Source organism: Deinococcus murrayi DSM 11303 (genome assembly GCF_000482805.1).
Classification (GTDB): domain Bacteria; phylum Deinococcota; class Deinococci; order Deinococcales; family Deinococcaceae; genus Deinococcus; species Deinococcus murrayi.
In genome coordinates, this window is sequence record NZ_AXWT01000025.1 from 1 (window position 1) to 48698 (window position 48698).

The window sequence follows — 48698 nt, forward strand, 5'->3', positions numbered from 1 at the left end:
ACCTTCCCCTGGTCAAGCAGGAAAAGCCCATGGTGTACCCTTCTCCTGAGCCGAGTCTCTACTCGAAACCGTCCAAACTTTGGGGCCAGCCCACCAGTTGCATCTACTCCAGCATGAAGTCCTGCTCGTCGTCGGAAGTCGCCGCGATGATCGAGGGCGTGCTGCGCCACTGCACCGCGCTGTCCGTCGAGAAGAATTACGTGGATACCCACGGGCAGAGCGAGCCGGGCTTCGCCTTCACGCACCTGCTGGGCTTCAAACTGATGCCCCGTCTGGCGGATATCGCCCACCAGCGGCTGTACCTGCCGAATATGGCGTTCGCAGCGCAGGTGCCGAACTTGGCCGCTGTGCAGGCACAGCGGTCGATCCGCTGGGACCTCATCCGGCAGCAGTACGCGACGGCTCTGCGTCTCGGGCTCGCTGACCCCGAGGCCATTCTGCAACGCTTCACCCGGGCCAACGCCCAGCACCCGACCTACGCGGCCCTGTGCGAGTTGGGGAAAGCCATACGGACGATCTTCGTGTGCGAGTACCTGCACCGGGAGGAGGTGCGACGGGAGATTCACGAGGGACTGAATGTCATTGAGACCTGGAACGGGACGACCAACTTCATCTTCTTCGCCAAGGGTGGGGAGATCAGCACCAACAACCTCGAAGGGCAGGAAATCTCCATGCTGGCGTTGCAACTGCTGCAAAACAGCCTGGTGTACGTCAACACCCTGATGATCCAGCGAGTGCTGGGCAGCGAGACGTGGCGACAACGAATGACCGCCGAGGACTGGCGGGCGCTGTCACCGCTGATGCACCACCACATCAACCCTTACGGGGAGTTCAAACTGGACCTGACCCGCAGGCTCAAGCTGGAGGTCGAGGTGGACGCATGACACAGACACGACGCACCGGGGCGAAGAAGAAAGCGCGTGAAGTGGCGAAACTGCTGCGGGCAGAGCGGCCGGACTACGCCTACCTCAAGGAAGTGTTCCGTCACCTGCGGGCCGAACTGGAAGTGGAGGTGCCGGGACCGTCACGCCGTCTGCCGTGGGTGCCGACCGAGGAGCAGGTGCGGGCGTTTTACGAGGCGGTATGGCGCACGCGCCGCACCGCCGACCTCGTGCTGATCAAAACCTTCCTGTACACGGGTGTACGCGTGTCCGAACTGGTGATGATGCGCCTCGCGGACGTGGACCTGGACGCCTGCCAGATCCGGGTGAACCTGGGGAAGGGGAGCAAGGACCGAGTGGTGCCGTTCCCAGCGCCCTTCAAGGAGACGCTGGCGCTCCATATCGGCCAGAGACGACAGCAGGGAGGAACCTACCTGTTCGAGTCGTCGTGGAAGCGCCGGTACAGCGACCGCGGCGTGCGGCGAATGTTTGAGCGCTACACGGCTCTGGCGAACATTGACCACAGCCTGTCGCCGCACAAGCTGCGACACTTTCTGCTGACCTGGCTGAAGAAGCAGGGCCTTGACGACGCGCTGATTCAGCCCTACAGCGGGCACGCTTCCCGGCAGTCGTTAGAAATCTACTCGCGGCTGGCGCTGGGCGAGGCCCAGCGCGAGTACGACCGGGTGATCGGGCGCTTTCCCGTATAGCTCGGGAAAGCCTTCACTTTGCGCTCGGTAGCGGACTCCTTAAACCACCCCCACTTTCGCCGGGATGAGGCTCCTCCCGGCGCGGCGGACCGTTGCGGGCACTGCCCGGTGACGGGCTGCCCTTACGACGCCCGCCGGATTTACCCGCCCCGCGACCCGCAGGCCTGGCCCGTCACGGTGCTCACGGCGGAGGGCGTGCCGCTCGCCGACGCGCTGGCGCACGGGCCGTATGGCCGCTGCGTCTACGCGGGCGGCAACAACCAGCCCGACCACCAAACGGTGACGGTGACCTTTGCGAACGGGGTGGTGGGGACCCTTACCGTGAGCGCGTTTACCCACAACAACACCCGCACCCTGAAGCTGATGGGCACGCACGGCGAGCTGCGCGGTCACCTGGAGCGCGGCGAACTCGACTGGCATGACTTTGCATCGGGCACGGTGCTGCGGGAGGTCGTGGACACCACGGGCACCCACGGCGGCGGGGATGCGGGGTTGGTGTCGGCCTGGCTCGCCTTCCTGCGGCGCGAGGCGGACGTGCCCACGCCCCTCGCCGAGTCGCTGGATTCGCACCGCATCGCGTTTGCCGCAGAGCGGGCGCGGCAGCGGGGCACGGTGGAGGCGCTGTAACTGCGGGGTCTGGCCTGTGTCCCTTCTCCTCCCTGGCCGTGGCTGCTGATGGCTATTGATGGTCAACAAGTGAAAGTATTCACGATAAATCTGGTCGTGAAAGTTTTATTCCTCTATGGAGGCGAGAAAATCGAGGGTAAAGCGAGCGACGGCGCGGGGAAAAGAGTCGGTCAGGGCGTGGGTACCGCCCTCAACGTTGCGAATGAGGGCATGGGGAATGGCGCGGCAGATGGCCTGGACCGTCCAGCTCTGGATGACGGGGTCGCGGGTGCCGTTCAGCAGGAGGGTGGGTGCCCCGATAAAGGGCAGCAGAGGGCCAGTGTGGTGGCGGCTTTGGTCCTGGGCGAGGCGGTACATCAGGGCCGGACCAGAGCGGAGGTAGGCGGTGACGCCGGGGCACAGCAGGCCGGGGCGTTCGCGGGGGAGGTCGCGCAGGAGGCGGGCCAACTGCACGCGCACGCTGGGATTTTCGGGAATGCCGGTGGGGGCGCAAGCGACCAGGGCGGAGGTCGCGTGGGGGTAGCGGGCCGCGAGGTCAAAGATAACCTCCCCACCGAGGGAATGGCCAAAGACGGGGGCACCGCTCAGGCCAGTGACCTCCAACCAAGCGGCGAGGTGGTCAGTGAGGGCTTCAATCTGGCCCGGAAAGCCGGGGCGCCCGGCGCTGCGCCCGTGGCCGGGGGGGTCGTAGACATAGACGGTGCGGCTCCGTGCGAGTTCGCGCGAGACGCGGACGTACATCCACGAGGCGCAGCCCAGCCCCGGCACCAGAACCAGCGGCGGCCCTTCGCCGCGCACCCAGGCATGGGTTCGCAGGCCGCGCACGGTCACGTAAAGGGCGTGACCGCTCAAGCGGGGGCCTCTCCCCGCTCGGCGAGAAACGCCAGCACCAGCGCGTTGAACGGTTCGGGCGCGTCCACCATCACGACGTGCCCGGCGCGGGGAATCTCCGCGTAGCGGGCACCGGGAATGGCGGCGGCGAGGCGGCGGCCCAGGGCCGGGGGCACGAGGACATCCCGCGCCCCCCAGACCACCAGGGTGCGGGCACGCAGGTGCGGCAGCAGGTCCTGCACGCTGTCGCGCAGCAGGTCCCCAGCGCTCTGCCAAAGCTTGAGGGGGCCAGTGCGGGCCGCGTCCGCGAGCACGCGGGGCACAAAGGCCACCCGGCCTGCGACGGCAGCGCGGGGGAGGTGCAGGGCCATGCGGGTGCGGGGGCCAGCGAGGAGGCCGCTCGCGCAGGCGAGGACCAAGTTGGCCACCCGCTCTGGGCGCAGCGCCGCCACGTGGATGGCGATGTGGCCGCCCATCGAGTGCCCAATCAGGGTGACGCGGGTGAGGTTTTGCTCGTCGAGAAAGGCCGCGATAAGCGTGGCCGCCCCCCGCACGCCGGGCGAGCGGTGGTGGGGCGGCAGGCCATACCCGTAGGCGGCGAGGTCAAGGACATAAACCCGGTACGAGGCCGCGAGCGCGGGCACATTGCGCCGCCACCAGCGGCCCGACCCGCTGAGGCCATGCACGAGCAAGATGGGGTCGCCTTCCCCGGTCACGGTGTAACGCAGGGCCGCGCCCCCCGCACGGAACTCACGCGGGCGGGAACGGGAGAACAGCGGCAGAGGCACGCCCCGGAAGATAGGGCAAATCAGGCGTTAGGAGACAGGGACGCCTTCGCCCACCAACTCTAGGAAAAGGCGGTGCAAGCGGGAGTCGGCGGTCAGTTCGGGGTGAAAAGCGGAGGCGAGCACGCGACCTTGTCGGGCGAGGACCGGAATGCCCGCGTGGGACGCGAGCACCTCGGCCCCCTCCCCCACCCGGCTGAAGGCGGGGGCGCGGATAAAGACGGCGGGAAAGGGCGCCGCCAATCCGCGCACAGACAGCGGCACCTCAAACGAGTCCACCTGACGCCCAAAGGCGTTGCGGCGCACGGTCAGGTCGATGAGGCCGAGGCTGCGCTGCCGCCCGCCAAACTGCGGGGGGGCACCCTCCACCTCGCGGGCGAGGAGAATCGCGCCCGCACAGGTGCCCCACAGCGCCCCGCCCGCCGCGTGAAAGTCGCGCACCGGTTCCCACAGCGCGGAGTCGTCCATCAGCCGGGCCATGGTGGTGCTCTCGCCGCCGGGCAGAATCAGACCGCTGAGGCCGGCGAGGTCGGCGGGGAGACGAACCTCGCGGACAGCGGCCCCCAGCGTTTCCAGCATTTGGCGGTGTTCGCGAAAAGCCCCCTGGAGGGCGAGGACGCCGATGGGGCTGGCCGCTGGCCGCTGACGGCTGACCGCTTCTTTTACCATCCGCGTCCTGCGAGGCGGTCTTCGGGAATCAGGCTGTCGATGTTGATGCCGGTCATGGGAGCACCGAGGTCCTCGCTGATTTCGGCCAGGAGGGCGGGGTTTTGCCAGTGGGTGACGGCCTGCACGATGGCGCGGGCGCGGCGTTCGGGGTCGCTGCTCTTGAAGATGCCGCTGCCGACAAACACGCCGTCGAGACCCAGGTGCATCATCAGCGCGGCGTCGGCGGGGGTGGCGACGCCTCCGGCGGCGAAGTTCACGACGGGCAGCTTGCCGTGCGCGTGCACGTACTGCACGAGGTGGTAGGGGGCTTGCAGGTCGCGGGCCACGGTCATCAGCTCTTCGGCGGGGCGAGCCTGGAGAGCGCGGATTTCACCCAGCACGGTGCGGGCGTGCCGCACGGCCTCGACGACGTTGCCGGTCCCGGCCTCGCCCTTGGTGCGAATCATGCTCGCGCCCTCCCCCACGCGGCGCAGGGCCTCGCCGAGGTTCTTGGCCCCGCACACGAAGGGCACTCGGAAGTCACTCTTGAGGATGTGAAACTGGTCGTCGGCGGGGGTCAGGACTTCGGATTCGTCGATAAAGTCCACCCCGATGGCCTCCAGAATCCGCGCCTCCATGACGTGGCCGATGCGGACTTTCGCCATCACCGGGATGGTCACGGCGGCCATGATTTCCTTAATCAGGCGCGGGTCGCTCATGCGGGCGACGCCACCGTCCTTGCGGATGTCAGCGGGCACGCGCTCCAGGGCCATCACGGCGGTCGCCCCGGCAGCTTCGGCAATCCGCGCCTGTTCGGGCGTCACCACATCCATAATCACGCCGCCCTTGAACATCTCGGCAAAGCCTTCTTTGAGGGCGGGGGTTCCGGTCTGCGGGGTCTGGGTCATGGGGGCAGGGTAGAAAAAAACTGGCCCCCTTGCCAGGGTCAGTTCTGGCATGACGAAGGGGTCAGTTTGGCGAGGGCGCGAGGCGGCGCAGGCAAGCGAGGAGTTCGGAGGGGCGAAAGGGCTTGACGAGGTACTCGCAGGTCAGTTCGGCGGGCAGGGCGGGCGGGCGGTTGAGGCCGGAGAGAAAGACGACCGGGGGAAGGCGCTGGCCGAGCTGGGCGTGCAAGCGGCGCACCGTCTCGAAGCCGTCCCAGGGGGCCATCAAGACGTCCATCACGATGACATCGGGCAGGCGGGCGCTTTGCTCCAGGGCGGCGAGGGCCGCGGGGCCGCTGCGGGCGGGCGTGACGGCGAAACCCTGAAGTTCGAGGGTGAGGGTCAGCAGTTCGAGAATCTGCTGCTCGTCGTCGACGACGAGCAGGTGCAGCGCTTCCCCGCTGGGGGCGCTCACGGGAGCAGGGGCAGCGGGTCGACCGCCTGTCCGCCGGGGCGAACCTCGAAGTGGAGGTGGGGACCGGTGCAGATGCCGGTGCAGCCGACAAAGCCCAGCAACTCGCCGGGGGCGACGACCTGTCCGGTGCGCACCGCCGTGCGGCTGAGGTGGCCGTAGACCAGGGTGGTGCCGCCCCCCTGGGTGAGGACATTCAGGCCGTACGCGCCGTGGCCGCTTTCCACGACCGTGCCGCCCGCCGCCGCGTACACCGGGGTCCCGGCGGGGGCCGCGAGGTCGATGCCCCCGTGAAAGACCTGCTTGTGATAGTCGATGTCCTCTTCTCCGAAACGGCTGGTGAGCCGCGCCCCGTGCACGGGCCAGCGCAGCCCGGCGACCGGGCCGACCCCGGCGGGGCGGACGAGGGGGGCGGAACGGGCGGCGGCCTGCGCCTCGGCTCTCTGGCGCTCGCGTTCGCGGCGAGCGGCGGCCCGCGCGGCGAGGGCGGCCTCGTACTGGGCCTGGCGCTCGTAGCGCTCGTTGAGCTGCTGGCGCTGGGGGCTGTTTTTCCAGGCGAGGTAGGCGGCGTAGCGGTCGTACTTTTCCTGCAATCGCGCTTTGCGCTGGGCGAGGTAGGCTTCGTAGCGGGCCTGGCGCTCGTATTTTTCCTGAAGTCGCTCGCGTTCGCGCTGACGGGCTTCGGCCCGCTGGCGGGCGGCTTCCTCGGCCTCGCGGCGGGCGAGCAGGCGCTCATGGAGGGTGCTGGGAAAGACGCCGGGGAGCAGCAGAAAATCCCCCGGCCCCAGGGTCGTGGGCAGCACGCCGTTCGCCCGCGCGGTGGCGGCGAGGTCGGCTCCGTAGCCCGCCAGCACGGAGAGGGCGGTTTGCCCCGGCTTGAGGCGCACGAGCAGCCCGCGCTCGGCGGTGGGAATCCAGAGGGTCTCCCCCGCCCGCAGGTCGTCGAGGCTGGAGCGGTCCAGGTTGGTGCCCAGCAGCTCCAGCTCCCGCAGGCCGTGCCGAGCCGCCACGCTGCCGAGGGTCTCGCCGGGCTGCACCCGGTAGGGCACGACCGACGCTGGGCGAAAGGGAGCGCGGCCAGGGGGCGAGACGGGCGGCAGGGGCAGCGCGACCTCGCCGCCGGGCAGCGGGGTCACTGCCGCCGCTGGCACCCCGTAGCGCCGAGCGAGCTGCGCGGGGGCCTCGCGGGTCACGACGACCAAGCGTTCAGGCCGCTCGCGCACGAGCTGCACGCGGGGCAGGGCCGCGCCGAGGCGCTCGGCGGGGCCGGGCAGGGGGAAAAGGCCCCCTTGGGCGCTCGCCGCAGGGGCCAGCAAGCAGGCGGCGAGCAGCAGGGGCCAGGGCCGGAAAGAATGCCCCCGCAGGGGGCCTAAGGGGAACTCACGCACGCGGACTCCGGAAGGACGCGGTCCCACGCAGGGGGAAGAGAGAAAAGGGGGTGGGGCCGGGGAAAGGCGTGGGGGGGCTGGTTACCCCGCCAGGCTGGCGAGGAACTCGATGTTGTTGCGGGTCTTGCCCATGCGCGAGAGCAGCATCTCCATCGCGTCGGCGGGGTCCATGTCGGAGATAACCTTGCGCAGCAGCCACATCTTTTTCAGGACTTCGGGCTGCAGCAGCAGTTCCTCGCGGCGGGTGCCGGACTTCAGGATGTCGAGGGCCGGGAAGATGCGGCGCTCTTCGAGGCGGCGCGAGAGGACGAGTTCGGCGTTGCCGGTCCCCTTGAACTCCTCGAAAATCACGTCGTCCATGCGCGAGCCGGTCTCGACGAGCGCGGTCGCCAGGATGGTGAGGCTGCCGCCCTCGCGGATGTTGCGGGCCGCGCCCAGGAAGCGCTTGGGCCAGTGCAGGGCGTTGGAGTCCAGGCCGCCGGAGAGGGTCCGGCCAGTGGGCGGCGTGACGAGGTTGTTGGCGCGGGCGAGGCGGGTGATGGAATCGAGGAGGATAACCACGTGCCCGCCTTCCTCCACGATGCGGCGGGCGCGTTCGTGGACAAACTCGGCCACCCGGACGTGGTGCTGGGGCGGCTCGTCAAAGGTGGAGGCGATGACCTGCGCGCCCTGCACGCTCTCGCGGAAGTCGGTGACTTCCTCCGGGCGCTCGTCGACAAGGAGGACCATCACCGTCACATCGGGGTAGTTCTTGACGATGGAGTTGGCAATCTTTTTCAGCAGGGTGGTCTTGCCCGCCTTGGGCGGCGCGACAATCAGGGCACGCTGCCCGCGTCCGATGGGCACGAGGAGGTCGACCACCCGCAGGGAGAGGCTGTCGTCCATCAAGGGGTCTTCGAGGACGAGCTGCCGGTCAGGGAAGGTGGGCGTGAGGTCGTCGAAGCGGGGGCGCTTGCGGGCCGAGTCGGGGTCCAGGCCGTTGACGGCTTCGACCTGCACCAGAGTGCCGTAGCGCTCGTTTTCGCGGGGCTTGCGGGCGCGGCCAATAACCTCGTCCCCGGTGCGCAGGTGAAACTGCTTAATCAGGCCCGCCGTGACGAGCACGCTGCGAGAAGCGGGGTCGAGGAGGTCAGCTTGCAAGAAGCCGTAGCCGTCCGCGCTGATTTCCAGGAAGCCGCGGGCGAGGACCTGCCCTTCGGCCTCGGCCTGACGCTCCAGGATGGCGAGGGCCAGGGCGTCTTTTTTCAGCTTGCGGTAGTTCTCGATGCCCAGCCCGGCGGCAATCAGGTGCAGTTCGGGGAGAATCTTGTTCTGCAGCTCGTGGTAGGGCAGCGGGGCGCTGGGGGGCGGGGTCACTGCGGGGTGCCTCCCTGGGCGGTCACGCCGCCCTGCTGCGGATTGGTGCCGGCTTCGCTCGCGGGCGTCTCCGGACTGGCCCCGGCCCGCTTGGCCCAGTCGGCGAGGAAAGCGTCGAGGCCCGCTTGGGTGAGGGGATGCTTGATCATTGCCGTGAAGACCTTGTAGGGGATGGTCGCCACGTCCGCCCCGGCGAGCGCGGATTGCACGACGTGTTGCGGGTGACGAATGGAGGCCGCGAGCACTTTGGTGGGGATGTCGCCCAGCACGTAGGCTTCCTTGATTTGCCGAATCAGCTCGGTGCCGTCCCAACCGATGTCGTCGACCCGGCCCGCGAAGGGAGACACGTAGGTGGCCCCGGCGCGGGCGGCGAGAAGGGCCTGCGGGACCGAGAAACACAGGGTCACGTTCGTCTTGATGCCCTCATTCGTCAGGGTCTTGCAGGCTTGCAGCCCGGCGGGCGTGAGGGGCAGCTTGACCACGACGTGCTCGCTCCAGCCCGCGACCTCGCGGCCCTCCCGAATCATGCCCTCCGCGTCGAGGGCGGTGACTTCGGCGCTGATGGCCCCGCCGACAAGCCCGGCTATCTCCTGAATGACCTCCTTGAAGTCGCGCCCCGAAGCGGCCACCAGGCTGGGGTTGGTGGTCACGCCGGAAAGGACGCCCCAGGCGTGAATCTCACGGACCTCGTCGACGACGGCGGTATCGATAAAAAATTGCATGGTCAGCTCCTTTATAACGGGTGAAGGGAAGGGGGATGTTCGGCGGCGTGCTCCAGCGGGGCGAGGGAGTAGGGTGATTGTATCCCTGTGTATCACACCACGCTCACGCTCTGGTCAGCGTCGGGGGGCGGGCAGATTGACCCCGGCCATGCTGCGCGCCTACCATGAGCGTCACTCCCTGCGGGGGGTGAGCAAGGCAAAACGAGGCGACCGCGAGGCCAGTACGCGGGTACAGAGGCCCTTTTCAGCGAGTCCGGGATGGTGCGAGCCGGGCTGAGGGCCGCCCCGCCGAACATCCCCTCCCGCGCCGGCGGAAGAACGGCCCCCCGTAGGCCCAGTAGACCCGCCCGGACCCCGCCCCCCGGCAGAGGGCTTAAAAGAGGCCGCTTTTCCTCTCACGAGCGGCGAAGTTGGGTGGTACCACGCGTAAGAGTTGTCCCCGGCGCGTCCCAGCAGCCTAAGAGCTGGGGCGCGCCGTGCCGATTGTTTTCACAAGGAGTCTCCATGACAACCACCGAATCCCAACCCACGACCTCTCCCCTCTTCGAGCCGGTTCCCTCGCAGCCCCGCTTCCGCGAGTTGGAAGCCGGGGTGCTGGAGCGCTGGCAGCGCGAGCGCATCTTCGAACGCACCCAGGAGCGCCGCGAGGGCCAGCCGGAGTTCGTCTTTTATGAGGGGCCGCCCACCGCGAACGGCAAGCCCGCGCTGCACCACGTTCTCGCGCGGTCGTTCAAGGACCTCTTTCCGCGCTACAAGGTCATGCAGGGCTACCATGTCACCCGCAAGGGCGGCTGGGACACCCACGGCCTTCCGGTCGAAATCAGCGTGGAAAAGAAGCTGGGTTGGCTGGGCCGCAACCACGGGGCGAGCCGCGAGGAGGTCGAGGCCTTTACTGAGTTGTGCCGCGCGTCGGTTTGGGAGACCATTCAGGACTGGAACACCTTCACCGAGCGCCTGGGCTACTGGGTGGACCTCTCGGACCCGTATATCACGTACCAGAACCGCTACATCGAGAGCGTGTGGAACCTCTTGAAGCGCCTGCATGCGAAGGGCCTCCTCGCGCAGGATTACAAGGTGGTGCCCCTCTCGCCGCGCATCTCGACCACGCTCTCGAAGGCCGAGCTGGGCGAGGTGGACAGCTACCGCATGGTGGATGACCCCAGCGTATACGTGCGCTTTCCGGTGATTTGGGAGACGTTGCCGGAGCGGGCGCGGGCGGCGCTAGGAGTCCTCGGCGAGGAGGACCGAAAGGGCCTCGCGCTCGTCGTGTGGACCACGACCCCCTGGACGCTGCCGAGCAACACGCTCGCGGCGGTGAATGCGGACCTTACCTACGTGGTCGCGCGGGCTGAGGGAAGGGGTGGCCCCATCATCGTGGCGGCGGAGGCGGTCGAGCGCCTCAGCGGGCTGCAGAAGAACGCCGCGCCGCTGGAGGTGCTCGCCTCCTTTCCTGGCCGCGACCTGGAGGGGGTGGAGTACGAGCCTCCCTTTCCGGAGGTGGCCACCGAGCTGGGCGTCCTGAGGGAGCTGCACGAGCGGAACGCGGAGGGCCGCCCGGTGATGCACTTTGTCACGCTGGCCGATTTCGTCTCGGCGGCGGACGGCTCCGGCGTGGCGCACGAGGCCCCGGCGTACGGGGCAGAGGACCTCGAACTCGCCCGCAAATACGGGGTGCCGCTGATGTTCGGGGTGGACGACCACGGCATCTTGCAGGTGACGGGCGAGCGCGGCAAGTTCTTCAAGGACGCGGACAAGGGGTTGATGGCGGACCTGAAGGCGCGGGGGCTGATGTTCCACGCGGGTACCCTGCGCCACCGCTACCCTTTCCACGACCGCACGGGCGACCCCATTCTCTACTTCGCCAAAAAGGGCTGGTACATCCGCACGAACTCGGTCGCGGAGCGGATGCTGGAGACGAACGAGCACATCAACTGGGTGCCGCCGGGCATCAAGCACGGCAGATTCGGCAACTGGCTGGAGGGCAATGTCGACTGGGCCATCTCCCGCGAGCGCTACTGGGGCACGCCGCTGCCGTTTTGGATGTCGGAAGACGGCGACCTGCGGGTGGTCGGCAGCGTGGCGGAACTTTCGGAGCTGACGGGGCGCGACCTCTCTGGGCTGGACCTGCACCGGCCCCACATCGACGACGTGACCTTTGAGCTGGAGGGCAAGACGTACCGCCGGGTGCCGGAGGTGCTCGACGTGTGGTTTGACTCCGGCGCGATGCCCTACGCGCAGTGGGGCTTACTCACCGACGAGACGGGCGAGCGGGCGCTGCCGGGGACGGAAGCCAACAAGGCGCAGTTCGAGCGGCACTTTCCCGCCGACTTCATCTGCGAGGCGATCGACCAGACCCGCGGCTGGTTTTATTCCCTGCACGCCATCGCCACGATGCTCTACGACCAGCCCGCCTACCGGAACGTGATTTGCCTGGGGCACATCGTCGACGAGCACGGGGCCAAGATGAGCAAGAGCAAGGGCAACGTGGTCGAGCCGCTGCCGCTCTTTGACCGCTACGGGGCGGACTCGGTGCGCTGGTACATGTTCATGGCGTCGGACCCCGGCGACCAGAAACGTTTTTCTGAGCGGCTGGTCGCCGAGGCGCAGCGCTCTTACGTGAACACGCTGTGGAACGTCTACGCCTTTTTCGTGCTGTACGCGAACCTCGACCGCCCCCGGCTGGAGGACGCGCCCGCCGTCTCGGAGCGCCCGGAGATGGACCGCTGGCTCCTCGCCCGGCTGGAGGAGACGGTGCGGGACGTGACGGCGAGCCTCGACGCTTTTGATGCGAGGGGCGGGGGCCGGGCGCTGGAGCGCTTCGTGGGGGAGCTGAGCAACTGGTACGTGCGGCGGAGCCGCTCGCGCTTCTGGGGCGAGGGAGGGCAGGTTGACCTGAGCGCTTACGCCACCCTGCATGAGGCCCTGCTGACGGTCTCGCAGCTCACGGCACCCTTCACGCCCTTCCTGGCCGAGGCGATGTACGGCAACCTCACGCGGGGGCAGGGGGCCGAGAGCGTGCACCTCACCCGCTGGCCGCAGGTGCGCGAGGAGCGGCTGGATGAGCGCCTGACTTCGGAGATGGCCGCCGTCATCAAAGTGGTCGAGCTGGGCCGGGCGGTGCGCGGGACGCATAACCTCAAGACCCGGCAGCCGCTGGCGAGCGCGACCGTGCGGGCGGGGTCGCCAGAGCGGACCGAGGCCCTGCGCCGCTTCCAGGCGCAAATCATGGAGGAGCTGAACGTCAAGTCGCTGACCTTCCTGGAGGGCGTGACCGACCTGGTGACCTACAGCCTGCGCCCGAACCTCCCGGTGCTCGGCAAGGTGTACGGCAAGGCCCTCCCTGCGGTGCGGGCGGCGCTCGCAGCGGCAGACGCGGCGGCGGTGGCCCGCGCGGTGCAGGCCGGGGAGAGCTTCACGGTGGAGGCGGACGGCCAGAGCTTCACGCTGATGCCAGAGCAGGTCCTCGTGGACGCGAAAGCCCCGGAGGGCGTTGCCGCCGCCGAGGACGCTGGGTTTCTCGTCGCCTTTGACACCACGCTGACCCGTGAGCTGGTCCTGGAGGGCCTCGCCCGCGACCTCGTGCGCGGCATTCAGGAGGCGCGGAAGGCGGCGGGCTTCGAGGTGCAAGACCGCATCCGCCTCGCGCTGGCGCTGGAGGGAGATGCCCGCGAGGCCGCCGAAGTGTGGCGCGACTTTATCGCTGGGGAGGTGTTGGCTGAGGAACTGACCTTCGGCGCGGGCGAGGGGGGCTTCGCGGCGGAGGTGGAGGGGGGCACGGCGTACCTCACGCGGGGTTGAGGGGATGAAGGGGAGGGGGGCGGGCTTTGCGGGTCTGCCCCCCTCCCGCCCTTTACCGGGCTGGAGCCTGGGCCTCAGCAACGCTGTACATGATGGGGGCGGTCAGGAGGAACCCTATGCCCTACCGCAGCATTGCCGACCTGCCCGCGGCCCAGGTGGACCAGTACACCGAGCACCAGAAGGAAGCTTTTCTCAAGGCGTTCAATCGCGCCCTGGAGGAATACGGAGACGAGCACCGCGCGTTCGCCGTCGCCCATACGGCGGCGAAAAACGCGGGCGGGGAAGAGCGGCGCGGGGGCAAGGGCAAGGGCTGAAGCTGCCGGGGGCCAGCCGTGGTCTAGCCACAGGCCGACTTTACCCCCGGCGCGGGCGCGGGCCTACGCCAGCACGGGCCGCGCCATCAGCCCGTAGGTGCCGGGGCCGACGTGGGCACCGATGACCGGGCCGAGGAGTTGCAGGCGGCCCCGGACCACGTTCAGGCGGCTGGCCTGCACCGCCCCGCGCAGCTCGGCGATGCGGGCGGGGTCACGCCCCGCGTGGCCGATGGTGACGGCGACGGGTTCGCGCCCGAAGTGCGCTTCGAGCTGCGCGAGGATGTCCCCGGTCGCCTGCGCCCCCCGCACTCGGCGCACGGGCTTCAGGCGTCCGGCATCAAAGCGCAGCACGGGCCGCACTCCCAGCATGTTGCCGATGAACTCCTGCGCCCGCGAAAGCCGCCCGCCCCGGCGCAGGTATTCCAGCGTGGGCACGGTGAACTCGGCCAACTGCTCCGCTTGCACGGCGGCGACGGCAGCTTTGGCCGCCGCGAGGTCGCCGCCCCGGTCGAGGGCCTCCCGCGCGGCGAGGGCAGCTTCGGCCAGGGGGATGGAGGCAAAGCCGCTGTCAAGGATATGGATACGGCCCTCCGCGCCGAGGGCCTGCGCGGCTTGCCGGGCGTGCGCGACGGTGGCCGAGAGGTGCCCGCTGATATGCAGGCTGAGAATGACGTCGTGGGTGGCGAGCAATTCGCGGTAGACCCGCTCGAAGGCGGCTTGGGGGGCGGGTTCGGTGCTCACCTGCCCGCCCGCACGTTGGTGGTCGTAGACCGCGTCGGGGTCGACTTCCTGCCAGTCGAGAAGGGTCCGCCCATTCATCAGGACCCGCAGGGGGACCAGGTGGAGGCCGAGCTGCCGGGCCGCATCGGGAGCAAGGTCGCAGGTGGAATCGGTGACGACGGCAAGCATGATGGGGGCAGCCTACGCCGGGGGGTCGCACAAGTTCGTCACAGGTGGCCCGCCCGCCTATACTCCGCAGGCGATGACGACTTCCCCTTCCCCCGACAAGATTGCCGTGCTGTGCCATACCGGGGCGGGCGGCTCCGGCGTGGTGGCGACCGAGCTGGGGCTGATGGTGGCCGCCGCCGGGCGCGAGGTGCACTTCGTGGGGTCGGCGGTGCCCTTTCGGCTGGCGGGCCAGCGCGGGCTGCGCGGGCCTTACTTTCACCAGGTGGGGGGCTTTGCCTACGCGCTGTTTGACCAGCCCTATCCGGAGCTGGCAGCCACGAACGCGCTCAGCGAGGTCATCTTGGAGCACGGGGTCAGCCTCACCCACGCGCACTACGCGATTCCGCACGCTTCGGCGGCCATCCACGCCCGTGAAATCACCGGGCGCAGCCGGGTGCTGACCACCCTGCACGGCACGGACGTGACCCTGGTGGGGGCCGAACCCGCTTTTCGGCACACCACCCGCCACGCCATCGAGCGCAGCGACCACGTGACGGCGGTGTCGCAGTTTCTGGCCGACCAGACCCGCGAGGTCTTCGGGGTCGAGCGCGAGATTGAAGTGATTCACAACTTCGTGGACGCCGAGCGTTTTGTGCGGGTCACCGACCCGGCCCTGCGTGCCCGCTTTGCCCACCCGGAAGAGGCACTGATGGTCCACATCAGCAACTTCAGGCCAGTCAAGCGGGTCGAGGACGTCGTGCAGGTCTTTGCGCGGGTGGCCTCGGAGATTCCCGCCCGGCTGCTGATGGTCGGAGACGGCCCAGAGCGGCCCCGCGCCTTTGAACTCGCGGGGCAACTCGGCGTCATCGGGCGCACCCACTTCCTGGGGTCCTTTCCCGACGTGGAGGGGGTGCTGGGCATCAGCGACCTGTTCTTGCTGCCCAGCAGCAACGAGAGCTTCGGCCTCGCCGCGCTGGAGGCCATGAGCTGCGAGGTCCCGGTGGTCGCGGCCCGTGCGGGCGGGGTGCCGGAGGTCGTCGAGGACGGCGTGACGGGCTTCCTCGCCCCGGTCGGCGACGTGGACGCGATGGCAGACGCGGCCCTGCGGATTTTGCGCGACCCGCTCCTCTACCGCCGCCTGGGGCAAGCTGCGCGGCAAGCAGCCCTCACCCGCTTCCACCCACAGCGCATCGTGCCCCAGTATCTCCGCGCTTACACCCGGACGGTGCAGGGCTGACGGCGGGGGGCCTGTGCCCCCTCCTTTGGATGGCTGCAAGTGAATATTTTCACGATAAACCAGGTCGTGAAATATTTATTTCCTATGAGGATATGGGCGTAACCGCTCAGCGACCGAGTTCGAGGGTGACGCGGGCCACGCCGTCTTTGAAGGGGGCGATGCGGACGGCCCGCCCCACCTCGACCTCAAAGGCGTTCCAGCCGCGCACGAGGCTGACGGCGTAGCCGCGGCTGGCCTGCACGTCGACGTCACCGCTGACCCACACCACAAAAAGGGTGCCGCGCTCGGTGTCGAGGGTGACCTCGCGTAGGGGTTCGCTCGCGTCGCGCTGGCCGCTGCGGTTGAGGTCGCGGTAGGTGAAGAACTTGAGTTCGGCGGTCTGGGGCTGGGCGCTCACGCGCACGGGGTCGAGGACGCCCGGCCAGGCGACGTTGCGGGGGCTGAGGGCCGTCTGTGCCCGGAAGGTGGGCGGGGAGGTCGGAATCTCCAGACGGAAGGTGTTCCCCGTCACGGGCACGCTGACAAGTTCCTCCAGAGGCTGCCCTGCCGGAGAGACGGCCCAGCCGCTGACCCGCAGGTCGCTCGGCACGGTCCCGACCACAGTTCCCGTGACGGACAGGGCGGCAGCCGTCCCCAGCAACAGGGCAGCAAGGGCCAGGGCGCGAGCGTTCATGGCTTCAGTGTACGCGCGGGGCTGACGGCGATGTGACGCCGGGGGTGAGGACAACCGGAGGGGAGGGGAGGGGAGGGGAGCGGCGCGAGCGCACCCCTTCCCTCCCCTCCCCCGGTCCGGCGGCCCAAGCTTTAGGCGGTGACGTTCAGCGCCCGTTTGACCAGGTCGACGATTTCCGGCATGGTGTCGGCGACGGGCACGCCCGCGGCCTTGAAGGCGGCGAGCTTGCTCTCCGGGGTGCCGACGTTGCCCATGATGATGGCGCCCGCGTGGCCCATGCGCTTGCCCGCGGGGGCCGAGCGGCCCGAAATAAAGGCCACGACGGGCTTGTTCATGTTCTGCGCGATGTACTCGGCAGCAGCTTCCTCGTCCGCGCCGCCGATTTCGCCGATGACGACCACAGCGTCGGTGTCCGGGTCGGCCTCGAACATGGGGAGGACGTCCGCGAAGGTCGTGCCGATGACCGGGTCGCCGCCGATGCCGACGGTGGTCGAGGTACCCAGCCCCGCGTCGTTGAGGAGCTTGGCGGCCTCGTAGGTCAGGGTACCGGAGCGGCTAATCAGCCCGATGCGGCCCGGCTTCTCGTAGATGCGGTTGGGCATGATGCCGACCTTGCATTCGCCGTTGGTGACCAGGCCAGGGCAGTTGCCCCCGATGAGGCGCACGCCCGGCCCGCCCTGGGCGCGGCTTTTCTCGTCGAGCTGCTTGACCTCCTGCACGGCCCGCATCATGTCGACGGTGGGCACCCCTTCGGTAATCAGCACGATGAGGGGAATCCCGGCATGCGCGGCTTCAAGCACGGCGTCGGCGGCCCCGGCGGGGGGCACAAAGATGATGGAGACGTTCGCGCCCGTCGCGGATTTCGCTTCCTCGACCGAGTTGTAAATTGGCCAGCCCTCGAACTCGGTGCCGCCCTTGCCGGGGGTCACGCCCGCGACGACCTGGGTGCCGAAATCGCGCATGGCGCGGGAATGCGAAGCGCCTTCGCGTCCGGTCATGCCCTGCACGATGACCTTGCTGTTTTTGTCCACGAGGATGCCCATTACTTGTTCGCCTCCTTGGCGGCCTCGTCGGCGGCCTCGAACATGGTGGGGTACATCTGGATGAGGGGGCTATTCACCTGCGCGAGCAGGCTCCGCGCCTCTTCCTCGGCGGTCCCGGCGATCCGCATGCGCACCGGCTTGGTCAGGATGCCCTCTTCGAGGGCCTGAATGACGCCCTTGGCGACCTCGTCGGCGCGGGTGATGCCGCCGAAGATGTTGATGAAGATTGCTTTGACGTCGGGGTCTTTGGAGACCAGCTTGACCGCATTGTAGACGATGTCGGCCTTCGCGCCGCCGCCGATGTCGAGGAAGTTGGCGGGCTTGGCCCCGGCGCGGTTGACCACGTCCAGGGAGGTCATCACGATGCCCGCGCCGTTGCCCAGCACGCCCACGTTGCCGTCAAGCTTGACGTAGGCAAAGCCGTACTTGCTGGCTTCGATTTCGAGGGGGTGCTCGGCTTCCAGCTCGCGCCACTCGGCGAGGTCCTTGTGGCGATACATCGCGTTGTCGTCAATCTCGAACTTGGTGTCGAGGGCAATCGGCGTACCGTCCGCGTCCACAAAGAGGGGGTTAATCTCGACAAGCACGGCGTCCATCTTCAGGGCCGCTTCGCTCATCTTGACCATCATGTCGGCAATCTTGTTCAGGTTGCCCTTAAAGCCCGCCTTGATGGCGACCGCCCGCGCCTCAAAAGGACGCAGGCCCGTCACGGGGTCGACGCGGTGCTTGATGATTTTTTCGGGGGTGGCTTCGGCGACCTCTTCAATCTCCATGCCGCCTTCCGCCGAGGCCATCAGCGTGTAGCTCTGGACATTGCGGTCGACAATCATGCCGACGTAGTACTCGGTTCCGGCATCGATATCGACGGCCTTGGTCACGAGGACCTTTTTGACGGTGAGGCCCTTGATGTCCATCCCCAGGATTTTCTCGCCGTTTTCAAAGGCCTTGTCGATGTCGGGGCTGAACTTCACGCCGCCCGCCTTGCCGCGGCCCCCGACGTGCACCTGCGCTTTGACGACGACGGGCTGCCCGTACTCGCGGGCGATTTGCCGCACCTCGTCGGGCGTGTAGGCGACCTTGCCTTCCTGCACGTTTACGCCGAAGCGGCGCAGCAGTTCCTTGCCCTGATACTCGTGAAGTTTCACGACGCTGTTCCTCCTTGGGGTGGTTGCGGCCATGGGTGGCCTGTCTTTTGTCCCGGTCACGGAGTATAAGCCGCCTCACGGTGACTCCGGCACCTTGTCCCCGTAGGGGGGACAGCTCCCCCCACGCCTTGTGTTACGGTGCCCGCCGATGACAACACTGGAGCAACTGAGGGCGGCGCTGAGGCAGGCCGGGGTGGATGCCCTGTGGGTGAGCGACCCGGCGAACGTGCGAGCGGTGAGCGGCTTTTCGAGCGGCAAGGACGGCAAGGTGCTTGTGACCGGGACGGAGGCGGTGCTGTATACCGACGGGCGGTACACGGTGCAGGCGCAGGAAGAATCGCGCCTAGAGACGTCCATCGCCCGGCCCCCGGAGACTTACCGGGACGCGGCGGCGCGGGTAAGGGGCCTGCGCGTGGGCTTCGAGGCCGAGCATCTGACGGTCGCGGGCCTGGAAGACCTGCGGGCGCACTGGGAGGCTGAGCTGGTGCCCACCCGCGGGCTGGTCGAAGCGCTGCGGCGGGTCAAGACGCCGCAGGAGGTGGAGGCGATTCGGGAAGCGCAGGCGCTGGCCGACCGGGTGTATGCAGCGGTGCGCCCCATGGTTCGGGCGGGGGTGCGCGAACTCGACGTGGCGCTCGAACTGGAAACCGGATTGCGCCGGGCCGGGGCGGAGGTGGCTTTTGACGTCATCGTCGCGAGCGGGCCGCGGGGGGCGATGCCGCACGGGGTGGCCAGCGACAAGGTCATTGAGGAGGGTGAGCTGGTCACGATTGACTTTGGGGCGCGGGTGCGCGGCTACCACTCGGACATGACGCGGACCCTGGCGGTGGGCCGCCCCTCGGACGAGCTTCGCCGGGTGTATGGAGCGGTGCTGGAGGCGGAGGAAGCTGCCGTCGCCGCCGTGGGGCCGGGGGTACGGGCGGCGGACCTCGACGCGCTGGCGCGGGGCATTCTGGAGCGGCACGGCCTCGCGGCGGCGTTCGCGCATTCGCTGGGGCACGGGGTGGGCCTGAACATCCACGAGGGGCCGGGGCTGCGCGGCACGAGCGAGGACGTGCTGGAACCCGGCATGGTGGTCACAATTGAGCCGGGCGCATATCTGCCGGGATTGGGGGGCGTCCGCATCGAGGACCTCGTGCTCGTCACGGAAAGGGGCCATGAGGTGCTGAGCCGGGCGGCCAAGGAGGCGCTGCCGGAGTAGGCCGCTTGCCGGGACAGCGGGTGTTAGAATCTGCGCCGGGTTTCACCCCCACAGAGAGAGGAGTTTCAAATGACCATGGAAACCGCACTGCTCACGCTGGACACCATCGCCAAATACCTGCGCGACAAGGAAGTTCAGCTCGACATCGAAGAACAGGGGGGGCAGCGCTTCATCCGCATGGGCTGGCGCTTCGAGATGGGGGACGCCGCCGTGCTGGTGTCCGTCAATGACGGCCCCAACAACACCAGCCGCCTGGAAATCACCTGCGTGACCCAGAAGAACTACGCGGACCGCCGTCAGGAAGTCATGAGCATGCTCAATGACCGCAACCGCGAGCGGGCTTTCTCGCGCTCTATCGACGCTGAGGGCAATGTCTGGCTGGAGTACGTGGGCTTTTACCCCACCCTCGCCGAAATGCCCCAAGAAACCTTTGACACCCTGTTCGGCGGCGTCCTGGTGCACTTCCAGGATGACTATGCCGCCCTGGAAGGCTACCAGCCGCAGGGCATGCAGGTGCAGCAGCCCCAGGCGTAAGGGGCGGGGGTGGGGGATTCCTCGCCCCTCTTTCTACGGGACATAAGTGATATATTTCACTATAAGCCTGGCTCGTGAAGGAGTTCTCCGTCAGGGGGACGCTGGTGGCGTGGGAAGCCAGTATGCTGCGGGCGATGAATCTCGCGCCCTACATCGACCATACGCTGCTCAAGGCCACCGCGACCCCGGATGACATCCGGCGACTGTGTGCCGAGGCCCGCGACTACCGCTTTGCGGCGGTGTGCGTGAATCCCGTCTATGTGCCGCTGGCTGCCGCCGAACTCGCCGGGTCGGGGGTCAAGGTCGCGACCGTCTGCGGGTTTCCGCTGGGGGCCACCCTGCCGGATCAAAAGGCCGCCGAAGCCCGCCTCAGCGTGGAGGCCGGGGCGGACGAGGTGGACATGGTGATTCACATCGGCGCGGCCCTCGCCGGGGACTGGGAGGCCGTCGAAGCCGACGTGCGGGCCGTGCGGGAGGCGACGGCGGGCCGGGTGCTCAAGGTCATCATCGAGACGTGCTTCCTCCAGGAGGAGCAAAAGCGCCGGGCGACCGAAGCCGCCGTTGCGGGCGGCGCAGACTTCGTCAAGACGAGCACGGGCTTTGGCACGGGCGGCGCGACGGTAGAAGACGTGCGGCTGATGGCGGAGGTCATCGCGGGCCGGGCGCAGATTAAGGCGGCGGGCGGCGTCCGCACCCCGGAGGAGGCGCGGGCGATGATTGCCGCAGGCGCGACCCGCCTGGGCACGTCGGGCGGCGTGGGCCTGGTGCGGGGCGGGGAGAACGGCTCTGGCTACTGAGGCTCCCGCGGTCATCCTGGCTTCCGGCAGCCCGCGCCGCCGCGACCTGCTGACGAACCTCGGTGTCGCCTTCTGGGTCGTCGTGAGCGGTGAGGACGAGGCGAGCGACGAGCGTGACCCCGCCCGCCTCGCCCGGAGCCTCGCCCGGCAAAAGGCCGCGGCGGTGGCCCGGCAGCACCCCGGCGCGGTGGTGGTCGGGGCCGATACGGTGGTCGCGCTGGGGGAAGGGCTGCTGGGCAAGCCGCGGGACGAGGCCGAAAACCGCGCCTTTCTGCGGCGGCTGGCGGGCCAGACTCACCAGGTTTACACCGGGGTCAGCGTCTTCGCCCCGAATGGCGAGGAAAGCGGCGTCGAGCGCACCGACGTCACCTTCCGGCCCCTGTCGGACGCCGAGATTGCCCACTACGCCGCGACGGGCGAGGGGCTAGACAAGGCGGGGGGCTACGGCATCCAGGGGGTGGGGATGGCCCTCGTCGCCCGAATCGAGGGCGACTATTCCAACGTGGTCGGCTTTCCGCTGGGGCTGGTCATTCGGCTGCTGCGGGCGGCGGGGGTGCGGGTCTGGGCGTAGGGCTTGTGGCGGGCAGCTTGTCGCTCGTGGAGAAAAGGAGGAAGGTAGGGAACGTTCCGGGACGTTTCCCCACCTCGCCTCTCCTGGCCCCACGCCAGGGGCTACACGCTGGCGGCGGCCTCCGCTTCGACCCGCGTTTCCACGACCACTTCGCTGTTGAGGCTGGCCGCGACCGAGCAGTACTTCTCGTGGCTGAGGTGCGCGGCGCGCTCCAGCGCTTCGGGGGTGAGGCCCTCGCCACCGGCGATGTGGCGCACGACGATGCGGGTGTAGCGCCGGGGATGTTCGTCGGCCCGCTCACCCTCCACCTCGATGCGGTAGCTCGTGAGCTTGATGCGCTTTTTGCCCATGACCTGCACGACGTCGTAGGCGGTGCAGGTGGCCAAAGCCCCCAGGAGGGCCTCCATGGGCGAAACCCCGATTTTGGTGGCGCTGTTGTCGATGAGGAGTTGATGCCCGCTTTCGCTCACGCCGACGTAGCGCTGTTCGCCCAGCCAGGTCACCTGCAAGGTCTTGAGGCTCATGGCCCTAGCTTAGAGCATGGGAAGCGGTGCCCGGCGGCCTTCCTCAGGCTTGGTGGAGACGCGCTGGTGGCCGGCAAGACCGCTGAGGGCAGCCTCTAGGACAGCGGTTCCAGCGCCGCCTCGCCGCCGAGCTGGGGGAGGAACTCGTCGTCGTCCTCCTCCGGCGGGGGGAGGCAGACCTCAAAGGTCGCGCCGCCCCCTGGCGTGTCCTGGACGGAGATGCGGCCCCCGTGCGAGTTGACCACTTGCTGGGCGATGGTCAGCCCCAGGCCCGTGGACCCGGCCTCCTTGCCGCGGTAGAACTTGTCGAAGATACGCGGCTTGACGGCGTCGGGCACGCCGGGGCCGTGGTCGATGACCCGCACGCAGACCTCGCCGCCCCGCCGCTGCTCGGCTTCGATGTGCACGAGGTCGGGCGTGCCGCAGACCCGAATGGCGTTGCTGACGAGGTTGACAAAGACCTGGGTCAGCCGCCCTGGGTCGCCGACAATCTCAATATCGGGAGCGTTCACCCGCACCCCGTAGTCACGCCCGACCTGCCGCAGCAGGTTGCCGAGATTGACGAAGTGCATCTCGATGCCCTGCACGAGTTCGCCCCGCGAGAGTTGCAGCAGGTCGTTGACGAGGCGGGTCATGTTCTCGGCGACCCGGTGCGCGTCTTGCAGGGTCTGCGAGCCACCAACCTCGCGCTCGGCGCGGCGCAAGTAGCCCAGCAGGGCGGTCAGGGGGGTTCGCAGCTCGTGGCTGGTTTCGGCCAAAAAGGTCTTTTGCAGGTTGAGGGCCTCTTCGAGCTGCTTGGCCTGGGTCTCTAAGCGCTGGCGCTGCCCTTCGGCGATGGCCCGCAGCCGCTCGACTTCTTTCAGACGGGCTTGCAGCGAGAGGTTGAGTTCGCGGACCTCCTGTTCGGCCCGCTCGCGGCGGTCGCGGGCGTCGGCTTCAGCGATGGCCCGCCGCACGCTGGGGGCGAGGCGCTCCAGGCGCTGCTTGAGGATGTAGTCGGTCACCCCCTCGCGCAGGGTGTCGACCGCCGTTTCCTCGCCCATCGCGCCCGTCACGATGATGAAGGGGAGGAAAGGCCGCCGGGCGTGCGCGGCGCGGAAAGCCGAGAGGCCGTCGTAGCCGGGCAGGGCGAAGTCACTGAGCACGAGGTGGGGGCGGTGCGCGTCGAGGGCAGCCAGGAAGCCCGCCTCGTCCTCGACGCGCAGGACGTCGACCGGCCAGGGCAGGTCTTCGAGGTGCATCAAGACGAGTTCGTGGTCGAGTTCGTTGTCTTCGAGGTGCAGCAGCCGCAGGGGTTGGCCCGGTTCGGGCAGGGCGTACTCGCCCGCGCCGCTCATGCGGCGTCCTCCCCAGCGCGGCCCCGCAGCGGCAGGGTGACGTGAAAGGCGGCCCCCTCGCCGAGCACCGACTCGGCCCGGACGCGGCCCCCGTGACGGGCCACGATGCGCCGGACATTGGCCAGGCCGATGCCGGTGCCCTCGAACTCCTCGGCGCGGTGCAGACGTTGAAACACGCCAAACAGTTTATCCGCGTAGCGGGGGTCAAAGCCTACCCCGTTGTCGCGCACGGTCACGGTGACCTCCTCGCCTTCTGGAGCGGCGCTCACCACGATGCGGGCTGGCTCGCGGGTGCGCGAGTACTTCAGCGCATTGGAAAGCAGGTTGGTAAAGACCTGCCCCAGCAGCGCGGCGTCTCCTTCGACAGTGGGCAGCTCGCCGAGTTCGAACTCGACCGCGCGGCCCGCCCGGTCAGGTTCAAGGTCCTGCCAGGCTTCGCGCACGACCGCGCCGAGGTCGACCGGCCCCCGGCGCAGTTCCTGGCGGCCCATCCGCGAGAACTCCAGCAGGTCGTCAATGAGCTGGCTCATGCGCCCCGCCGCGTCGGTAATCACGCCGAGGTAGCGCTCGCCCTTGGGGGACAGTCCCCCGGAGCCGGAGGCGTCCTTGCGCAGCAGGTCTCCGAAGCCCACGATGTGCCGCAGCGGGGTCCGCAGGTCGTGGCTGACCGAGTAGGAAAAGGCTTCTAGCTCGCGGTTGGCGTCTTGCAGTTCCAGGGTGCGCTGTTGCACCCGCTCTTCCAGCGACTGGTTGAGGGCCTGCAAGTCGGCGTGCGCCTCTTCGGCTTCCAGCCGCAGGGCGTCGTTGTCGAGGGCGGTGGCAAAGCGCTGGGCGAGTTCGGCGGCGAGGTCGTGGTCGCGGTCGCTGGGGGGGTGGCGGTAGGTCAGGCCCAGGACGCCGCGCGGCGCTCCGTCGCGGCCCAGCAGGGGATAGAAGACGGCTCCGGTCGCGCCCACCTCGTACAGCAGCGGGGTGGTCCCAGCGTCGAGGTGCAGGGGCTGCTCGGCCCCGGTGACCCGCTGCAAAGCCCGCACCATGGCCGCCTGGACGTCCGGGCTGAGGCGCTCCGGTGCCCAGCGGGAGGCGGCGAGCAGCCGCAGCTCTGGCGCAGCGGTCCACAGGCCCGCGCTTTCGGCGAGCCGGGCCGTCATCAGGTCGAGGGCGGCGCGGTAGTTCTCGGCGCGGGAGGCGAGGGGGTCGTCCGCCCGCGCCGAAAGGTATTCGGAAACCGTGGCGAGCAAGCGGGCCGCCGCTTCGGCGTACACCTGGTCGTCGACGTCGGTACTGGTGCCCACCCACTCGGACCCCGCCGCGTCCCCCAGCGGCAGCGCCCGCGTCACGAAGGTGCGGTAGCGCCCCTCCTTGCCCAGCAAGCGGTGCTCGGCCTCAAAGGGCCGCCGCGCCCGCAGGGCCTCTTGCCAGCGCAGCAGGTACTCGGCGCGGTCTTCGGGGTGCAGCAGGCTGGCAAAGGGCTGGGAGGCCCGCTCTGGCCCCACGTATTCTGTCCAGCGGCGGTTGAAGTAGCTGACCGCACCCGCAGCGTCACTGAGCCACACAATCTGCGGCACCCCCTCCAGCACCCCCCGGTAGCGGGCCTCGTCCCGCTGGGCGCGGCGCTCGGCTTCCAGGCGGTCGTGGATGTCGGTCGCGGAAGCCACCCACTCGCTGACCTCGCCCGCCTCGTTGCGAATGGGCGCAATCCTCACAACGAACCAGCGCGGCGGACCGCCCTCCGCCAGGCTCAGCCGCACCTCACCCTCGGCCTGAGTGCCTTCGCGCGTGGCCCGCGCCCACATCTGCGCGTAGGCAGCGCGGTCTTCGGGGTACACCCGGCTTTCCAGGGGCGCTCCCTGGAGGCGCTCGCGGTACCCGGCATTGACGTAGGTGACCTGCCCGGCGGGGTCACTGACGAGCAGCATGTGCGGAATCGCGTCGAGAATCGCCCGCGAGCGCTGTTCTTCGGCCTGGCGTGCTCGCTCGGCTTCCACCCGCTCGGAAACGTCACGGATGACCTCCAGCAGGCCCAAGCTCTCGCCGTTTGGCCCCACCACGGCGCTGCGCTGCGCCTCGCCCGCAAAGACGCTGCCGTCTTTGCGGCGGTAGGGGGTGGTAATCAAGTCGAAGGTGGCGCGGCCCTCCAAGCGGCGGTCGAGGTGCAGCCGCCCCAGGCTCTCGCCGCGCAGCTCGTCCGCGCTGTAGCCGAACTGCCGCTCCAGCGCCCGGTTGACCCGCAGCACTCGGCCTTCCCCGTCGGTAAAGACCGCCGCGTCGAGGATGGCGTGAAAGATGGCCTCGAACTCGGCCTGCGATTGCTGAAGCTGCGTGCGCGACCAGGCCAGCGACGATAGGGCTTCTTCGGCCCGCCGCCGCGCCCGCACCTGCGCTTCCATCAGCAGGTAGGTGAGGCCCGCGATGAGCATTCCCGCGAGCAGCACCAGGGCGGGCACCCAGACCGCCGCATCGCGCCCGAAGCTGGCGGGTGCCCGCAGGGTCTGGGTCCAGACGCCGCCCACCCGTTCGTAGCGCACCTGCTGCTCAAAGGCGGCCCGGACCGGGCGGTCACTGGTGGCCCGCTCGCCGCCCACCACCTCACCGCCCAGCCGGGTTTCGACCGCCACTCCCGGCAGCGCCCCGGCGGGCCGCAGCGCCCGCAGCAGCGACGTGCTGTCGAGGGCGAGGTAAATCACGCCCCGGAAGCGGTCGGTGTCCCCGACGGGAGCAAAGAGCAACAGGCCGTCGAGCGGTTGACCGTCCGGACCCCGCTGCGCCAGCTTGAGCGGACAACTGGCCTGCACGTCCTGCCGCTCCCGCGCCCGCAAGATGGCCTCGCGGCGGCAGCGCTCGGTCATCATGTCAAAGCCCAGGACCTGGCGGTTGATGGCGTTCAGGGGCGCGATGCGCTCAATCACGGCCTGGGGCCGCCCCGAAGGGGGTTCGCGCCAGCGGCTAAAGCCCACGGCCAAGACGCCGGGAAAGCGCTGGGGCAGGTTGAGGCTGTCCAGGTAGGCGCTGAAGTCGGCCTGAGAGGGTTCACGCTCCACCCGCCAAAAGGACCGGGTGGCCCGCAGCAGGGTCTCGTACTCGTTGAGGCGGTCGCGCAGGGTCGCGGCGTGGGCACCGACCTCGCGCTCAAACCGCGCCCGCTGCTGCTCCTGCACGAAGCGGTGCAGCAGGGCCGCCGCAAAGACGCTGAGCAGCAGCACAAGCGCAAAGGCCGCCAGCGGCCAGCGGCGGTCGGGGGGCCGGACGGTCATGGGCGCTCCTGCGGGCTGCCCTGCTGCGCCGCCTCAAAAAAGACGGAGACGGGCACGTCTGCCCCCGTCCAGGCGAGAAAGGCGAGCCGCGCCTGATGGGCGAGCATCGACAGGCCGTTTTCGGCGCGGACCCCGGCGGCGCGGGCTTCGCGCAGCAGCCGCGTCTCGCGGGGCTGGTAGACCATGTCGTACACCAGCGCCCCGGCGGGCAGGCGCGAGAAGTCCAAGCCGGGCAGAGGGGTTTCTGCTGGGCGGGAGAGGCCCGCGCTGGAGGCATTGACGAGCAGCCCGACCTGCTCCCAGGGCACGTCCCCGGCGACCTGCGCCCTGCCGCCCAGCTCGCGCACAAGCGCTTCAGCGCGGGCCAGGGTGCGGTTGACGACCCGCACGTCGCGGCCCTGCGAACGCAGCGCCCACACCGCGGCCCGTGCCGCGCCGCCCGCCCCCAGCACGACGGTGAGGCCAGCGTGGGGAGCGGGGGCCTGCGCACCCTCCAGCGCGGCAAGCAGCCCCGGCGCGTCGGTATTCTCGCCGATGAGCTGACCGTCCCGGTGCAGCACCGTGTTCACGGCCCCGGTTGCTCGCGCCGCCGCCGTCAGGGCGTCCAGCAAGGGCAGGGCCGCTTCCTTGTGTGGCAGGCTGAGGTTGGCTCCCAGCACGCCGGGCTGCCGCAGCCGCGCCAAGGCGGCGGGCAACTCCGGGGGGGGCACGCGCACCGCCTCGTAGGTGCCGCTCAGCCCGGCGTGGGCAAAAGCGGCCCGGTGCATGGCGGGCGAGCGCGAGTGGGCGGCGGGGTCCGCGTAGAGGTAGGCCCGCCGGGGCACGCTGGGGCCAGGGCCGGGAGGAAGGTCGGGGACGCCGGAGGTCACGCGGCCCAGTGTACTGTTCGCCCCGCCGGGCTTCTGCTGAGAAACAGGCTGAGAAACCTGCCAGAAAACGATTGTGCTCCGCCCCACGTCCGGGGAGGGGCCGGGGTCAGACAATGGGGAGGTCCGAGATGCCGACTTCCCCTTTCGACTCCCGCCAGCCCGCTCTGGGGGGAGAGTGCGCCCTGTGGCGGCGCACCCACACCAGGAGCTGATTTGACAGAACGTATTCCCGGTTCATCCACCCCTGTGGGGGGAGCGTCCACGACCGCCACTCTGCGGCTAGAAAACCAGCGCGAGGCGTACGCCCTGTTGGGGGCGGGCGACGCCAACTTGCGGCGGATGCGCGAGCTGACGCCCGCCAAAATCATCGCGCGGGGCGAGACGGTCACCATCACGGGGGAAACGCCCGAAGTCGTGCAGGCCGCCGAGCGCATGGTCCGTGACGCCCTCGACGTGGTGCGGGCGGGCGGCGAACTGACCCCAGAGAGCCTGCTGCGCAGCGCTCGCCTCAGCGGGGAGGGCCGCAGCCTCGCCCAGGAAACGCAGGTCACGGGCCTGAGCTTGCCGCGCGGTCTCAAGGCCAAGACGCCGGGGCAAAAGGCGTATCTCGAAAAAATCGAAGCCTCTGACATCACCTTCGGGGTAGGACCTGCCGGAACGGGCAAGACCTACCTCGCCGTGGCGATGGCGGTGCAGGCCCTCAAAGCGAAAAAGGTCAAGCGCATCATCCTGACCCGCCCGGCGGTTGAGGCCGGAGAGCGGCTGGGCTTCTTGCCCGGCGACCTGCAGGCCAAGATTGACCCCTACCTGCGGCCCCTCTACGACGCGCTGTATGACATGCTCGACCAGGAGAAGTTCGAGTCCTACCTGACGAGCGGAGTGATTGAAGTCGCGCCGCTGGCGTTTATGCGGGGCCGGGCGCAACCCCTGACGAGCAAGGTCTTGACCCCGCTGGGCTGGCGCGAGATGGGCAGCCTGGAGGTGGGCGACCACGTGACCGGTTCGGATGGACGGCCCACCCGCGTGCTCGGCGTGTACCCGCAGGGCGAAAAGGACACCTACCGGGTGACCTTCAGCGACGGCTCCAGCGTCGAGTGCTGTGAAGAACACCTCTGGACCGTCCGCACCGCCTCCGACAAGCGGCGCGGGAAGCCGGGGCGGGTGCTGGAAACCCGCGAGATGATGGGCAACCTGAAGGCCGCCCACCAGTACCGCTACGAGATTCCGCTGCTGAGCGCGCCCGCCGAGCTTCCAGAGCGGCCCGTCCCCCTGGACCCCTACGCGCTGGGTCTGCTGCTGGGTGACGGCTGCACGACCTGCACGACCACGCCGAGCTTCTCCACCGCTGACCCCGAACTGGTCACGGCGCTGGAAGCAGCGCTGAGTCCGGCAGAGGCGGAGCCAACGCTTGCCCTGACCCAGAGGGGCGCTTACGATTACACCCTGCGCCACACGGCGGGTGGGCGAGGCGGCCTGCGGGTGGCCAACCCCGTCACCACCGCGCTGCGCACCCTCGCTCTGGACGGCAAAACCTCCTCGCAGAAATTTGTGCCCGACGTCTACAAGCAGAACTCGGCGGCGGTGCGTCTGGCCGTGCTGCAAGGGCTGCTGGATACGGATGGCGGTCCGGTCACGCAGGCAGGCCGAAGCTGCCGCATTCAGTACACGACGACCTCGCCGCGGCTCGCAGACGACGTGACCGAACTCGTGCAGTCGCTGGGGGGCGTAGCGAGGCGGCGGGTGCGGGCCGCCGAGGGCCGGACGCCGGGCCGCGCCCACGGTCGCCCGGTGGCCTACCGTCACGACGCGCATGTCCTGGAGATTCGGCTGCCCGCTCACATCAAGCCCTTCCGCCTGGCCCGCAAAGCCGCGCGCTATGCCGAGCAGGGCGGCGGCGGTCGTCCCACACGCTTCATCACGAACATCGAGCGGGTGGGCCGCGCTCCCATGCAGTGCATCCGGGTCGCCGCGGAAGACTCGCTGTATGTCACCGAGGGGTTCGTCGTCACGCACAACACCCTGAACGACGCTTTCGTCATCCTCGACGAGGCGCAAAACACCACCGGCGAGCAGATGAAGATGTTCCTCACGCGCATGGGCTTTTCGTCGAAGGTGGTCGTGACGGGCGATGTGACCCAGATTGACCTTCCGCGGCACGTCACGAGCGGGCTGGCGGTCGCCAAACGGGTCCTGAGCCGCATCGAGGGCATCGCCTGGCACGAGTTTACGGATGTGGACGTGGTGCGTCACCCGCTGGTGGGCCAGATTATCCGCGCCTACGAGCAGGCCGAGGACGCCGAAGCCGACAAGCGGGCCGCTCGGCGGGGCGAGTTTGCGTCCATTCCGGAGGACGAGGGCGACCCGCGCTGAGCGCCCCTACGGGTGGGGCGGCTCTGCCCTATCGTGGACCCGTGATTGACCTTATCGCCCGCAAAACGCCGCCCCGTGGCCTGCGCCCCGCTCTGCGCGTCAGCCTGGGGGCGGCGATGCGGCATTTTGGGGTGGAGGATCGCGAGGTCACGGTCGTGCTGGTCGGGGACCGCACCATTCGCGCCCTGAAACGCGAGCACTGGGGCGAGGACGCCTCCACCGACGTGCTGAGCTTTCCGACCTGGGAACCCGGCGACCCCTTTATGCCGCCGCACCTCGGCGACATCATCATCAGCCTGGACACGGCGGAGCGGCAGGCGCGGGCGCGGGGGCACAGTCTCACCCGCGAGGTCGCCCTGCTGGCCAGCCACGGCCTGACCCACCTCGTGGGCTTTGACCACCCGCACGCGGAAGGCCTGGGCTTTGAGGAGGGCGCGACCGGCGCGCAGTGGCAGGTCTTTCATGAGGCCTGGGCCGCGGCCCGCGCCGCCCTGCCGCCGGAGACCTAGGCGTGCGCTCCGCTTCGGCGCTCAGCCTGCGGCGCTGGTGGCGCTCGGCGGGCTTCGCCTGGGCGGGGGTGCGGCACGCCTACCGCACCCAGCCCAACTTCCGCCTTGAAGTCTGGGCGGGGGCGGCGGCGCTGGGGCTGGGGCTGGGGTTGGGGGTCCCTCTCCCCCCCATCCTGCTGGCCTGCGCCCTGGTGCTGGGGCTAGAGCTGCTGAACACGGCGCTGGAGGCCGTCGTCGACCTGGTGAGTCCTGAGCAGCACCCGCTGGCCAAAGCCGCCAAGGACGCGGCGGCGGGGGCGGTGCTGGTCGCCAGCGCGGGGGCGCTGGGGGTCGGCCTGGCCGTGCTGGGGCCACCCCTCATGCGCTGGCTGGCGGGCGACCTGTGATAAAGTAAGGGCAGCTATGGAGCCTCCCAGTTCTGGCTCTGCCCTGACGCCCGGTGACGACCGCCTGCGGGCGGGATTTTTACTGTGGCCCTTTGACCGGCGACCGACGCGCCGCGCTGACCTCCCCGGCCAGCGCGGGCGGGCAGCATGTGCCGTGCGGCTGCGCCGGGGTGCCCAGGAGGGCACCCACCCATGAACGACTGGCTCGGAATCTTCGCCCTGTTCGTGCTTGTGCTGATGAACGGCTTTTTTGTGGCCGCCGAGTTCGCCTTGGTGAGCGTGCGGCGCACCCGCATCGACCAACTCGCGGAAGAGGGTCACGCGACTGCCCGCGTGACTCGGCGCGCCCTGCAAAACCTCGACCTGTATATCGCCGCGACCCAGCTTGGCATCACCATGGCGAGCCTCGCCATCGGCTTTGTGGCTGAACCCGCCATCGAGCATCTGCTTGAACCCGTCTTCGAGGGTCAGGGGCTGTCGGAGGCCCAGAGCCGGACCATCAGCATCGGGATTGCCTTTGCGCTCAGCACCGTGCTGCACATCGTGATTGGCGAACTCGCCCCCAAGTCCTGGGCGCTGCAACGCCCCGAGCAAGTCTCCCTGCTGGTGACCCGTCCGCTGCTGATTTTCACGGCGGCCTTTAAGTGGGCCATCGTGGGCCTCAACGCCCTGGGCAACGGCGTGGTGCGTCTCTTCGGGTTGCGGGGGGTCGCCGGGCACCACGCCGCCTACTCGGAAGAAGAAATCCGCATGATTGTGGGGGCGTCAAGTCAGGAAGGCGTGCTGGAGGACGACGAAAAAGAACTTGTCTATAATGTCTTTGACCTGTCGGATACCACCGTGCGCGAAATCATGACCCCGCGCATTGAGATGGTGACGGTCGACGGGGGAGCACCGCTGCGTCAGCTCCTCGACCTCAACGCTGAGCACGGCTACTCGCGGGTTCCTGTCTATCAGGACACTGCCGACAACATCGTCGGCATCGTGCACACGGGAGACCTCCTCGCGCACCTGCACGAACTCGACACGGTGCGGATTGCTGACGTGATGCGCCCGGTCTTCTTCGTGCCGGAGGGCATGAAGATTAAAGACCTCCTGACCAAGATGCGCGAAAAGAAGTCGCACATGAGCATCGTGGTCGACGAGTTCGGCGGCACGGCGGGCCTGGTCACGCTGGAAGACGCCCTAGAAGAAATCGTGGGCGAGATTTACGACGAAACCGACGAAGAAGAGCAGCCGCTGATTGAGGTGTTGGGCGAAGGCCGCTACCTGATGGACGCGAGCCTGACGGTCGGCGAGGTCGAAGAGCGTTTGGCCACCAACCTGGAGGATGGTGAGGGTGAATACGATACCCTGTCGGGGTTCATGACCAACCACTTTGGCGACATTCCCGAACCCGGTCAGAGCTTCGTTCACGGCGGCTGGCTGTTTACCGTCGAGGACGCTGACCAGCGCCGAGTCACTCGCGTGCGGGTTGAACGCGCCCCGGAGACGATGATCTTCGAGACCCACGAGGAGCCAGCCCGTGACGCCTGAGCCTGTGACGCCCGACGCGCAACTGTTGGAGGGTGCCAAGGCCGCCTTCCGGCAGGCTTACGCGCCCTACAGCCGCTTCCGGGTGGGCGCGGCCCTGCGGACGCCGGGGGGGCGCGTGTTCTTTGGGGCCAACGTAGAAAATGCCTCTTACGGCCTGGCCCGCTGCGCCGAGCAGTCGGCGGTGCAGGCGATGGTGACGGCGGGAGAGCGCGAGTTCACCGACCTGGTGGTGTATTCCGAGGCCTCTCCGCCCGCGAGTCCCTGCGGGGCCTGCCGCCAGATTCTCTTCGAGTTCGCCCCCGACGCCCGCGTGGTCTGCGTGAACCACAAGGGCGACGTGGTCAGTGGGTTGGTCCGCGACTTCCTGCCGCACGGCTTCCGGCTGGAGGGGCGGGACGACGGGCAAGGGGTGGAGGCGGAGTAGGCAACTCTCCGGTTTGGACCGGGGGCGGCCTTCCGCCTCTTTTTCTTTTGGCCGCGCTCACGGCTCTGTTTGCGGCATGTGGCAGGGGGCCTCCTGTCCCTCGCGCGCGGGAAGGATGACGGTTTCCAGCGGCTTGAGAAGGGGGAGGGCGTAGCGGGTGGTGGTCATCAGATGCCCGGTAGCGTACCCACCGTTCGGACCGAAGACCTCGCTGTTCATCGCCACGCACAGGTCACCGTCTCTCAGCCACAACCGCCCGATGTGTGAGACGCTCTGCTGCTTGCCCAAAAGAACCGGTCTGGGCACGGCCGTGCGCACGCCGCCCGACAGATTCCACAGCCGCACGGTGTTGGCCCCCGCGCCGATCAGGTACTGTCCGTCCGGAGTCCAGAGCAGGTGCCGCACGTCGCTCTTGGTCAGAATCTGCACCTCCCCGCCGGGCCGCACCAGCCGCACCTGACACGAGTCGTATTTGGGGATGTCCCAGCAAAAGCGCACGGCGGCCGCGTCCCCACGGGGAGAAAGCAGGGTCTGGGTGGGATTCGCCGGAAAGTCGGCCATTGGTTCCGGGCCAGGGACGCGCACCACCCGTCCACCCGGAAAGGCGACCTCGGCCGTCCGGACCAGTGCCGGGTTGGGAGGCAGGGGAGCGTCGGCGGGAAGGGCGAGCATGCCCCAGCGTAGGCCCTGCCGCTGATGGGCAGGTGACCCCCATGCCGAGTGGGGGAGAACCTTCCCGCGGCTCTCCCCCACTCGGCGGTCATGACGAACCGTTCAAGGCTCTGGGTCAGTCGTGCGCCCCCACGAACTGCTCGGCTTCGGTGCTGCCCGCCAGCGCCGTGGTGCTGCTGTGGCCGCCGCCCGCCGCCGTCGCTACGAGGTCGAAGTAGCCGGTGCCCACCTCGCGCTGGTGCTTGACGGCGGTAAAGCCCCGTTCCTGAGCGGCGAACTCGCGCTCCTGGAGTTCAACAAAGGCGCTCATCTGCCGCCGGGCGTAGCCATAGGCGAGGTCGAACATGCCCATGTTGAGCGAGTGGAAGCCCGCCAAGGTGATGAACTGGAACTTGTAGCCCATCTGGCCCAGCTCGACCTGAAAGCGGGCGATGGTCTCGTCGTCGAGGTTTTTCTTCCAGTTAAAGGAGGGCGAGCAGTTGTAGGCGAGGAGCTTGCCGGGGAACTGGGCGTGGATGGCTTCGGCAAAACGCCGGGCGTCGTCGAGGTTGGGCACCGAGGTTTCGCACCACAGCACGTCGGCGTAGGGGGCGTAGGCCAGGGCACGGGAGATGGCCTGCTCGATGCCGGGCCGGACGTAGTAGAAGCCCTCCGGGGTGCGCTCGCCCGTGCAGAAGGGACGGTCGTTCTCGTCGATGTCGCTGGTGAGCAGGTTGGCGGCGTCGGCGTCGGTGCGGGCGATGAGCACGGTGGGCACCCCGCACACGTCGGCGGCGAGGCGAGCGGCGTTTAGCGTGCGGATGAACTGCGACGTGGGCACGAGAACCTTGCCCCCCAGGTGGCCGCACTTCTTCTCGGAGGCGAGTTGGTCCTCGAAGTGCACGCCCGCCGCGCCCGCCTCAATCATCGCCTTCATGAGTTCAAAGGCGTTCAGGGGGCCGCCGAAGCCCGCCTCCGCGTCGGCGACGATGGGGGCGAAGTAGTCCACGTCCCCCTGTCCCTCGGCGTGTTGAATCTGGTCGGCCCGGCGCAGGGTGTTGTTGATGCGCCGCACCACGTCTGGGACCGAGGAGGCGGGGTAGAGGCTCTGGTCGGGGTACATCTGCCCGGCGTTGTTGGCGTCGGCGGCGACCTGCCAGCCGCTGAGGTAGATGGCCTTGAGGCCCGCCTTGACCTGCTGCATCGCCTGATTGCCAGTCAGCGCTCCGAGCGCGTTCACGAACGGCTCTTCTTTCATCAGCCGCCAGAGCTTTTGCGCTCCGTGCCGCGCCAGCGTGTACTCAATCGGCAGAGAGCCGCGCAGCCGCACCACGTCGGCGGCGGAGTAGTTGCGGCGAATGCCCCGCCAGCGTTCCTCGGTCTGCCAGGTCTTTTCCAGGATTTCGGCGTCGGTGCGGGGGGTGGGGGTCATGGTGGTCTCCTTCGGGGTGTGAGAGGCGGCCCTCGCCCGGTGGGGCGAAGTTGCTGGTGGCTGATGGCTGAGGGTTGACGGCTTCAGGAAAGCCGCTGATACCCCGGCAACGTCAGAAACTCCTCAAAGGTCTCGGCGGTGACGAGGGCCGTGAGCAGCTCGGCGGCTTCCTCCAGGCGAGCGGCCCGCTCTGGCTGCTCGCGGCAGAGGCGCCCCGCGTGGGCGGCGATGAGGCGGGCGAGGCCCTCCGGGGTGATGGGCGTGCCGCCTTCGGTGCGCTGGCCGTGGTGCGCCCACTGCCAGAGCTGGGCGCGGGAAATCTCGGCGGTGGCGGCGTCCTCCATCAGGTTGTGGATGGGCACCGCCCCCCGCCCGCCGAGCCAGGCGGCGATGTATTGCAGGCTCACGTCCACATTGAGGTTGACGCCCGCCTCGGTAATCGTGCCCGCCGGGGGCGTCAGCAGGTCCTCGGCGCGGACCTCGAAGTCCAGTTGCTTGCCGGAATCGATTTGGTTCGGCCCTGGCATCAGGCGGTCAAAGACCTCGGTCGCGAGCGCCACCATGCCGGGGTGAGCGACCCAGGTGCCGTCGTGGCCGTCTTCCGCCTCGCGCTCCTTGTCAGCGCGGACCTGAGCAAAGGCGCGGGCATTGGCTTCGGGGTCGTCTTTGACCGGAATAAAGGCGCTCATGCCCCCGATGGCCGGAGCGCCCCGGCGGTGGCAGGTGCGGATGGCAAGGCGCGAGTAGTTCCGCATCATCGGGGTGGTCATGGTGACCTGGGCGCGGTCAGGGAGGATGCGGTCAGCATGAGCACGGAACTTCTTGATGTACGAGAAGATGTAGTCCCAGCGCCCGCAGTTCAGGCCCGCCGAGTGCTCGCGCAGCTCGTAGAGGATTTCGTCCATCTCGAAGGCGGCCAGAATAGTCTCGATAAGAACGGTGGCGCGGATGGTGCCGCGCGGGGCGCCCAGCGTGTCCTCGGTGAAGGTGAATACCTCGTCCCACCACCGCGCTTCGAGGTGAGATTCCAGCTTGGGCAGGTAGAGGTAGGTGCCCGTGCCCTGGCGCAGCCGCTCGTGCAGGTTGTGATAGGCGTAGAGGCCGAAGTCAAAGAGCGAGCCGGAGAGGGGCTGGCCGCCGAGCTGCGCGTGCTTTTCCTCCAGATGCAGCCCGCGGGGGCGCACGAGCAGGGTCGCGGTGGTCTCGCGGAGGCGGTAGCTTTTGCCGCCCGTGTCCAGCGAGATGGTCCGGCGCACGGCGTCGGTCAGGTTGACCTGCCCTGCGAGGACATTCGACCAAGTGGGGCTGCTCGCGTCCTCGAAGTCGGCCATGAACATCCGCGCCCCGCTGTTCAGGGCGTTGATGACCATCTTGCGGTCGACCGGACCCGTGATTTCGACCCGGCGGTCTTGGAGGTCGGCGGGCAGCGAACGAATGCGCCAGTCGCCCTCGCGGATGTGGGCGGTTTCAGGCAGGAAGTCGGGCAGCTCGCCCGCGTCGAGCCGCTGCTGGCGCTGCTGCCGGGCGGCGAGCAGCTCGCGGCGGCGAGCGTCAAAGCGGACGTGCAGTTCCTCCAAGAAGCGTTGTGCCCCCGGCGTGAGCACGCGCGCAGCCTGGGGATGCTCGGTGTGGGTGAGGCGCGTGGTGATGGTCTGGGTCATGCGGCCTGGTGCCTCCTTCTGCGCTGGAATGGAGGCATTGTGAGCCGCGCCCGGCAAAGCGGGAGGTGGTGTACCCTGGAGAACGGGAAGTACACCGGGGGGCGGGGTACACCAGGCGTGCGCGGCGCTCAGTCAGCGTCTGTCTTGGCCATCCGCTCCAGCAGTGCCGCGCTCTCCTCCAGCCCCAGCCATGCCGCGAGCGCGCGCTCAAACTCGGCGTGCCGCTCGTGGTGGTAGAGCAGGCCGTGAAAGCCCGCTGCCTGCGCCGCCGCGATGTTCTCCGGCACGTCGTCCACAAAGGCGGTCCGCGCAGCGGGTACGCCCATTGCCTCCGCGAGGGCGGCGAAGGCGTCCGGGTGGGGTTTTTTCTGACGCAGCTCGTTGCTGAAGACCAAGGCGTCGAAGCGGGCGAAGCGGGGGTCGCCGCGCAGGTGATCGCTGACGACGGGGTAGTTGTTGCTGAGCAACCCCACCCGCACCCCCGCCGGAATCCGGGCCAGGGTGGTGTACATCGGCCCGTTGTCGAGGACGCTGCCGAGGTAGAGGGCCTCAAACTCCGGGTAGGAGAGGGAGAGGCCCGTTTCGGCGGCGAGCACGTCCCAAAACTGCGGGAGGGTCCAGGCTCCCACCTCCAGTTGATGGACGTGCCGGAAATAGCTGTCGCGCACGCGCTCGACCGGAACGCCCCCGCGCGCGGCGAGGCGGGCCGTCGAGCGGCCATCGAAGGTACCGATGGTAAAGACGCCGCCCCAATCGAAGGCGACGTGACGGGCAAGCGGGTCGGTCATGGGCCGATTATGGGGGGAGTGGGGGACGGAGCAGGCGGCCCCCCTATACTCGGTGCTGTGAGCGCCCAGAATGACGCCCTTTCGTCCTACGCGCAGGCCGTGCAGGCGGTCGCCGAGAGCCTGCGGGCACACCCCGGCCCGGTGGTCGTGCTCTCGCACGAAAACCCCGACGGGGACGCGCTGGGCAGCGTGCTGGGGCTAGCGCGGGCGCTGCGGGCGCTGGGGCGCGAGGTGTTCGTGCCGATGGAGGCGCCGCGCTACCTGCGTTTCCTGGTGCGGGAGGGCGAGGTCATCCCGGCGCTGGCCGGGTGGCCGCGCGGAGCGCTGGCTGCCGTGCTGGACGTGGACAACAACGACCCCACGCGAGTGGCGGGGGCGGACCTCGCGGCCTTTGACGGCCCGGTGGTCAATATCGACCATCACGGCACCAACCGCCGCCGGGCGACCGCCCTGCTGGTCGACCCCAGTGTTCCCGCCACGGCCATGCTGGTGGCGGACGTGGTGGACGCGCTGGGCGCACCCTGGTCCGAGCAGGTCGCCACCCCGCTGATGCTGGGGCTGAACACCGATACCGGGTCCTTCCGCTTTGACAGCGTGACCCCCCGGACCTTTGAGACGGCGGCCCGCCTGCTCGCGCACGGGGCACGGCTGGGCTGGATCAACGACAACCTGAACCAGAACCCGCGTTCCTACTACCTCTTGCTGCGCGAGGTGCTGGACACGATGGAGTTCTTATACGGGGGCCGGGTCGTGCTCGCCCGCGTGGATGGGGCGATGCTCGCGCGGGCCGGGTCCACCTGGGAGGACGTGGAATCCTACGTCAATCTCCTGCGCGGCGCGGAGGGCGCGGTCCTCGCCGTGATGGTCAAGGACTACGGGGACCGCGTGAAGCTCTCGCTGCGTTCGCGGGGGGGCGTCAGCGCTCAGAATGTCGCCGTGGCGCTGGGCGGGGGCGGCCACGTCCCGGCGGCGGGCGCGAGCCTCCCCGGACCCTACGCCGAGGCCCGCCAGCAGCTCGAAGCCGCCATCGCCGCCGAGCTGCGCCGAGCCGGGCTGGAGGAAGCTGGGGCAGAGGCTTCGGCGGAGTAATCCGCGCTAGGGCGACCTCCCCTGCTCCAGCACCGCCTGGAGTCCCGCGCCAATCCAGGCGAAGGCGCGGCGGGTGTTCGGCATGGTGTAGGTCTCCTGCGCCCCGTGTTGCATGAAGGCGTAGACGAAGTGCCGCCCATCTTTGGTCCGCAGGTAGCCGCTGTAGGTCAGTAGCCGCCAGCCGTTGCCGCCCTTGCCCGCAAAGGCGGCCACCTGCCCGGCAACCTCTGGGGGCAGGGCCGAGCGCCCGTAGCCCATCGCCGCGACCTCGCGTTGCCAGGCGAGGCTGCTCGGCGAGAGGCCAGAGCGCAGGTGCTGGTGCGCGAGCAGGGTGGCGAACTCGTAGGGGGTGCTGAGGTTGTGGACCCGCAGGTCGGCGGCGGGGTCGGGCGTTCCTTCAAAATAAGCGTTCAGCCGATTTTGAAGGACATCGGCCCGCAGGCGCTGGGCATCGGCGTCGATGGCGGTCGCCAGCCGCAGCCGCTCGGAACCCGTGGCCCCCTCCCAGCCCGTCCCCGCAAGAAAGGCGGGCGAGGAGCCAGTTTGGGCGGCCCACCACGCCTTGGTGGGCAGAATCAGGCGGGTGCGGCACAGGCCCAGCTCGTCCGCGAGGGCCTGCACCGTCCCCAGCCCGACTCGGCGGTGGAGCAGGTCGGTCGCGGTGTTGTCACTGTGGCGCATCATCCGCTCGGTGAGGTCGCGGACACTGCTGCCGTCGTAGGGATAGTCGCCGAGGCTCTGTTGGGCGTCCGTCACGTCGAACCGCTCGCCCGGCGAGAGCCGCCCGGCGTCCACCTCGCGCAGCACCGCCCAGAGCACCGCCTGTTTGTAGGTGCTGGCGAGGGGAAACACGTCGTCTGCGTGGTGGGCCACCGCTCGCCGGGGGCGCAGGGTCGCGGGGTCGAGTTCGGCCACCCACAAGCCCAGCCGTCCGCTGAGGGGCTGGGGCGGTGCGGGAGCGGGCGCGGCGGCGGGGGCGGGACCGAGGCAGGGGGGCGCGGGCGCTTCAGCGGGGGCAGCCACGGTCACGAGGGAGGGTGCAGCGGCGGCAGGGGCCGGGTCGGGACGCCGCGCCGCCCACACCCCCGCGAGGACAAGGGCCAGCAGCACGTAGCGCCCCTTGTTGCGCAGGGCGGGGGGCGGAGCCACAGCTCAGGCCGTCAGCGGCTCCAGCGCGGCCCCGACCGTCCCCGGCCCCACGTGCGTGGCGATGACGGCCCCGATGAAATGATCGCCCAGGTCTTCAAAAGCGACGCCCCGCAGCCCATCGCGAATCTCCTGCCGGGTCGCCTCGCCGCCCAGGGTCGAGAGGAAGGTGACGCGAGCGCCGCCGTGGGCCTCCACGTACTTGCGAATGTGGTCCACAAGGTCCTGCACGACCTTCTTGCTGCCGCGCACCCGTCCGGCGGCCTCGACCCGGCCCGCCTTCACCGTCAGGATGGGCTTGATGTTCAGCAGGCCGCCCAGCAGCGCCGTGGCCCCCCCGATGCGCCCGTTGGCCCGCAAAAAGTCGAGGGTATCGACGGTGAAGCGGATGTCGGTCTTCGCGGCGACCCGCTCCAGCTCGCCGATGATGTCGGCCATGGGGCGGCCTTCTGCGGCCCGCTGCGCGGCTCGCAGCGCTTGCATGCCCAGGCCCAGGCTGGCCGAGCGGCTGTCCAGAACCGTGACCCGCCCGCCGAAGTCCTGCGCGGCGAGCCGGGCACTGCCCACCGTCCCCGACAGCAGGCCGCTGATGTGAATGCTCAGAACCTCATCCGCCGAGCGCAGCGCTTCTTCATAGACGGCGGCAAACTCGGCGGGGCTGGGCTGAGAGGTGCTGGGGGTCTTCTGGCCCGCTTTGATGCCCGCAAAGAGGTCGGCGGGCGTGATGTCGATGCCGTCTTTGTACATCTGGCCGCCGAAGTGAACGTACAGCGGCACGCTGCGAATCCCGTACTGTCCGCGCAGTTCCGGGCTGAGGTCACTGGTCGAGTCGGTGACGATGGCGATGGTCATGAGGGGCATCTTAACGCGGGGCGGGCGTTTTCGGCGGCCCGCCGCGCGGCAGGCAAAACGCCGCCCCTCTGGACGGCGTGTCAGAGGCGGCGGAAGGGGTCATACGGTTTCCGTCCAATCCGCTATTGAATCGGGAGGACACCGATTCAATACCTCCTTTTCCGGCAACCGTTTTTTCCTCCTCGCTCTGCTCGGATTGAACAGTGATACGAACTGTTCAATCGGAATCCATATCAGCCCTTGTTCTTCGGCTGCCACTTCTTGCGGCTGCCGGGGCCAGGCTCAGAGGTGGCTTGAGTGCCCTCCTCCAGCAGGTTCTCCCCGATGCGGTCCAAGGAGACGTGCTCGGTAATCGGCGCAGCGTCGGCGGGGGGCTGGGGCGTCGCCGCCTCCGCTTTCGGGCGCGGCTGCCACTTGGGGCGCTCGGTGGGAGCGGGGGCAGCAGGCTCGGCGGTGACGGTCACGACCTCCACTGAGGGAGTGGGCGTCTCGGCAGGAGCGGCGCTCGCGGCGGCCTTGGGTGCCCACTTTTTGCGTTCGCCCGTCGCCGGAGCAGGCTCGGTCGGTTCGGACGCCCCGACCTGCGGCGCCGCTTCGGGGACCGGGGACGCAGCGTCCTTCGGACTCCACTTTCGGCGCTCAGCGGCGGGGGCACTCGCTTCAGACAGGGGAGCGGAGGCCGGGGCGGACGGCTCCGAGGTCACTTCGGCAGGCTGGGCTTCGGCTGTGGCTTTCGGCTTCCAAGCTTTGCGGGCGGGGGCAGCCGTCTCGGTCTGAACCTCCGGCGTGACGAGCGCGGGACTCACGTCGTCGCTGGCCTTGGGCTTCCAGGCCTTCCGAGCGGGAGCCGCCCCCTCGCTGGCGGCTGGCGGCTGGCTGCTGGCCGCTTCTGCCACAGGAGCCGCGCTCACGTCATCCCCGCTCCCCTTGGGCTTCCAGGCCTTCCGAGCCGGGGCCGCCCCCTCGCTGGTGGCGGGCGGCTGGCCGCTGGCCGCTTCTTCTACAGGGCTGCCCGGTTGCGCGTTGAGCACGTCGGCGCTGGTGGTGCCCACCACGTCGTCAGCCAGGCCCGCGCTGGGGGCCGCGCCCGTGTGAGCGACGGGGGTTTCGGTGTTGGGCACGGTGGGCTGGGGCGAGGCCTCCAGGGTGCTTTCTGGCGCGGCGGTGGGGGCCATCCACTCGCCCGTCGCCCGCCCCACGCTCTCCAGCATCAACTCGGCCACGTCCTTCACGACGATGTCGTCGCGGCCCGCCTTTTCAGGCGTCGAGGTCATCATCGACTTGCAGAAGGGGCAGCCCACGGCGACCACCTTGCCCGTTTGTTCGTACTCGGCGACCGCCCGCGCCGCCCCGTCAAGGCGGGCCTGAATCTCGCGGAAGCGGTTGTCGGAGACGCGCTCGCGGCCCTCTTCCTCCTCCTTCCAGAACTGCGCCCCGCCCGCCCCGCAGCAAAAGGAGTTCTCGCGGCGGCGCTCCAGCTCCAGCACCTGCCCGGCCATCCGGGTGATGAGGGTGCGCGGCGCGTCATACACGCCGTTGTGACGGCCCAGGTAGCAGGGGTCGTGGTAGGTCACGTGCTCCTGAAGCCCCGCGAGGGGCAGCTTGCCCGCCGCGACGAGCGTTTCGAGGTACTCGGTGTGGTGGATGGTGCGGTAGTGGCCGCCGAGCTGCTTGTACTCGTGCCCGATGGCGTTCATGCAGTGCGGGCAGGTGGCCACGACGAGCTTGGGCCGCACGGAGTTGAGCGTTTCCACGTTCTCCTGGGCGAGCTGCTGGTACAGGAACTCGTTTCCGGCGCGGCGAGCGCTGTCGCCCGTGCAGGCTTCCTTTTTGCCGAGAACGGCGTAATTCACGCCCGCCTTGTCGAGCAGTTGCACGAAGGCGCGGGCCACCTTCTGGGCACCGGGGTCGTAGGAGGCCGCGCAGCCCACCCAGTAGAGGACGTCGGGTTCGGGGTTCTCGTCGATGGTGGGGACGCGCAGGCCCTCGGCCCACTCCATCCGCTTGTCACGGGAGATGCCCCAAGGGTTGCTGGCCCGCTCCATGCCCCGGAAGGCCGTCTGAAGCTGCGGCGGGAACTCGCCCGCCACCATGACCTGATGGCGGCGGATGTCGATGATGTCGAGCATCTGCTCGTCTTGCACCGGGCAGACCTGCATGCAGGCCCCGCAGGTCGTGCAGGCCCACACCGATTCCTCGTTGATGGCGAACTCCAGCAGCGGGTGCGCCGTGCTGGCCCCCGACTCGAAGGCGGTGGGCCGCAGCACGAAGGGGCTGGGGTGGGGCGCGCCCGCCGGAGCCGCGAGGCCGCCCGCGGCAAAGGCCAGGGTGCTCGGCCCGCCCCGCAGCACCGCGCCGCCGGAGGTCAGGTCGTTCAGCTCCATGCGCTTGTTGATTTCCAGGGCGGCGGGGCTGAGGGCCTTGCCCGTAGCGTTCGCCGGGCACACGTCCTGGCAGCGGTTGCACTGGATACAGGCGTAGGCGTCGAGCAGCCGGGGCCATTCGAGGTCTTCGAGCTTTTCCGCGCCCAGCTTGGGGTCTTCGGCCTCCATCGCCTCTTCCAGGCCCTTCATGGGGGGCAGCACGCCCGACCCCACGGGGCGGCGCAGCGCGTAGTTGAGGGGGGCCATGAAGATGTGAATGTGCTTGGTGTACGGGAAGTACGCCAGGAACGCGAGCACGCTGCCGAGCGCTCCCCAGTACCCGAAGACACGCCAGCCCTGGATGGCCGAGTCGCTCAGGCCCGAAAACATGGCGGCCCCCAGCGCCGACGAGACCGGCTGGAAAGCGTCGTAACGGCCCAGGTCGCGGGCTTCTTCCACCATCTTGGCGGCGTTGCCCAGGATGCGGCTGCCGACGTGGAAGAAGATGAAGCCGGAGACAATCAGCGAGTCGCGCTTGATGTAGCCCTGCTTGACGCGGGGGTGCAGCAGCGTCTTTTCCGTGAAGCGGAAGTCCCGCCGCGACGGGAGAAAGAGACGGCGCACCACCAGGCTGACCACGCCGACGAGGACCAGGAACGACAGGAGGTCCGCGAGCAGGTTATAGGTCGCACCCAGCGGACCATTCGAGTAGATGTGGAAGGGGATATAGCCTTCCAGCCCGTCGACGACGTTGACGAGCAGGTAATAGACGAAGCCGTAGAAGATGAAGCTGTGCAGGACGCTGACCCAGGGGCGGCCCCGGAAGGTGCGCTCCTGCGTCAGCGAGGTCTTGACGGCATACCACAGCCGCGACCCCAGCTCGTTCCAGCGGACCTCGGCGGCGGGTGCTCCCCGCTTGATTCGCAGGTAAAGGCGGTAAAACCCCCACAGGCCGTACAGTCCGGCAACCAGGGCAAAGAGGGAAAAGAGAATCTTGTGTTCGAACGGCAGCAAGGGCGGGGCCTCCTAGGGATGGGCACGGCAGACAATCTTGAACCCGGTCAAAGAATCGGCTGGGAGTATAGCGGGGTGTGGGGGAAAGGAAGGGCCGTTGGGTCCAGTCTACGCGGGCCAGGGGTGACGCAGATGCCGCTGCGGCCCGCCCGCCGACCCGTTAAGCTCCTGCGCATGGCTCCCCTCGGTTGTCTCGCCAGCCTGTTCGGGGTTCGGGAAACGCCCCGCCCTTCGTCTGCGCCCCCACCGCAGGCCCAGACAGGCACGTCCCCGCACAGTCCGGTGCCGGGCCGCCTGCCCGTGGAGGTCAAACGGTATTTCTTCAGCCGGGACGAACGCGCCTTTTTCGGGGCGCTGGAGGAAGCGCTGGCGGGCACCCCCTACCGGGTCTTTCCCAATGTGCGGCTCAACGACCTCTTTCGCATCACCGTGCAGGAGGGGCGGGGGGCCACCTATGCCCGGCTGCGGGATAAGCACGTGGACTTCCTGATTGTGGACGGCGCGGCGGCGTACCGCCCGGTCCTCGCCATCGAGCTGGACGGGGCCTCGCACGCGAGCGAGCAGCAGCAGCACCGGGACGCGGTCAAGGACGTGGCCTTCCGCTCGGCGGGGTTGCGGCTGGTGCGCCTGCCCTCGCAGGTGTACTCGGCGGGAGAACTGCGCGAGCGCTTGCGGGGCGAACTGTCCCCCCTCCCCCCGCGCTAGGCACCCCGCACGCGCTACCCTCTCCCCCGTGACCCTCACCCCCGCCGAGTTGCAGTCGTACCTCTCCGCCCTGATTGCGGGGAACCTCAAGTTCGCCACCATGATTTGGGGACCGCCGGGCGTGGGCAAAAGCAGCGTGGTCGCGCAGGTGGCCGCCGCGCACGGGCTGGAGTTCGTGGACGTGCGGCTCTCGCAGCTCGCGCCGACCGACCTGCGCGGCCTGCCGGTGCCCGAAGCAGACGGTCAGGGCGGGGGCGTGAGCAAGTGGTATCCGCCGGAGTTCCTGCCGCGCTCTGGGCGGGGCGTCCTCTTTCTGGACGAGGTGAACATGGCCCCGCCCACCATGCAGGGGATGGCGCAGCAGCTCATCCTCGATCGCCGGGTGGGAAGCTACGAGCTGCCGGAAGGCTGGTTCGTGTGGGCGGCGGGCAACCGCAAGGAGGACCGCGCCAGCGTCTTTGACATGCCCGCGCCCCTCGCCAACCGCTTTCTGCACCTGAGCGTGCGGCCCGACTTCGACTCGTGGCGCTCGTATGCGCTGGGGCGGGGGCTACACGAGCATGTGGTCGCCTTCCTGACCTTCCGGCCCGAACTGCTGCACCGCCTGGACCCTGCCCAACCCGCCTGGCCGAGTCCCCGCGCTTGGGAGATGGCCGCGGGGCTGCACCGCGCCGGGCTGGATGTCGCGCCCGCCGTGGGGGAGGCGGCGGGGGCCGAGTTCGCCGCGTTTGTGCGGCTGTACGAAGGCCTGCCTGACCTGGGGCTGGTGCTGCGCGGCCAGGGGGCGGGGCTGCGGCTCCCCGCCGAACCCAGCGTCCGGTATGCCGCCGTGGTGGGCCTCGCCGCCCGTGCGGGGGGCGCGGACGAGGCCTACCACGCCTTCACCTGGCTCGCCGACGCCGCCGGGCCGGAGTGGTTGCAACTGTACGTCGCCACGCTCGTGAGCAAGTTCCAGGCGACCGGGCATCTCGGCGACCTCGCCGGGCTGCTCGCGCGGGACGAGCGGCTGGCGGGGCTGGTGGCGGGCACGCTGGAGCTGGCGGGGGGATGAGGGTGGCCAGTCGCTCGTGGCGTGTGGCTCGTACAGGGGGGGCTTGGTCCACGAGCCACAGGCCACACGCCACCCGCGGGGGCCGGAGGTGCCCATGACCGACCTCCAGCCCTTGATTTCCGCCTCCCGCCTCCGCCTGCGCGGCAAGTCTGCCTTTTTCGCCACCCTGCTGCTGCACGCCGAGTTCGTGCCCTCGCGGGAGGTCGCGGCGGCGGGCACGGACGGCGAGCGGGTGTACGTCAATCCGGAGGTGGCGGCCAGCCTCCCGCCCGACATGCTCGACGGCCTCTTGCTGCACGAGGTGCTGCACGCGGCGCTCTCGCACGTGCCGCGCCGGGGACCGCGCGAGAAGGGGCGCTGGAACCGCGCCGCCGACACCATCGTCAACGGGATGGTCGCCGCCGCCGGACTGCCGCTGCCGCCGGGGGCGCGGCGGGACGAGCACCTGGAGCGCCTCAGCGTGGAGGAGGTCTACACGGCGCTGGAAGGGTATGAACCGCAGGACGGCGACGAGGAAGCGGGCGACCTGCTCGACGGCCCGCCCTCCGACGCTCCGCCCCGCGAGGGCAAACCGGGCGGGCAGGCGGCGCGGCAGTGGCAGCAGGCCCTCGCGCAGGCCCGCAGCGTGGAGGCGATGGCGGGGCAGGGGCAAGACCCGCTGGGGGCGCACCGCGACCTCGCTCGGCTCTCTCCAGCGCGGCTGGACTGGCGAGCGCAACTGTGGCGATTTCTGGCCCGCACCCCCGTGGATTTCGGGGGCTTCGACCGCCGCTTCGTGGGGCGGGGGCTGTACCTGGAAGCGCTCGACGACGAGTCGCTCACCGCCCTCGTCGCCGTGGACACCTCCGGCAGCGTGGACGACGCGGCGGTGCGGGCGCTCGTCGCCGAGGTGCAGGGGGTGCTGGGGGCGTACCCGCACGTCCGGGCAACCCTCTACTACGCCGATACGGAGGCCTACGGCCCCTTTGAACTGCGCCCCGGCGACCCCATTCCTGACCCGGTGGGCGGCGGCGGCACCGACTTCCGGCCCATCTTCGCGCTGGCGGACACGCACGAGCCGGACGTGCTGATTTACCTCACCGACGGCTACGGCGACTTTCCGGAGAAGGCCCCCCGGATGCCCACCCTGTGGGTGGTGCCCCCCGGCGGGCTGGAGGACGAGGGCTTCCCGTTCGGGGACGTGCTGCGGCTGGCCGAGGAGGGCGGGGACTTTACGGCCTGAGGCCGGTGCGGACCATGGAAGCTTCGGCCCCGCCGTCCGGGGCGTGTGCCTCCGCCCACTTCGCGGCAGCCTCGGTGTCGTAGGGCGTGCGGCGAAAGGTCACGTTCCAGACCCCGGCGCGGCGCTCCAGCAGCACCCAGCGGGCCGCAGGGTCGCCGTCCTTCTGGCGCGAGACCGCCCCCGCATTCACCAGGGTCACCCCGTCCCGCGTCCAAATCGCCTCGGTGTGGGTGTGCCCCACGACGACCACCCGAACTCCGGGCCAGTCCTGGAGGCGGGCCAGCTTCTCCCCGTCGGGGAGGTGGAAGAGGGCTTCCGAGGCGTCCTGCGGGCTGCCGTGGGCCAGAAGCACTTCCCCCTCTCCCACCAGAGCGGTCCGGGGCAGGGCGGCGAGTTCGGGGGGCACGCCGCCAAGCTGCCCTTCCAGGAACTCGCGGGAGGCGCGCGTGTCGGCCTCCAGCTCGGCAGGGTGGGCGAGCAGGTATTCGTCCGTATTCCCCCGCACGGTGGGGGGCGCGTGCTCGCGCTGCAAGGCCCAAGCGCCCGCCGGGTCGGCCATGCCCCACACGGTGTCTCCGAGGTTGAAGGTGGCGTCGGGACTCGCGGCGCGGATATCGGCCAGCACCGCCTCCAGCGCGGGGCGGTTGCCGTGAACGTCGGTCAGGATGGCGAGGCGCATGGGGAGAGGATAGCGGCCCGCCGCCAGCGACCTGCCGCCAGTGGCCGCCACCACTTCCACTTCTGACATCTTTCAGTTTTAGAAAAGCACGTCCAGCACGGCTTCCTCCCTCAAGATGAGGGTGTGAAAAGGAAAAATGACCGTGCTGGACAGCTTTATTCTGCCATGCTCACCTCCTGTTCCCGCAAGCAGCATCGGGACAACCTGCAGGTTGTCCTGAGCTGCTTCCTGGAAGCGCTGGGCGTCTCCCGTTTCCATGCCTCCACCGCCAAGTCGCCGGGGGCCATCAGCCGCTTTCTCAATCACCAGCGCTGGAGTTTGCGCACCCTCCTGCGGGTGATGCGTCAGCACGCCCTGGACACGTTTCAGGCGTACCTGCGTGGCCCATGGTGTACCCTTCTCCTGAGCCGAGTCTCTACTCGAAACCGTCCAAACTTTGGGGCCAGCCCACCTGCGTGGACGCCGAGGGCGTCCACCGCTCATTGAGGTCATCGTGGACACGACCTCCATTGCCAAAGAAGGCGTGTTTGCCGAACTGGACGGCTGGATTCACACCCTGAACCGCGTGCGTGGCCTCCACGTCGTGCTGCTGTACCTGTGTTGTGGCGATCTCCGCTTGCCCTGGGGGTTCAAGATTTGGCGTGGGAAAGCCACGTCATCTCCCTCAGACTTGGCCTTGGGCTGGCCCCAAAGTTTGGACGGTTTCGAGTAGAGACTCGGCTCAGGAGAAGGGTACACCACGGACGCTTCCTGCTCGACCAGGGGAAGGCCGCACGACCACATTTGCGGTGTCCTGTCCGCAAAGGGGGGCGTCAGGCCGCCCCCTGGCCTGCTCAGCAAACTGGTCGGGCGTCCGGTAACTCAGTGACGAATGTGGCCTCCTGGCGTTGAAAAACTCGCGGTAGCCATCCAAGACCACCTGGGCGTGTCGGGCCGATTAAAACACCTCCTGTGTCAGACACTCCTCCCGCAGCCGAGAGTGAAAACTCTCGGCGAACCCGTTCTGCCAGGGTTTTCCGGGCTGGATGAACCGGGTGCCGATGTCCTGAACGGCCAGCCAGATCCCCAGGTCACGGGCAATGAACTCCGGGCCGTTGTCGCTGCGGATGAATCCGGGAGCACCTCGCTCGGCGATGACCTCGTGCAGGACGTCCTTCACGTCCATGGACGTGAAGGACTCCGCCACCCGCAGCGCCAGGGATTGCCGGGTGAATTCATCAGTCAGCGACAGGATTTTCAGGGTTGTCCCTCCCAGGGTCTGGTCAAAGATGAAATCGTAGGTCCACACGTGACCGGGTGGGCTGGCCCCAAAGTTTGGACGGTTTCGAGTA

At 69.0% G+C, this 48698-nt stretch carries 44 protein-coding genes and 5 pseudogenes; 23 read left to right on the forward strand and 26 right to left on the reverse strand.

The window, feature by feature from the left end:
- The 3 genes and pseudogenes from H565_RS14495 to H565_RS14500 form a co-directional block, all read left to right on the forward strand.
- On the forward strand, positions 1–884 hold an 884-nt coding region (locus H565_RS14495; protein WP_245576175.1), incomplete at its 5' end, for a Tn3 family transposase.
- Positions 881–1591, forward strand: a complete 711-nt coding sequence (locus tag H565_RS0106250) for a tyrosine-type recombinase/integrase (protein ID WP_027460287.1) — start codon at positions 881–883, stop codon at positions 1589–1591. The genes H565_RS14495 and H565_RS0106250, both read left to right, overlap by 4 nt.
- Positions 1592–1642: 51 nt before the next feature.
- Positions 1643–2218: pseudogene (locus H565_RS14500) on the forward strand (Gfo/Idh/MocA family oxidoreductase); the annotation flags it as partial.
- A gap of 105 nt (positions 2219–2323) precedes the next feature.
- On the opposite strand, the gene H565_RS0106260 reads toward H565_RS14500, so the two are convergent.
- From H565_RS0106260 to fsa, 8 genes are all read right to left on the reverse strand, one after another.
- Positions 2324–3070, reverse strand: coding sequence for an alpha/beta fold hydrolase (locus tag H565_RS0106260; RefSeq protein ID WP_027460288.1), 747 nt, complete (start codon positions 3068–3070; stop codon positions 2324–2326).
- Positions 3067–3837: an alpha/beta fold hydrolase gene (locus H565_RS0106265; RefSeq protein ID WP_245576176.1), complete on the reverse strand. Its 771-nt coding sequence runs from the start codon at positions 3835–3837 to the stop codon at positions 3067–3069. The genes H565_RS0106260 and H565_RS0106265 overlap by 4 nt, the downstream gene beginning before the upstream one ends.
- A gap of 27 nt (positions 3838–3864) precedes the next feature.
- Positions 3865–4503 carry a pyridoxal 5'-phosphate synthase glutaminase subunit PdxT gene (gene pdxT, locus H565_RS0106270; RefSeq protein ID WP_051363449.1) on the reverse strand — a complete coding sequence of 213 codons (639 nt, stop codon included), beginning with the start codon at positions 4501–4503 and terminating at the stop codon, positions 3865–3867.
- A complete protein-coding gene (gene pdxS, locus H565_RS0106275; RefSeq protein WP_027460291.1) occupies positions 4497–5390 on the reverse strand; it encodes a pyridoxal 5'-phosphate synthase lyase subunit PdxS in 894 nt (297 codons plus the stop codon). The genes pdxT and pdxS overlap by 7 nt, the downstream gene beginning before the upstream one ends.
- Before the next feature lie 61 nt (positions 5391–5451).
- Entirely contained in the window at positions 5452–5841 is a 390-nt protein-coding gene (locus tag H565_RS0106280) for a response regulator (protein ID WP_027460292.1), read from the reverse strand.
- Positions 5838–7226, reverse strand: a complete 1389-nt coding sequence (locus tag H565_RS0106285) for a LysM peptidoglycan-binding domain-containing M23 family metallopeptidase (RefSeq protein WP_027460293.1) — start codon at positions 7224–7226, stop codon at positions 5838–5840. The genes H565_RS0106280 and H565_RS0106285 overlap by 4 nt, the downstream gene beginning before the upstream one ends.
- Before the next feature lie 81 nt (positions 7227–7307).
- On the reverse strand, positions 7308–8582 hold the full coding sequence (gene rho, locus H565_RS0106290) for a transcription termination factor Rho (RefSeq protein ID WP_027460294.1): 1275 nt from the start codon (positions 8580–8582) through the stop codon (positions 7308–7310).
- Positions 8579–9304, reverse strand: coding sequence for a fructose-6-phosphate aldolase (gene fsa / locus H565_RS0106295; protein ID WP_027460295.1), 726 nt, complete (start codon positions 9302–9304; stop codon positions 8579–8581). Before fsa ends, rho begins: the two co-directional genes overlap by 4 nt.
- Positions 9305–9808: 504 nt before the next feature.
- Here fsa and ileS point away from each other — a divergent pair.
- Both ileS and H565_RS0106305 read left to right on the forward strand, forming a co-directional pair.
- Positions 9809–13102: an isoleucine--tRNA ligase gene (ileS, locus tag H565_RS0106300; protein WP_027460296.1), complete on the forward strand. Its 3294-nt coding sequence runs from the start codon at positions 9809–9811 to the stop codon at positions 13100–13102.
- 116 nt (positions 13103–13218) lie between these two features.
- Positions 13219–13416, forward strand: coding sequence for a cation transport regulator (locus tag H565_RS0106305; RefSeq protein WP_027460297.1), 198 nt, complete (start codon positions 13219–13221; stop codon positions 13414–13416).
- A 63-nt stretch (positions 13417–13479) separates the two neighbouring features.
- Here the strand turns inward: H565_RS0106305 and H565_RS0106310 are convergent, their stop codons facing one another.
- A complete protein-coding gene (locus tag H565_RS0106310; protein WP_027460298.1) occupies positions 13480–14325 on the reverse strand; it encodes a DegV family protein in 846 nt (281 codons plus the stop codon).
- Positions 14326–14398: 73 nt separating this feature from the next.
- Here H565_RS0106310 and bshA point away from each other — a divergent pair, with 73 nt between their 5' ends.
- Positions 14399–15541 carry an N-acetyl-alpha-D-glucosaminyl L-malate synthase BshA gene (gene bshA, locus H565_RS0106315; protein WP_027460299.1) on the forward strand — a complete coding sequence of 381 codons (1143 nt, stop codon included), beginning with the start codon at positions 14399–14401 and terminating at the stop codon, positions 15539–15541.
- A 106-nt stretch (positions 15542–15647) separates the two neighbouring features.
- On the opposite strand, the gene H565_RS0106320 is transcribed toward bshA, so the two are convergent.
- The 3 genes from H565_RS0106320 to sucC form a co-directional block, all read right to left on the reverse strand.
- Complete coding sequence (locus H565_RS0106320) at positions 15648–16214, reverse strand: hypothetical protein (RefSeq protein WP_027460300.1); 567 nt, start codon at positions 16212–16214, stop codon at positions 15648–15650.
- A gap of 131 nt (positions 16215–16345) precedes the next feature.
- On the reverse strand, positions 16346–17257 hold the full coding sequence (gene sucD / locus H565_RS0106325) for a succinate--CoA ligase subunit alpha (RefSeq protein ID WP_027460301.1): 912 nt from the start codon (positions 17255–17257) through the stop codon (positions 16346–16348).
- Entirely contained in the window at positions 17257–18402 is a 1146-nt protein-coding gene (gene sucC / locus H565_RS0106330; RefSeq protein ID WP_027460302.1) for an ADP-forming succinate--CoA ligase subunit beta, read from the reverse strand. Before sucC ends, sucD begins: the two co-directional genes overlap by 1 nt.
- Before the next feature lie 148 nt (positions 18403–18550).
- On the opposite strand from sucC, the gene H565_RS0106335 reads away from it, so the two are divergent.
- The 4 genes from H565_RS0106335 (at position 18551) to H565_RS0106350 (ending at position 21505) form a co-directional block, all read left to right on the forward strand.
- On the forward strand, positions 18551–19603 hold the full coding sequence (locus H565_RS0106335) for a M24 family metallopeptidase (RefSeq protein WP_027460303.1): 1053 nt from the start codon (positions 18551–18553) through the stop codon (positions 19601–19603).
- A gap of 69 nt (positions 19604–19672) precedes the next feature.
- Positions 19673–20137, forward strand: coding sequence for a YbjN domain-containing protein (locus H565_RS0106340; RefSeq protein WP_027460304.1), 465 nt, complete (start codon positions 19673–19675; stop codon positions 20135–20137).
- Positions 20138–20271: 134 nt separating this feature from the next.
- Positions 20272–20934: a deoxyribose-phosphate aldolase gene (deoC, locus tag H565_RS0106345; RefSeq protein WP_027460305.1), complete on the forward strand. Its 663-nt coding sequence runs from the start codon at positions 20272–20274 to the stop codon at positions 20932–20934.
- Complete coding sequence (locus tag H565_RS0106350) at positions 20924–21505, forward strand: Maf family nucleotide pyrophosphatase (RefSeq protein WP_027460306.1); 582 nt, start codon at positions 20924–20926, stop codon at positions 21503–21505. The genes deoC and H565_RS0106350 overlap by 11 nt, the downstream gene beginning before the upstream one ends.
- Positions 21506–21606: 101 nt before the next feature.
- Here H565_RS0106350 and H565_RS0106355 read toward each other — a convergent pair whose 3' ends face one another.
- The 4 genes from H565_RS0106355 to aroE form a co-directional block, all read right to left on the reverse strand.
- On the reverse strand, positions 21607–22029 hold the full coding sequence (locus H565_RS0106355; protein WP_027460307.1) for an OsmC family protein: 423 nt from the start codon (positions 22027–22029) through the stop codon (positions 21607–21609).
- 95 nt (positions 22030–22124) lie between these two features.
- On the reverse strand, positions 22125–23366 hold the full coding sequence (locus tag H565_RS0106360; RefSeq protein WP_051363450.1) for a hybrid sensor histidine kinase/response regulator: 1242 nt from the start codon (positions 23364–23366) through the stop codon (positions 22125–22127).
- Complete coding sequence (locus H565_RS14505) at positions 23363–26620, reverse strand: PAS domain S-box protein (RefSeq protein WP_051363451.1); 3258 nt, start codon at positions 26618–26620, stop codon at positions 23363–23365. Before H565_RS14505 ends, H565_RS0106360 begins: the two co-directional genes overlap by 4 nt.
- A complete protein-coding gene (gene aroE / locus H565_RS14510) occupies positions 26617–27489 on the reverse strand; it encodes a shikimate dehydrogenase (RefSeq protein WP_152550556.1) in 873 nt (290 codons plus the stop codon). Before aroE ends, H565_RS14505 begins: the two co-directional genes overlap by 4 nt.
- Before the next feature lie 213 nt (positions 27490–27702).
- Between aroE and H565_RS16840 the strand changes: the two are divergent.
- The 8 genes and pseudogenes from H565_RS16840 to cdd all read left to right on the forward strand — a co-directional run.
- Positions 27703–28407: pseudogene (locus H565_RS16840) on the forward strand (PhoH family protein); the annotation flags it as partial.
- Positions 28408–29082: 675 nt separating this feature from the next.
- Positions 29083–29232: pseudogene (locus tag H565_RS16990) on the forward strand (LAGLIDADG family homing endonuclease); the annotation flags it as partial.
- Positions 29233–29502: 270 nt separating this feature from the next.
- A pseudogene (locus tag H565_RS16850) lies at positions 29503–29859 on the forward strand (PhoH family protein); the annotation flags it as partial.
- A gap of 41 nt (positions 29860–29900) precedes the next feature.
- Entirely contained in the window at positions 29901–30368 is a 468-nt protein-coding gene (gene ybeY, locus H565_RS0106380; protein ID WP_027460309.1) for an rRNA maturation RNase YbeY, read from the forward strand.
- A 2-nt stretch (positions 30369–30370) separates the two neighbouring features.
- Entirely contained in the window at positions 30371–30754 is a 384-nt protein-coding gene (locus H565_RS0106385) for a diacylglycerol kinase (protein ID WP_027460310.1), read from the forward strand.
- 16 nt (positions 30755–30770) lie between these two features.
- Positions 30771–30950, forward strand: coding sequence for a hypothetical protein (locus H565_RS16315; protein ID WP_157468898.1), 180 nt, complete (start codon positions 30771–30773; stop codon positions 30948–30950).
- On the forward strand, positions 30947–32290 hold the full coding sequence (locus H565_RS0106390) for a hemolysin family protein (RefSeq protein ID WP_027460311.1): 1344 nt from the start codon (positions 30947–30949) through the stop codon (positions 32288–32290). The genes H565_RS16315 and H565_RS0106390 overlap by 4 nt, the downstream gene beginning before the upstream one ends.
- Complete coding sequence (gene cdd / locus H565_RS0106395; protein WP_027460312.1) at positions 32280–32714, forward strand: cytidine deaminase; 435 nt, start codon at positions 32280–32282, stop codon at positions 32712–32714. Before H565_RS0106390 ends, cdd begins: the two co-directional genes overlap by 11 nt.
- A gap of 57 nt (positions 32715–32771) precedes the next feature.
- Here cdd and H565_RS0106400 read toward each other — a convergent pair whose 3' ends face one another.
- The 4 genes from H565_RS0106400 to H565_RS0106415 form a co-directional block, all read right to left on the reverse strand.
- A complete protein-coding gene (locus H565_RS0106400) occupies positions 32772–33386 on the reverse strand; it encodes a WD40 repeat domain-containing protein (protein WP_027460313.1) in 615 nt (204 codons plus the stop codon).
- Positions 33387–33501: 115 nt separating this feature from the next.
- Positions 33502–34797, reverse strand: a complete 1296-nt coding sequence (gene aceA, locus H565_RS0106405) for an isocitrate lyase (RefSeq protein WP_027460314.1) — start codon at positions 34795–34797, stop codon at positions 33502–33504.
- 83 nt (positions 34798–34880) lie between these two features.
- Entirely contained in the window at positions 34881–36458 is a 1578-nt protein-coding gene (aceB, locus tag H565_RS0106410) for a malate synthase A (protein WP_027460315.1), read from the reverse strand.
- 128 nt (positions 36459–36586) lie between these two features.
- A complete protein-coding gene (locus H565_RS0106415; RefSeq protein WP_027460316.1) occupies positions 36587–37246 on the reverse strand; it encodes an HAD family hydrolase in 660 nt (219 codons plus the stop codon).
- Positions 37247–37303: 57 nt separating this feature from the next.
- Here H565_RS0106415 and H565_RS0106420 point away from each other — a divergent pair, with 57 nt between their 5' ends.
- On the forward strand, positions 37304–38335 hold the full coding sequence (locus tag H565_RS0106420; protein ID WP_027460317.1) for a DHH family phosphoesterase: 1032 nt from the start codon (positions 37304–37306) through the stop codon (positions 38333–38335).
- 6 nt (positions 38336–38341) lie between these two features.
- Here the strand turns inward: H565_RS0106420 and H565_RS0106425 are convergent, their stop codons facing one another.
- The 3 genes from H565_RS0106425 to H565_RS0106435 form a co-directional block, all read right to left on the reverse strand.
- The gene (locus H565_RS0106425) at positions 38342–39484 is read right to left on the reverse strand and encodes a serine hydrolase (protein ID WP_034408591.1); all 1143 of its coding nucleotides are present in this window, start codon (positions 39482–39484) and stop codon (positions 38342–38344) included.
- A 3-nt stretch (positions 39485–39487) separates the two neighbouring features.
- Positions 39488–40333: a DegV family protein gene (locus H565_RS0106430; protein WP_027460319.1), complete on the reverse strand. Its 846-nt coding sequence runs from the start codon at positions 40331–40333 to the stop codon at positions 39488–39490.
- 233 nt (positions 40334–40566) lie between these two features.
- Positions 40567–43710, reverse strand: a complete 3144-nt coding sequence (locus tag H565_RS0106435; protein ID WP_027460320.1) for a (Fe-S)-binding protein — start codon at positions 43708–43710, stop codon at positions 40567–40569.
- 174 nt (positions 43711–43884) lie between these two features.
- Here H565_RS0106435 and H565_RS15990 point away from each other — a divergent pair, with 174 nt between their 5' ends.
- The 3 genes from H565_RS15990 (at position 43885) to H565_RS0106450 (ending at position 46688) form a co-directional block, all read left to right on the forward strand.
- The gene (locus tag H565_RS15990; protein ID WP_084542910.1) at positions 43885–44415 is read left to right on the forward strand and encodes a DUF2726 domain-containing protein; all 531 of its coding nucleotides are present in this window, start codon (positions 43885–43887) and stop codon (positions 44413–44415) included.
- A gap of 28 nt (positions 44416–44443) precedes the next feature.
- Positions 44444–45466 (forward strand): ATP-binding protein, encoded by a 1023-nt coding sequence (locus H565_RS0106445; RefSeq protein ID WP_027460322.1) that lies wholly within the window; start codon positions 44444–44446, stop codon positions 45464–45466.
- A gap of 94 nt (positions 45467–45560) precedes the next feature.
- Entirely contained in the window at positions 45561–46688 is a 1128-nt protein-coding gene (locus H565_RS0106450; RefSeq protein WP_027460323.1) for a vWA domain-containing protein, read from the forward strand.
- Here H565_RS0106450 and H565_RS0106455 read toward each other — a convergent pair.
- Both H565_RS0106455 and H565_RS0106460 read right to left on the reverse strand, forming a co-directional pair.
- Entirely contained in the window at positions 46678–47367 is a 690-nt protein-coding gene (locus tag H565_RS0106455; RefSeq protein ID WP_027460324.1) for a metallophosphoesterase family protein, read from the reverse strand. The genes H565_RS0106450 and H565_RS0106455 overlap by 11 nt on opposite strands.
- A gap of 78 nt (positions 47368–47445) precedes the next feature.
- A complete protein-coding gene (locus H565_RS0106460) occupies positions 47446–47625 on the reverse strand; it encodes a hypothetical protein (protein WP_027460325.1) in 180 nt (59 codons plus the stop codon).
- Between the two features lie 235 nt (positions 47626–47860).
- Between H565_RS0106460 and H565_RS16320 the strand changes: the two genes are divergently transcribed.
- Positions 47861–48079, forward strand: a complete 219-nt coding sequence (locus tag H565_RS16320; RefSeq protein WP_027460326.1) for a hypothetical protein — start codon at positions 47861–47863, stop codon at positions 48077–48079.
- A 9-nt stretch (positions 48080–48088) separates the two neighbouring features.
- Here H565_RS16320 and H565_RS16855 read toward each other — a convergent pair.
- Positions 48089–48655, reverse strand: a pseudogene (locus tag H565_RS16855) (integrase core domain-containing protein).
- Positions 48656–48698 lie beyond the last annotated feature (43 nt).

Bases quoted from the DNA above. Each gene is read 5' to 3' on its own strand.
- H565_RS0106415 (WP_027460316.1), bottom strand. From the start codon at position 37,246: ATGACCGACCCGCTTGCCCGTCACGTCGCCTTCGATTGGGGCGGCGTC.
- H565_RS0106460 (WP_027460325.1), bottom strand. From the start codon at position 47,625: ATGGAAACGGGAGACGCCCAGCGCTTCCAGGAAGCAGCTCAGGACAAC.
- H565_RS0106430 (WP_027460319.1), bottom strand. From the start codon at position 40,333: ATGACCATCGCCATCGTCACCGACTCGACCAGTGACCTCAGCCCGGAA.
- H565_RS15990 (WP_084542910.1), top strand. From the start codon at position 43,885: ATGGCTCCCCTCGGTTGTCTCGCCAGCCTGTTCGGGGTTCGGGAAACG.
- H565_RS0106400 (WP_027460313.1), bottom strand. From the start codon at position 33,386: ATGCTCGCCCTTCCCGCCGACGCTCCCCTGCCTCCCAACCCGGCACTG.
- H565_RS16315 (WP_157468898.1), top strand. From the start codon at position 30,771: ATGGAGCCTCCCAGTTCTGGCTCTGCCCTGACGCCCGGTGACGACCGC.
- H565_RS0106305 (WP_027460297.1), top strand. From the start codon at position 13,219: ATGCCCTACCGCAGCATTGCCGACCTGCCCGCGGCCCAGGTGGACCAG.
- ileS (WP_027460296.1), top strand. From the start codon at position 9,809: ATGACAACCACCGAATCCCAACCCACGACCTCTCCCCTCTTCGAGCCG.
- H565_RS0106455 (WP_027460324.1), bottom strand. From the start codon at position 47,367: ATGCGCCTCGCCATCCTGACCGACGTTCACGGCAACCGCCCCGCGCTG.
- deoC (WP_027460305.1), top strand. From the start codon at position 20,272: ATGAATCTCGCGCCCTACATCGACCATACGCTGCTCAAGGCCACCGCG.
- fsa (WP_027460295.1), bottom strand. From the start codon at position 9,304: ATGCAATTTTTTATCGATACCGCCGTCGTCGACGAGGTCCGTGAGATT.
- H565_RS0106360 (WP_051363450.1), bottom strand. From the start codon at position 23,366: ATGAGCGGCGCGGGCGAGTACGCCCTGCCCGAACCGGGCCAACCCCTG.
- H565_RS0106310 (WP_027460298.1), bottom strand. From the start codon at position 14,325: ATGCTTGCCGTCGTCACCGATTCCACCTGCGACCTTGCTCCCGATGCG.
- H565_RS0106390 (WP_027460311.1), top strand. From the start codon at position 30,947: ATGAACGACTGGCTCGGAATCTTCGCCCTGTTCGTGCTTGTGCTGATG.
- pdxS (WP_027460291.1), bottom strand. From the start codon at position 5,390: ATGACCCAGACCCCGCAGACCGGAACCCCCGCCCTCAAAGAAGGCTTT.
- H565_RS0106250 (WP_027460287.1), top strand. From the start codon at position 881: ATGACACAGACACGACGCACCGGGGCGAAGAAGAAAGCGCGTGAAGTG.
- bshA (WP_027460299.1), top strand. From the start codon at position 14,399: ATGACGACTTCCCCTTCCCCCGACAAGATTGCCGTGCTGTGCCATACC.
- pdxT (WP_051363449.1), bottom strand. From the start codon at position 4,503: ATGGTAAAAGAAGCGGTCAGCCGTCAGCGGCCAGCGGCCAGCCCCATC.
- H565_RS0106335 (WP_027460303.1), top strand. From the start codon at position 18,551: ATGACAACACTGGAGCAACTGAGGGCGGCGCTGAGGCAGGCCGGGGTG.
- H565_RS0106355 (WP_027460307.1), bottom strand. From the start codon at position 22,029: ATGAGCCTCAAGACCTTGCAGGTGACCTGGCTGGGCGAACAGCGCTAC.
- aceA (WP_027460314.1), bottom strand. From the start codon at position 34,797: ATGACCCCCACCCCCCGCACCGACGCCGAAATCCTGGAAAAGACCTGG.
- H565_RS0106340 (WP_027460304.1), top strand. From the start codon at position 19,673: ATGACCATGGAAACCGCACTGCTCACGCTGGACACCATCGCCAAATAC.
- aceB (WP_027460315.1), bottom strand. From the start codon at position 36,458: ATGACCCAGACCATCACCACGCGCCTCACCCACACCGAGCATCCCCAG.
- H565_RS14505 (WP_051363451.1), bottom strand. From the start codon at position 26,620: ATGACCGTCCGGCCCCCCGACCGCCGCTGGCCGCTGGCGGCCTTTGCG.
- H565_RS0106320 (WP_027460300.1), bottom strand. From the start codon at position 16,214: ATGAACGCTCGCGCCCTGGCCCTTGCTGCCCTGTTGCTGGGGACGGCT.
- sucD (WP_027460301.1), bottom strand. From the start codon at position 17,257: ATGGGCATCCTCGTGGACAAAAACAGCAAGGTCATCGTGCAGGGCATG.
- H565_RS0106450 (WP_027460323.1), top strand. From the start codon at position 45,561: ATGACCGACCTCCAGCCCTTGATTTCCGCCTCCCGCCTCCGCCTGCGC.